Below are 57,671 nucleotides of genomic sequence, written 5' to 3' on the forward strand. Positions count from 1 at the left end.
ACCGCGTCAAATGCTCCGCCCCCTTGTCGTCGGTCAGGTCGATGTTCTCGATCCCGCCGCTCAAGCCGTAGCGGACATGCACGCGCCACGAGGTTCTATCGGCGCCGGGATGACAAATCGCGGTTGCATCCACCAGCCGCAACCGCCAACCCGCCCAAAGACCATCGGGTTGCACGGGCGCGTCCTCGACAAGGCTCTTGACGATCAACTCCAGCCAATCTGCGGCGTTGCCAAGCCGTCGGTGCAGGGCGGGGGCCGACACAGCCGCCATCTCTGTTGCTTGCGCCAAGGCACTACATTCCCGCAGCGACGTCCCCGCACCATAGGTCAGCGCCAATCGAAGAAGATCGCGCGCCTCTCGTATGCCACGGGGCCGCAGGAAGGCGTTGCTGGATCGAGCCGTCGCCTCAAGGTCAAGCAGGGAGCCGATCTCGGCCTCTGCCGCCGACCAACTGATTTCAGGGGGGCATGATGGATGAGTCATTCCATCTTGAATCACGCTCACGCCCGCCTGTCCAGGCTATGTTAACGCCTATGGGGCTGACCCTCACTCCGGCACGAACAAGGTCCGCTTGGCGATGGCCGCCAACGTTCGCACGGTGACGATGCCGACCACCAGGCTGGCCAGCGCCAGCATTGCCAATCCCACCGTCGGCCACATCCCATCGGGCGCGAAGCGGCCGTGCTGGATCGCCGCCATGGCCACCGCGTCCAACGGGAAGGTAAAGGCCCACCACGACAAGGCGAAGGGCAGGCTGATGAAGCGCCTGGTCTTGGCCAGCAGCACCAGGGTCATGAACAGGGCGCCGTTGACCAGCACCTGGGCGAACGGGTCTACCGTTCCCACCAGTCCGACATAGGCCAGATATCCGACCGCCAGCGGCGGCAACAAGATGAACAAGGTCGGAGCCAGGCGCGGCGGCAGGGCATCGTGGAAGATGACCCGGTAAAGGACGATGGTCATCAGAGGCAGCCAGAACACCATGCCGATGGACAGGAAGAACCAGGAAATCTCGATCTGGCCCAACGAAACCCCCAGGGTCGGCACGATGATGTTGCCGACGATGGGGATGAACCAGGCGGGATTGACGTGGGTGATGTCCTGCTTGTGGACCATCCAACGCACGATCAGTCGGATGGTCAGGGCCAATTGCAGCAAGGCGCCCGCCGCCCACAGCCAGAAGGACACGGCCGGCCCATGGGGATGAAGGGCTGCCGCCATCAACATCATGCTGATGGGAATGGTCGAGAAGAAGGCCGAGCGGATCGGGTGGTCGAATTCGCCCACCACCGCCGGGAAATGGCGCAACGCCTTCAGTCCATAGGTCGTGGCCGAGGCCAGGAAGGCCAGGGCCGCCAGCACCAGGACCCCATCCGACACCATGGCGGGAAAACCCAGCAAGGCGTTGGCCTTGCGCCAGGCCAGTCCCAGACCGGCCAGCCCCATCACCGAGGCGAAAATGGTGACGGGTACGTGGGGAAGGACAGGGCCGGCTTGCGGGGCATTCATGGTGTCAGGTCCTGGTCATGTGGTCGAGCAGGCGGCGGATGAAGGCCTCGCCCTGGGCGACCTGCGACAGTTCGATGAATTCGTTCGGCTTGTGGGCCTGGGCGATGCTGCCGGGGCCGCAGACTACCGCCGGAATGCCGGCGGCGTGGAACAGGCCGGCCTCGGTGGTGAAGCTGACCCGGCCAGCCGGCCCGTTGGCGCCCGACAGGTGGCGGGCCAGCAGCGCCGCTTCGTCGTCTTCGCCGGTATCAAGCCCCGAGGTGGTGTTGTATTCGTCGAACATGATGCCGGTGGCGCCATCGATCATCAGCATTTCCGGCACCAGATCCTGGGCATGGCCGCGAATTTCCGCCATCAGCGCCTCGGAATCGTGGTTGGGCAGGTTCCTGATCTCGAATTCGAAGCTGCATGAGGCCGGTACGATGTTAAGCGCGGTGCCGCCGTGGATGGTGCCGGTATGCACGGTCGAATAAGGCGGGTCGTAACCATGGTCGAACGGGCCTTGCTCGCGGATGCGCTTTTGCAAGGACCGCATGAAGGCCACCATGTCGGCGGCGATCTCGACGGCGTTGACGCCGCGGTCGTTCAGCGCCGAATGGCATTCCTTGCCATGGACGTGACAGAGAACGTTTTTTTTACCCTTGTGACCGATGATCACCTGCATCTCGGTCGGTTCGCCGACGATGCACAATTTCGGGCGGACGGAAAGGGAGCCCAGGTCGGAAATCAAGCGGCGTACGCCGATACAGCCCACTTCCTCATCGTAGGAAAAGGCGAAGTGTATCGGAAGCGCCAGCGGGCGGGCGGCGAATTCAGGGGCCAAGGCCAGGCAGATGGCGATGAAGCTTTTCATGTCGGCGGTGCCGCGACCGAACAGACGGTCGTCACGGCGCACGACGTCGAAGGGGTCGCCGTCCCAGTCCTGGCCGTCAACCGGCACGACGTCGGTATGGCCCGACAGCACGATGCCCGGTAAGCCAGAAGGGCCGATGGTGGCGAAAAGGTTAGCTTTCCGTCTGCTTTCGTCCCAAGTCAGGCGGGTTTCGGCCCCCAACCCCTGAAGGAAGTCTGCTGCGAAGTGGATTAATTGTATGTTTTCCTTGTGGCTGGTAGTGTCAAAACTAACCAGGCGTTCGATCATTTCGATACAGGATGGGGTGATATTCTTGCTGGTCGGGCTCAATGTCGGCCACTCATCGAACAGGGACGGGATGGGGGTCTCGTCAGTATAAGGGGTGTGGGTCGTGCACGACCAGGGGCGAGATCGGATCTTCTCGGGGAGAGGTCGAGATTTCCGTTTAGCGGGCGAGGGGTATGAGTGATTCCAGTGCCGCCACCATGGCGGCGAACGACAAGAACGAAAAGCCGTTCAGCTTGAGCGAGCTGTCCACGCTGCGGTCGAGTTTCTTCGATCTCGGCGTGGCGTCGGTGTTCCTGAACGTCCTTGGCCTGGCGATGCCGATGTCGTTGTTGCAGGTCTACGACCGCATCTTGCCCAACAAGTCCACCGGCACCATGGTCTTGCTGCTGACGGCGGTGCTGGCGGCACTGGCGCTTGAATCCGTGCTGAGTTTCGGTCGCTCGTATATCACCGGCTGGGTCGGCGCCAAGTTCGAGCACAAGGCCGGCTGCGCCGCGCTCGACCGCTTGCTGATGACCGGTATCGACAGTTTCGAAAAAGAGGGCTCGGGCGTCCATCTGGAACGCATGGGCTCGTTGGGTACGGTGCGCGAGTTCTATGCCGGCCAGGCCCTGCTGACCATCCTGGATCTGCCGTTCGCCATCCTTTACCTGTCGCTGGTCGGCTTCATGGGCGGAACGCTGGTGATCGTGCCGATCATCTTGCTGGTGGCCTTCGGCCTGTCGGCGATGCGCATCGGCACCACCCTGCGCGCCGCCATCCAGAAGCGCATGACCGCCGACGACCGCCGCTTCAATTTCATTATCGAGGTGCTGGGCGGCATCCACTCGGTCAAGGCCTTCGCCATGGAGGCGCAGATGGTGCGCCGCTACGAGCGCCTGCAGGAAAGCTGCGCCGAGGGCTACCATACCGTTGCCTTGCGTTCGGCCGACGCTTTGTCGGTGTCGTCGTTCTTCTCACAATTGACCATGATCAGCATCGCCGCCGTCGGCAGCCTGATCGTCATCGACGGTGACATGACCACCGGTGGCCTGGCCGCCTGCTCACTGCTGGCCGGGCGCGCCATGGCGCCGTTGCAGAAGGCCCTGGGGGTGTGGACCCGGTTCCAGTCCTTCATGCTGGCCCGCGACCGTCTGGCCGGCATTTTCGCGCTTGAACGCGAGGTCCCGGATGGGTTGCCGCGTATTCCGGCCATCAAGGGCCGGCTGGAAATGGAAAATGTCAGCTTCCGTTTCGGCGAGAAGCTGCCGATGGTGATCGACGAGGCGTCCATTAAGATCGAGGAGGGCGAGTGCATCGCCATCGCCGGCGGCAACGGATCGGGCAAGACCACGCTTCTGACGGTGATGCAAGGGGCGCTCCGCCCGACCATCGGCCGGGTGCTGGTCGATGGCGAGGACGTCCGCAACTACGAACCGCAATCGGTGCGGGATCAGATCGCCTATCTGCCGCAATCGGGCGTCTTGTTCCAGGGCACCATTTTGCAGAACATCACCATGTTCCGCCCCGAATTCGACGATGTCGCGGTGGAAACCGCCGGATTGTTGGGCTTGGACGAGGTGGTGGCCACCATGGCCATGGGCTTCGACACGCCGGTTGGCGACGGCGCCTATGATTCGCTGCCGCGCGGCATCAAGCAGCGCATCGCCATCGCCCGGGCCCTGGTCAACAATCCGCGCATCGTTTTGTTCGATGAAGCCAACACCGCCATCGATTCCGCCGGCGACAATTTCCTGCGCGTGTGGCTCGAGCGGGCCAAAGGCAGGCGGACCCTGGTCCTGGTCACCCCGCGCCCGTCGATGGTCAAGATGGCCGACCGCGTGTTCGACCTGGAAAACGGTCGTCTTACCCCGCGCGCCCCGCGTGAGCCGCAGGCGCCGCCGGCCTTGCTGGGGCAGGGGGGCAGTACGCCATGAACCGCCTTGCTCCCGTGCAGGCGCAGCCCAAGGCCAGCGCCCAGGCGATCGAGGCCTATGAAGCCCATCTGGCACAAAGCGCGCTGGGTGGCTTCGTCGCGGCGTCGGACCTGGCCGCCTGTCTGTTGCCGCTGTTGAAGGCGCTGAACTGGAAGGGCAATCCCCGCCACGTCGCCGAATCACTGCCGCACTTCGCCAACGACCTGGATTTGACCGGCCTGCGCAACGTCATGGCCAACCTCAATTATTCCAGCCGACCGGCCCGGCTGCAGATCGCCGACCTCGACCAGCGTCTGCTGCCTTGCCTGTTCCTGCCCGACAAGGGACCGGCCATGGTGGTCCGGTCGCTCGAGGACGGCATCGCCGAAGTGTTCGACAGCCAGGCCGGCGCCATCCGCAAGACCGAGGATATCGAGGCTCCCGGCACCGTCTATTTCTTCACCCCCATCCCCGATCCCGGCCCGTCCCGCGTCGGCTGGTTCCACACCATCCTTGACCGTTTCCGGCCGCTGTTCTGGCAGGCCTTCTTCGTCACCTTGTTCTTGAACGTCATGGCCTTGGCGACGCCGTTATTCGTGATGTCGATCTACGACAAGGTCATCGCCACCAGCTCGATGCACATGCTGGTGGCCTTTTCCATCGGCGTCACCCTGGCCCTGATGTTCGATACCATTTTGCGGACGGTGCGCGCCCGGGTTCTGGCCTATATCGGCGCCCGGCTTGACAACATCATGGGCAACAACATCTTCCAGCACATCCTGGCCCTGCCGCCCGGCTTCACCGAACGCGCCACCATCGGTGCCCAGGTGGCCCGCATCAAGGATTTCGAGTCGGTGCGCGAGTTCTTTACCGGGCCGTTGGCCACGGTATTCATGGAACTGCCCTTCGCCTTCTTCTATTTCGCCATCATCTTCATGCTGGGCGGGGTGTTGGCCCTGGTCCCGGTGATTTCCACCATCTTGTTCATCGTCGGCGGCTATCTGGTGTTGCCGGTGGTGCGCAAGAATGTCGGCATCGCCGGCCGCGCCGCCTCGCGCCGCCAGGAGTTCCTGGTCGAGACGCTGGGCAAGATGCGGGCGGTCAAGCTGTCGGCCGGCGAGCACAATTGGGTCAAGCGCTATCGCGAGATGAGCGCGCGCGCCGCCTATGGCGGCTTCAAGAACGGCGTGTTCGCTTCCGCCGTGATGACCGGCTCGAATGTTCTGATCGTCAGCTCGGGCATGGCGACCATCGCCACCGGCGTGATCGGCGTCATCGACGGGTTCATGACCACCGGCGGCCTGATCGCCGCGATGATGCTGGTGTGGCGGGTGCTGTCGCCGTTGCAGACGGTGTTCACCCTGATCCAGCGCGTCGAGGCGGTGCGCGGCTCGATCAATCAGATCAACCAGCTGATGAACCTGAAGCCCGAGCGCGATCCCCGTGCCATGGTGGCGCCTTTGAAGAACCTGAAGGGGCGGGTGTCGTTCCAGCGCATCAGCCTGCGCTATACCAACGACGCCGACCCGGCCCTGGTCGGCGTGTCGTTCGACATCGAACCGGGGGAAGTGGTGGCGGTGACCGGCCGTAACGGCTCGGGCAAATCGACTATCATCAAGCTGATTCTGGGCCTTTACTCGCCGCAGGCGGGGTCGATCAAGATCGACAGCGCCGATCTGCGCCAGATCGATCCGATCGAGCTGCGCCATGCCGTCGGCTATGTTCCCCAAGTGTGCAACCTGTTCCACGGCACCATTTCCCAGAATCTGCGCCTGGCCCATCCGACCGCCACCGATGCCGACATCCGCTGGGCCTGCGAGCTGGCCGACGTGTGGGATGAAATCATGGCTCTGCCGCGCGGACTGGAAACCCGCGTCGGCGACGGCACCATCGACCACCTGCCGACCAGCTTCGTCCAGAAGCTGTCCCTGACCCGCTGCTATCTTAAGCGCAGCCCCTTGATGCTGTTCGACGAGCCGGTCAACGGTCTGGATTTCGAGGGTGATCGCCAGTTCATGCAGGCGGTCGACTTCTTCCGCGGCCAATCGACCGTGATCATGGTCACCCATCGCCCCAGTCACTTGCGGTTCGCCGACAAGATCCTTGTTTTCGACGGCGGTTACCTGCGCCTGGCCGGCCCGGCCGACGAGGTGCGCGCCCGCATTCCTCCGGATTTGATCTGACATGAGCAACCAAAGCCTGGTCAAAGTACCCGAATCCGACGCGACACCGGCCAAGGCCGGCGGCGGCGGACCCGCTGTCAAGCAATCGAGCCGGGTGTCGCGTCATCTGGCGCAAGCGGTTCAGCTGGAGGAAAGCGGCACCACGCCGCTGGTGCGCTTCACCATGCTGATGGCCGCCCTGGCCTGCCTGTTGTTCATCGCCTGGTCGGCAATTACCCGGGTCGAGGAAGTGGCGGTCGCCGAGGGTGAAATCGTGCCGTTGGGATCGACCAAGACCATCCAGCATCTGGAAGGCGGCCAGGTCGAGGAAATCCTGGTCAAGGAAGGCCAACTGATCGACGCCGACCAACCGGTCATCAAATTGTCGCCGGTCCAGCCGATGGCGGAACTGGAACAGACCCGCGCCCGCGAGATGACCCTGTTGCTGAAATCCGAGCGGCTGCGCGCCTTCGTCGAATCCCGCCGTCCCGATTTCGGCTTCGCCGGCCCGCAATACGCCTCGCTGGTGGCCGACAACACCAGTATCTTGCAGGCGCAGACCCAGTCGCGCGAAACGGCGCGCTCGATCATCTTGTCGCAGATCGAACAAAAGCGATCTGACCTCCGTTTGCTGGAGAACCAGCAGAAAAGCATGCGCGAACAGGTCCAAGCCCTGGCCGAGGAGATGAAGATTCGCGACCAACTGGTGGCCAAGGGTCTGGTCACCCGCATCGCCCATCTCGACACCAAGCGCGAACTGGCCCGGGCCGAGGGCGAGTTGACCCGTATCCTGGGCCAGGCGGTATCCGCCCGCGAGGCGGTGCAGGAAATGGAACGCCGCCTGATCGACAGCCAGTCGACGCTGCAAAAGGCGGCGATGGACGAAATGGGCGTAGCGATCGCTGAACTGGCCCAGGTTCAGGAAACCATCTCGCGCCTGGAAGACCGCGTTCATCGCCTGGTGGTGACCGCCCCCAACCGCGGCTATATCAAAGGCTTGACGGTCAAGAATGCCGGCGCGGTGATCCAGCCCGGCGGGCTGATCGCCGAATTGGTCCCGGCCGACCTGGAATTGCGTGTCGATGCCAAGATCCTGCCGAAGGATATCGGCCACGTGAAGCTGGGCCAGAAGGTCAAGATCAAGGTCAGCACTTATGATTTCGCCCGCTATGGCTTCATCTGGGGCGAGTTGTCGCGAATCTCGGCCTCGACCTTCCTGAACGAAAAGGGCGAGCCCCATTACAAGGCGCAAGTGACGCTGTCGAAGAACTATGTCGGTGAAGATCCTGCCGTGCACTTGGTCACCCCAGGCATGACAGTGATGGCCGAAGTCATGACCGGCGATAAGACCTTGCTGCAATATATGCTGAAGCCGATCTTCACCCAGTTGCAGCAATCCTTCCACGAACGGTGATCGCGTGGCGATCCCGATTGCAAAGGCGCTTGCGCTCGGCCATGCTCCGGCCGACGCAAGCGTGAAGGATCCCCGATGACCAAGCCGAACAGCGCCGAGACCCATCACCCCGAGACGCCGAAGCCAAAAGGCTGGCATCTCGGGGTGATGGCCCGGCTCAGGGCCTATTTCTTCGCGGGCATCCTGGTGACCGCACCAGTTTCCATCAGCTTCTATCTGGCCTGGCAGTTCATCAAGTTCATGGACAACCAGGTGGCGCCGTTCCTGCCGCCGACCTTTCATAACCTGATCTGGGACATACCCGGTTTTGGCTTGGTGATGGTGGTGGTCGGCCTGACCGTGACCGGCTTCCTGACCGCCGGTTTCGCCGGCCGGCTGATCGTTCGCATTTCCGATTTCGTGCTGGCCCGCATGCCGGTGATTCGCTCGATCTATTCGGCGGTCAAGCAGATCTTCGAGACCATGCTGGCCCAGAAGGCCAATGCTTTCCGCGAGGTTGCGCTGATCCAGTATCCGCGTCAGGGCGTCTGGACCATCGCCTTCATCACCGGCACCACCGCCGGCGAGGTCAAAGGCCATTTTGACGAGGAGATGGTCAACGTCTATGTGCCGACCACCCCCAATCCGACTTCGGGCTTTCTGCTGTTCCTGCCGCGCGCCGAACTGCGCGTGCTGAACATGTCGGTCGAGGACGGGCTGAAGATGGTGCTGTCGACCGGCATCATCGTGCCGGACTGGCATGGCGGCGAGGATCAGCCCGAGTTGCCTATCCGGACCTGAGCGTCCGGATCGCCGCGTCGCGCTCGAATAGATACAGCAACACCCGCAGCGCCTGGCCGCGCGGTCCCGACAGGTCGGGATCGCGGTCCATGATCAGCTTGGCATCGTCGCGGGCGGCGGCCAGCAATTCCCCGTGCACCGCCAGATCGGCCGCGCGAAATTCCGGCAGACCGCTTTGCCGGGTTCCCAGGATTTCGCCGCCGCCGCGCAGGCGCAAATCCTCCTCGGCGATGACGAAGCCGTCCTCGGTGGCGCGCATGATCTCGAGCCTGGCCTTGGCCGCCTCGGACAGCGGGGTCTCGTACAAAAGCAGGCAGGACGAGGCGCCCGAGCCGCGCCCGACCCGCCCGCGCAACTGATGCAACTGGGCCAGGCCGAAACGCTCGGCATGCTCGATGACCATGATGGTTGCCTCGGGCACATCGACGCCCACCTCGATGACGGTGGTGGCCACCAGGATATCCAACAGGCCGGCGGCGAAAGCGGCCATCACCTTGTCCTTGGCCGGCCCCTTCATACGCCCGTGCACCAGCCCGACGCGGGGGCCGAACACTTGCTCCAGGTGGCGATGGCGGTCCTCGGCAGCCGCCAGATCGGAATTTTCCGATTCCTCGACCAGCGGGCAGACCCAATAGATGCGCGCACCGGCGGAAATCGGCCGGCGCAAGCCGGTGACGATCTCATCCATGCGCGAAGCCGGCAGGACCCTGGTGTCGATGGGTTGGCGCCCCGGCGGCTTCTCGTCCAGGCGCGACGCCTCCATGTCGCCATAGGCGGTCAGGACCAGGGTGCGGGGAATGGGGGTGGCGGTCATCACCAGCACGTCGGTCCCGCTGCCCTTGGCGGCCAGATCCAGGCGCTGCTGCACCCCGAAGCGATGCTGTTCGTCGATGACCGCCAGGCCCAGATCGTGAAAGACCACGTCGTCCTGGATCAGCGCATGGGTCCCCAGGATCAGGTTGATCGCGCCCGACTTCAGATCGGCCAGGATCGCCTCGCGGGGGCGGCCCTTGTCGCGTCCGGTGAGCAACGCGACCCGCAGCCCGGCCGCCTGGGCCAGGGGCGAGATGGTGGCGAAGTGCTGCCGGGCCAGAATCTCGGTGGGGGCCAGAAGTGCTGCCTGGGTGCCGGCCTCGATGGCGGCCAGTGCGGCGAACAGCGCCACCACCGTCTTGCCGCTGCCGACGTCGCCCTGCAACAGCCGCAGCATGCGAAACGGCTTGGCCATGTCGGCCTCGATCTCGGCCAGCGAGCGGGCCTGCGCCCCGGTCAGGCTGAAGGGCAGGGCGGCGGCGACCTTGGCTCGCAGGCTGCCGTCGCCTTGCAGCGCGCGCCCCTTCACCTTGCGCATGTGGGCCCGCACCATGGCCAGGGCCAATTGGTTGGCCAGCAGTTCGTCGTAGGCCAGTCGGCGACGCGCCAGGCTGTCGGCACCGATATCCGCCTCGCTTTGCGGCTGGTGCAGGCAGGTCAGGGCCGGCTTCCAGTCGGGCCAGGCCTGGCGCTGCTTCCAGGCCGCGTCCAGCCATTCCGGCAGGTCGGGCACACGGTCCAGCGCGGCGCGCACCGTCTTGGTCACCATCTTGGCGGTCAAGCCGGCGGTCAGCGGATAGACCGGCTCCACCCCCATCACGCTGTCTTTTTCGGCCAGGGGGACGATATGGTCGGGATGGGTGATCTGCACTTCGTTGTTGAAATGCTCGACCATGCCGCTGACCACCCGCCATTCGCCGTCGGGCAATTGCCGGCGCAGCCAGTCCTCGCGGCCATGGAAAAACACCAGGGTCACGATTCCGGTTTCGTCGAAACAGCGGACGCGATAGGGCCGCTTGGACGAGGCTGAGGGGAAATGCGCCTCGACCCGGACGGTCAGGGTGGCGATCTTGCCGGCCGGGGCGGCGGCCACTTTGGGGGTATGGCTGCGATCCACCAGACCGGCGGGCCAGTGCCAGATCAGGTCGCCGACCCGCTCGCCCACCAGGCGCTGATATAGCGGCGCCAACCGGGGGCCGATGCCGGGCAGGGTGGTGATCGGGGCGAAAAGCGGGTTCAGAACCGAGGGGCGCATGGGGGAAATGACAGGATGGCGGCTGACAGGGACGGCATAAGGTTCTATATCCTAGCCGGATTCGCCCGCACTGTCGCCGCATCAACAAGGTCGAATGATGGATTCACGATTGAAGCGCCTGGCCTTCCGCGCCCACCATATGGGCTCGAACGAGAACGACATCCTGTTCGGCGGCTTCGCCGAGCGCTACCTGGCGGGGCTGTCGCCCGAGCAGGTCGATCGCTTCGAGGCCCTGCTGGCCGAGACCGACAACGACCTGTTCAACTGGATCACCGCCAAGGAGCCGGTGCCCGAACGCCTGGATCATGACGTGATGGGCATGATTAAGAAATTCGTTCAGGAAGAAGCGGCAATCACTTGATTGATTTCGACAAACTTTCTTTCAATGCAATGATCGGCGGCGCCCCCGAGGGCGCCGATTGCCTGGCGCTGGTCCAACTGGCACAGGCGCGCCCGGGGCAAGACATCTTGTTCGTCGCCCGCGACGACGGCCGGCTGGCGCGAATGGCCGAGGCATTGTCCTTCTTCGCCCCCGACCTGAATGTGATCGAGTTTCCGGCCTGGGATTGCGTGCCCTATGACCGCGTCTCGCCCAATGTCGACGTGGTGGCCCGGCGGATCGACGCCCTGGCCCGGCTGGCGGCTGGCACCGGCGGCGGTCGCGTGGTGCTGACCACCATCGCTGCCGCCTTGCAGCGCGTGCCGATGCGCGAGGTGCTGGAAGGGGCGACCTTTGCCGCCACCATCGGCGACCGTATCGACCTGGCGCGGGTAGTGACGTTCTTGAACCGCAACGGCTATGTCCGTGCCGACACGGTGATGGAACCGGGTGAATATGCCGTGCGCGGCGGCATCCTCGACCTGTTTCCGCCCGGTACGCCCGAGCCGGTTCGGCTGGACTTCTTCGGCGACGAGCTGGAATCGATCCGTTCGTTCGATCCGATGAACCAGCGTTCGACCGGCACCTTGAAGACCTTTGCGCTGGCCCCGGTCAGCGAGGCCTTGCTGGACGAGGCCTCGATCGCGCGATTCCGTTCCAGCTATCGCGAGATGTTCGGCATCGTCTCGGCGGCCGACCCGCTGTACGAATCGGTGTCGAGCGGCCTGAAGTTCAACGGCATGGAACATTGGTTGCCCTTGTTCCATGACGGGTTGGACACATTGTTCGCCTATCTGCCTGATTGTCTGACGGTGCTGGACCACCAGACCAATGAGGCCAGCGACGCCCGCTGGGCGTTGATCCTGGAATATTACGACGCCCGCTGCACCCTGATCCGGGCCGGCACCGCCGATTCCGGCATCGTCTACCATCCGATCGCGCCGCCGCTTCTTTATGTCGAGAAGGACGAATGGGCGCGGCTGTTGGCGGCGACCGGCGCCATCACCTTGTCGCCCTTCGTCGGCGAGGATGGCGGCCTTGATTTCGGCGCCCGCTCGGGCCGCGACTTCGCCGATATCCGGGCCATGCCCGGCGCCAATGTCTACGAAGCCTTCCGCGATCATGCCGAAAACTTGGCCAAGGCCGGCCAGCGCGTGGTGCTGGCGGCCTGGTCTGCCGGCTCGCGCGATCGCCTGGGCCATGTGCTGGCCGATCACGGCATGAAGATCGACGTGGTGGAAGACTGGACGGGCGCGCAAGCGGTGCCCAAGGGCACGATTGCGATGGCGGTGCTGGGCCTGGATCACGGCTTCGCAGCACCCGGCCTGGCGGTGTTGACCGAACAGGACCTGTTGGGCGACCGCCTGGCCCGGCCGGCCCGCAAGAAGCGCAAGGGCTCGCAGTTCCTGGCCGAGGCCTCGGCCCTGGCCGAGGGTGACCTGGTGGTCCATGTCGAGCACGGCATCGGCCGCTATGACGGTCTGGAAACCGTGCAGGTCGGCGGCGCCCCCCATGATTGCCTGCGGGTGGTCTATGACGGCGGCGACAAGCTGTTCGTGCCGGTGGAAAACATCGACGTCCTGACCCGTTTCGGCTCGGACCAGTCGGGGGCCGCGCTGGACAAGCTGGGCGGCGTCGCCTGGCAGCAGCGCAAGGCCCGCCTCAAGAAGCGCATCCGCGACATGGCCGACCAGTTGATCGCTGTCGCCGCCGAGCGCCAGTTGCGCCGCGCCGACGCTTTGACCCCGCCGGAAGGATTGTGGGACGAGTTCTGCGCCCGCTTCCCCTATGCCGAGACCGAGGATCAAAGCCGGGCCATCGAGGATTCCATCGCCGATCTGGGCTCGGGCCGGCCGATGGACCGGCTGGTGTGCGGCGATGTCGGCTTCGGCAAGACCGAGGTGGCGCTGCGCGCCGCCTTCGTCGCCGCCATGGCCGGCATGCAGGTGGCGGTGGTGGTGCCGACCACCCTGTTGGCCCGCCAGCATTACCGTAATTTCGCCAATCGTTTCAGCGGATTGCCGGTGCGGGTCGAGCAATTGTCGCGCCTGGTGACCGCCAAGCGGGCCGGCGAGGTCAAGGCTGGCATGGCCGACGGCTCGATCGACATCGTCGTCGGCACCCATGCCGTGCTGGCCAAGTCGATCAATTTCAAGCGCCTGGGCCTTCTGATCATCGACGAGGAACAGCATTTCGGCGTCGCCCACAAGGAACGCCTGAAGCAATTGAAGGCCGACGTCCATGTGCTGACGCTGACCGCCACGCCGATCCCGCGCACGCTGCAACTGGCGCTGACCGGCGTCAAGGAAATGAGCGTCATCGCCACGCCGCCGGTCGACCGTCTGGCGGTCCGCACCTTCGTGCTGCCGTTCGACCCGGTGGTGATCCGCGAGGCGATCCTGCGCGAGCGTTATCGTGGTGGCCAGGTCTTCTTCGTCTGCCCGCGCCTGGCCGACATCGATCGGGTCGCCGAGCGACTGGCCAAGCTGGTGCCCGAGGTCAAGTGCGCCATCGCCCACGGACGACTGACGCCCACCGAGCTGGAAGAGGTGATGACCGCCTTCGGTGACAAGCGCTATGACGTGCTGCTGTCGACCAACATCATCGAATCGGGCCTGGACATGCCCGGCGTCAACACCTTGATCATCCACCGCGCCGACATGTTCGGGCTGGGCCAGCTTTACCAGCTGCGCGGCCGGGTTGGGCGCGGCAAGCTTCGGGGCTATGCCTACCTGACCCTGCCGACCGAACGGGTGTTGTCCAAGGCCGCCGAGAAGCGGCTGCAGGTGATGCAAGCGCTCGACACCTTGGGGGCGGGCTTCCAGCTGGCCAGCCACGACCTCGACATCCGGGGCGCCGGCAATCTTCTGGGCGAGGAACAATCCGGCCATATTCGCGAGGTCGGCATCGAGCTTTACCAGCAATTGATCGAGGAAGCCGTCGCCGCCGCCAAGGGCGGCGAGTCCGGGCCTGCCGCCGACGATTGGTCGCCGCAGATCGCGGTGGGGACTTCGGTCCTGTTGCCCGAGAGCTATGTCCAGGACCTGTCGGTGCGGCTGTCGCTTTACCGTCGGATCGGCGGCCTGGCCGACCGCGAGGAAATCGACGCTTTGGCGGCCGAGCTGGTCGATCGCTTCGGCAAATTGCCGCCCGAGGTGGAAAACCTGCTGGAGGTGGTGGCGGTCAAGGCCCTGTGCAAGAAGGCCGGTATCGAGAAGGTCGATGCCGGGCCGAAGGGCGCGGTGGTCACCTTCCGCGGCAACAATTTCGCCAACCCGCTGGGACTGGTCAAGTATATCAGCCAGCAGGCCGGCACCGCCAAGATGCGCCCCGACCACAAGGTGGTGTTCATCCGCGATTGGGATGATCCCAAGCGCCGGGTCGGTGCAGTGCAGAAATTGGTGGCGAAACTGGCCGAAATCGCCGCCAGTCAGGGCTGATCAATCAGGACAAGGCGGCTTCGGCCTCGGATTCACGGGCGATATCGATCAGGCGCAGCAAGATGTCCGGCTCCTGCGCGCCGGCCAGGGCGTAAAGTCCGTCCAGAATCATGCACGGAACGCCGTTGACCCCCTGACGGTGGGCTCGCGCGTTCTCGTTCAGCACCGACGAGATGTCGGTGTCCGACCGCAGGAACGTCTCGAGCTCGGCAGCCACCAGGCCGACCTTCTCGCCGATGGCCACCAGTTCCGAGATTTCGCCGATGTCGATTCCTTCGCAGAAATAGGCGTGGTAGATCGCCTCGACCGTTTCGGCCTCGCGGCCCGAGCCGGTGGCGAAACGGATCATGCGATGGGAATTCAAGGTGTTGGGCGCCCGGGTGATGCGGTCGAAGGCGAACTGGATGCCTTCCGATTCGCCGGCACTGGCCACGGCGGTATGAATGCGCTGCACCCGCGCCGGGCCGCCGAACTTGCGGTCGAGATAGGTCTTGCGGTCGATGCCTTCGGCCGGGATGTCGGGGTTCAGCAGGAAGGGACGCCAGACGATCTGCACGCGCGCGCCGGACCTTTGCGCCAAGGCACGCTGGAAGCGGCGCTTGCCGACATAGCACCACGGACAGACCGTGTCGAAGATGAAGTCGACTCTCACGGCTGGCAGCCTATCACAACAAGGGGCCGAGCCCCAAAATCTAGCTGCGCTTGGCGCGCTCCAGCAGCGAGGCGACATCGTCATCCTCGCGAACGTCGGTGCTGCCGACCTGGACCCACACCTTGACCGGCTGATAGACGTCGCGCACCGCGAAGTCGGTATAGGCCAGGACGCCGGCGATGCGGTGCATCACCACCTCGGCCTCGCCCAGCGGGGTGTCGGGCAGGACCACGCAGAATTCGTTGGGCTTGGTGGCGGCCGTGATGTCCTCGGCGCGCAGCAGGCCGGTGATCCACTGGCCCAGTTGCTGGGTCAGGTGCAGGGCAGCGTCGTCGCCGAACTGGCGGCGTACTTCGTCGATGTTGGGGGCCGAGAAGAACACCACCGACAGGTGGCGGCCCTGCGACTTGGCCGCTTCCAGGCGGCTGGACAGATAGGATTCCAGGAAGGCGCGGCCATAGGCGCCGGTGACCTCGTCACGGGTGGCGGCCTGCAGGCTGTCGTTCATCGCCGAACGGATGGCCCAGCGCAATTGCTGGCGCCGGACCAGGGTGACGATGACCGAGCGCAGAATCGCCGGATCGGTCGGCCGGGTCAGCACGCGCGAGGCGCCGCGGCGATAGGCTTCTACCCGGTCGGTGCCCATGCCGGATAGCAGCACCATCGGCAGGTTGAACAGGCGCGGATTGTTGCGGACCTGGGTGCAGAAACCCAGGATTCCCTCGGGTTCCTCGGTGAAGGACAAGATGGCGGCGTCGTAATTGCGCCGGGTCAGGGCGTCCTCCGCCTCATACAAGGTGGCGGCGACGGTGATGTCGGCCACGCCCTGCAGCAACGGCAGCAACGAATCGCAATCGTCGCCGATCAGCATGATGGCCGCGTCCGAGGCGGCCGCCGCCTCGGTGACGCGGTCGCGGGCGTCGATGCCGAACCGCCGGGCTGTTTCGGCACGGTGGCGCAGTTCGGCGTGCATGGTGGCCAGGCGCACCAGCGGGCGCATGCGCGAGAACAGTTCGGTGTCGTCGCAGCCGAAGGCCAAGACATCGTCCAACCCGTTTTCGACCGCGCGATTGCACAGCTCGGGGCTGGGCTGGTCGGCATAGATCACCACCGGGATGTCACTGGAAGCCGGGTCCTTCTTCAGCCCTAGCGCAAACGCTACCGGATCGACGCCGGTCGGGTCGCCGACCAGGATCAGATCGGGATGCTCGGTCTGGGCCTGCTTGGTGCCATCGACGAAACCCTGGGCCAGCGTGGCGTGATAGGCGCCCTGTGCCAGACGATCCCGAAGCGAGGCCGCGCGGGCGGCGTTGCCATCGACGATAAGGACATTGGCGAGGCGGATCATCGGGTCCCCAGAATTGTGGCCTGTGCAGAGACGTCAGGATAATACGGATCGGAGCCGACCATAAGGGGGAAGTGTGGGTTGGCGCCCCTATATCTTGCGCTGACCTTCGGTGCCGATGACATCGACGAAGCCGTTGCCGGTCAAATCGTCCTCGGACAGCAAGTCGTGGCGATTGTCGGCGCACAATTCCGAGACATTGTTGAGGTCGACCAGATTGGCATCCAGGCGGTCAAGCACGTCCAGCAGATCGTCGGCCATCTCGACATCCTGGATACGACCGGCGAAGCGGCGCATGTTCCAGGAAAACATCCGCATCTGCTTGACGTGGTCGCGAAAGCTGCGCGGCCGGCGCAGAAACAACTTGGGAGAGTTGCGGATGTTCTTGATGAACAGGCCGATCAGCGCGGCCAGGAAGCGATCGGCGTTCTTGAGCTTGTGCTGGAACACCGGCAACGGGACGATCGCGACCGTCGAATCCTCGATGGCGACCGCCGAGGCGCTGCGGCTACCCTGGTCCAGCACCGCCATTTCACCGAAGATTTCGCCGACCCCGATATCGCCCAACTCGACCTGCTGGTCGTCGGCGGCCTGGTAAAGGCGGATCAAGCCCTTCTGGACGATATAGGCGGCGTTGCCGACATCGCCTTGGGAGAAAACACGCTGGCCGGCCTTGAGGTGCAGCCGCTCCAGGCGTCCCGAGATGGCGTTGGTGAAGTGTCCCTGTTTGTCCAAATTCAGTCCCCCCACGGGCGCTAAGAGTGCGACAACTCCAGGTTCTTGACAAATGTTACTTGTCCAAATCGAACCGAATGCCCTGGGCCAGCGGCAGGTCGCGACCGGCATTGATGGTGTTGGTGGCCCGGCGCATATAGGCCTTCCAGCAATCCGAGCCGGCCTCGCGCCCGCCGCCGCTGTCCTTCTCGCCACCAAAGGCGCCGCCGATCTCGGCCCCCGACGGGCCGATATTGACGTTGGCGATGCCGCAATCCGACCCGGCCAGGAAGTGCTCGGCCTCGCGCAGGTCGGTGGTGAAGATCGACGATGACAGACCCTGATCGACTTGGTTGTTCAGGACGATGGCTTGATCCAGCGTGCGATAGGTCATGACGTAAAGGATGGGCGCGAAGGTTTCGCGCCGGACCACCCCCGACTGGGTCGGCATCTCGACCAGGGCGGGGGCGGCGTACCAGCCGTCGGCGCACCCGGGGACGGCAACCCGGTGGCCGCCGGTAACGGTGCCGCCTTCGGCCTTTGCTTGCGCCAAGGAATCCTGCATGGCGGCAAACGCTGCCTCGTCGATCAGCGGCCCCAGTAAGGTGCCGGGCAGGCGGGGATCACCGATGGGGATGCGGCCATAGGCCGCCTTCAGGCGGTCCATCACCGTATCCAGGATCTCGTGGTGGACGATCAGCCGGCGCAGGCTGGTGCAGCGCTGGCCGGCGGTGCCGATGGCGGCGAACAAGATGGCCCGCACCGCCAGATCGAGGTCGGCCGACGGGCAGAGGATGGCCGCGTTGTTGCCGCCCAGCTCGAGCAGCGAGCGGCCCAGGCGTGCGGCCACCCGCGGGGCCAGCGCCCGGCCCATGGCGGTCGAGCCGGTGGCCGACAGCAAGGCCACGCGCCGATCGTCGGCCAACGTGACGGCGGCGTCGCGACCGGCCGGAACGACTTCACACAATCCATCAGGAATATCACCGAACATATTGGCTGCACGTAAGAAAAGTGCTTTACAGGCCAGGGCGGTCAAGGGTGTCTTCTCGGACGTCTTCCAGACCAGGGCGTTGCCGCAGACCAGGGCCAGGGCGGCATTCCACGCCCACACCGCCACCGGGAAATTGAAGGCCGAGACGATGCCGACCACCCCCAAAGGGTGCCAGCTTTCCATCAAACGGTGATGGGGGCGCTCGCTGGCGATGGTCAGTCCGTGCAATTGCCGCGACAGGCCGACGGCGAAGTCGCAGATATCGATCATTTCCTGCACTTCGCCCAGGCCTTCTTGCAAGATCTTGCCGGTTTCCAGGGTCACCAGCAGGCCCAGATCGTCCTTGTGGTTTCGCAAGGTCTCGGCGAAGCGGCGGACCAATTCGCCGCGCCGGGGCGCCGGCACCGTCTTCCAGGCGGCGAAGGCGGCTTGGGCGCGGCCGATGGCGGCATCGATATCTCTCGCCGGCACCCGCCCCATCGGGGTGCCGTCGATCGGGCTGGTGACTGGGATGTCACCCAGTTCCGGCAACTCGACACCCAGGCGGGATAAGAGCGGGGCGACATCCATGGCGGTTTCCTTATGGCCGGCCCGCCGCCGTCGCCTTGGCCCGGATGGCCGACAGGGTGGTCCGGGTGGTGATGGCTTCGGGGTCGAGAACAAGGTGCAGCAAGGCCAGCCGTCCGGCCCGGCTGGCGGCCAGGGCCTGGTCGAAGGCCGGGGTGAACTGGTCGGTGGCGGTGACCGAGGCCGACCAGGCGCCATAGGATGCCGCCAAGGCGGCAAAATCCGGGTTGGCCAGGTCGGTGGCCAGGGCGCGGCCGGGATGGGTGGCTTCCTGGTGCATGCGAATGGTGCCGTACATGCCATTGTCGATCACCAGCACCACCGGGGCCAATCCGTGCAGCTTGGCGGTAGCCATTTCCTGCGCGGTCATCAGGAAACAACCGTCGCCGGCGAAGGCCAGGACAATGCGGTCGGGATGAAGGGCCTTGGCCGCCAGTGCCGCCGGCAGGCCATAGCCCATCGAGCCGTTGGCCGGCGCCAGCTGGGTGCCGAAGCGGCGAAAGCGGCGGAAGCGCTGGACCCAGCCGGTATAATTGCCAGCGCCGGTGCAGAGGATGGCATCTATGGGCAGGCGGGCTTGGATTTCGGCCATCACCCGGCCCATATCCAGCCCGCCGGGGCAGGGTTGGGGGATCAGGTTGGCCTGGTATTCGGCCCTCAGCTCGGCGGCCCAGCCGGCCCAGGCCGATTTGGCGGGCGGCGGCAGTCCGGCGGCCCGGCGGGCGAATGGCAGCGGCGCCGCCGGGATCGCCACGGTCGGGCGGAACACCCGGCCCAATTCCTCGGGGGCCGGGAAGACGTGAACAAGGATTTGATCCGGCTCTGGCGCCTTGACCAGGGTGTAATTGTGGGTGTCGATCTCGCCCAGCCGGGTGCCGATGGCCAGGATCAGGTCGGCCTCGCGCACGCGGCGATCCAGGCTGGGACTGATGGAAAAGCCCAACTCGCCGACATAGCAGGGGCTGTCATTGTCCAGGATGTCCTGGCGGCGGAAGGCGGCGGCGGTCGGCAGGCCCCAGGCCTCGACGAAAGTACGCAACTGGTCGGCGGCGTCCTGGCTCCAGCCGCCGCCGCCGACGATGGCCAGCGGGCGCTTGGCCGCGCCCAGCAGTTCGACCATCCGGTTGATCTGACAATCGCCCGGATGCGGCCAGGCCCGGGGCAGCGGACCGACATCCTGGGCCTTGGCGGTTTCCGCCAACACGTCCTCGGGCAGGATCAGCACCACCGGGCCGGGGCGGCCGCCTTGCGCGGCAGCGAAGGCGCGGGCCACCGCCTCGGGGATGCGGGCTGGGTCCTCGATCTGCTCGACCCGTTTGGCCAGCGGGGCGAACATGGTACGAAACTCGACCTCCTGGAACGCCTCGCGGCCGATATTGGGGCGATAGACCTGGCCGATCAGCAGCACCATCGGAGTGGAGTCCTGGAATGCGGTGTGGATGCCGACGGCGGCGTGGGCAGCCCCCGGTCCGCGGGTGACGAAGCACACTCCCGGCCGTCCGGTCAGCTTGCCCATGGCCTCGGCCATATAGGCGGCGCCGCCTTCGTGACGGCAGGTCAACAGGCGCAAGCGGTCGCGACGGTCGAGGGCGGCGTCGATGAACGGCAAAAAGCTTTCGCCGGGAACCATGGTGACCCATTCCGCCCCCTGGGCAATCAAGGAATCGGCCAGAATTTCGCCGCCGGTACGCATGGCACGGATCCTTATGCTATGATGGTCGGCCATGGTCGGCCGGCCTCCGATGTCCGTCAACTGCACACTAGTTTGAGATGGTGCCGGGCAGGGGGGGCAAAAAGGAGGGAACGTGACGGATTGGAGCGCGCTTGAAGATCGGCTCGGCAAGGCCAAGGGCGGCGACGCGCAATTGGATCACGATCTGTGTGTTGCCGTGGGCGCGTCCCTTCAGCCGGTCACCGAATCGGTCGAGGCAGCGCGCGCCCTGGTTCTGCAAGGCGCGCCCGGCTGGCACCTTCATGTCGGTTTCGACGCCACCGGACTGTTTCCCTATGCGGCCCTGACCCTGGGCGATACCCATATCGAAGCCAGCGCCACCAGCGTTCCCCTGGCCCTGCTAGGGGCTCTGGCCAAGGTCAGGACTCTGTCGCCCTGATCGCCAGTTCCAGGGCCACGATCGCCGCCTGACGGCGCACGGCATCGCGGTCGCCCTCGAAGACCTCGCGATGATGAATAACCTCGCCGCCGCGCCGCAGGGCGGCGAAATGCACCAACCCTACCGGCTTGGAGGCAGAGCCGCCGCCGGGGCCGGCGATGCCGGTGATCGCCACCGCGACATCGGCGTCCGAGCGGTCGATCGCGCCTTTCGCCATCGCTCTCGCCACCGCCTCGCTGACCGCCCCCTCGGCATCGATCAAGATGGGATCGATTCCCAACATCGCCGCCTTGGCCTGATTCGAATAGGTGACGAAGCCGCACTGGACCACCGAGGACGATCCCGCCAGCGAGGTCAGCGCCGCCGTCACCAATCCGCCGGTGCAGGATTCGGCGGCGGCGAAACGCAAGCCCCGCTGGGCCAGGGCGTCGAGGGTCAGCCGGGCCTGGGCCAAAAGGTCGGCGGGCAGCAGCGTCATGGCAGGCTCCACCATAGCGAGGCGACCGCCAGGACCAGCGCCCCATAAAGGGCGGCCAGGATGTCGTCGGCCATCACCCCCAGGCCGCCGCCCAGCGTCCGGTCGGCCCACGAGGCCGGCCATGGCTTCCAGATGTCAAGCAGGCGAAACAGCAAGAACCCGGCCAGATAGGGCAGGGGCTCGGCCGGAACGGCGGCCAGCACCAGCCATTGGCCGGCGACCTCGTCGATCACCACTTCCTTGGGGTCGTCGCGGCCGGTGCGGCGCACATAGACCGAGGCGGCCCACCACCCGACCAGGGTACATACCGCCGTTGCCGCCAAAAGCGCCGGCGCGCCGCCCCATTGAGCCAGCCCCCAGGCAAACGGAATCGCCGCCGCCGAGCCCCAGGTTCCCGGCGCGCGCGGCAACAAGCCCGCCCCCATCCAGGTCGAAAGCAGAAACGCCGGATGCCAAACCGGCAAAAGATTATTGGGGACGGTCAGCGTGGCCTCCTGGAAAAGGGTTATGGTTCATTTCTAGAGAAAGTCCCGCTGCCATTGACGTGCTTTTGGTTGGGAAACTACTGATTGCTAATACTTTTCCATAGGCCCTGCCTCGAATGGAGGCATTGGGGGTTTTGCCCAAACATGCAACAGTAAAGCTGGGATGATAAATGGGGTATTTATCCAGTGCGGCGGATTTTGACGGTTGGTACGATCTTGTTCGGTTTGGCCGGCGCGGCCCATGCCGCGCCTGAACTGGGCGGTCGTCCCTTCAGCCCTCCCGGCGACGAAGTCGTCATGCCCGACGGTTGGGACAAGAAGAAAATTCAACGCCCCGATGGCGCCGACCTTGCCCTCGCCATCGACCAACAGCTTTATCCGGCTTTGCTGCCACTGGTCCAAGCCTTTTCGCGGCAGACCGGACTGAAGGTCGCCATCCAGGAAGGGACCTGCGGGGTAGCCGCCGGAGCGCTTTCCGAGCGCAGCGCCGACATCACCGGCATGTGCTGCCCGCCCGGTCCGTTGGACCGGCTGCCCGGCGTGCGCTATCACACCATCGGCATCTCGGCGATCGCCTTGATCGTTCACCCGGCCAACCCGTTGACCGACGTCACCATGGACCAGGCGCGCCGGCTGTTCGGCGGCCAGACCCGGTCCTGGGCCGACCTGCCGGTCAGCGGCATGGTCGCCGGCCCGGCGTCTGACGTGCGCGCGGTCACCCGACTGCATTGCAAACCGCGTCCCGGCCACTGGCGCCTGTTATTGGACAACGAGAACCAGTTCAGCCAGGAAATGCATGAAGTCCCGGCCATTCGCGACATGATCGCCGAAGTGGCACGCAGCCGCACCGCCATCGGTTACGAGACCTTGTGGCACATCGCCGACAATGCCCGGCTGGGCGTGGTCAAGCCGCTGAAGCTGAACGGGCTTGATCCGGCCGACCGCAAAAGCCTCGCCCAGGGGCGCTATCCGTTGTATCGGGTGATGAACATCACCTCGTGGAGCGGGACGGCCGCCGATCCCCGGGCAGCGAAATTGGCCGCCTGGCTGGTGGACAACGCGCCCACCCTCGATCCGGCGTTCGCAATCGTGCCGGCGCAGGAATTGCGAAGCCGCGGTTGGTCGTTCGACGGCGACGAAATCGTCGCCCCGCCGAAATAGGGGCGGCGAAGATGCGACGGTGGATGATCGGGCGATCCAGTCTGGTGTCGAGCTTCCTGTTTGGTGGGTTGGTGGCGACGGCCCTGCTGTGGTGGGGCCTGGATGTCCGCTTCACCGCCGAGATCGAGGCACTGACGCACAAGGCCCTGGAAGTCGAACTGGAAGACGAGTCGCGGCAGGACCGCATGCGGTTCGACCAGTCCTTGCGCGCCCATTTTACCTTCGCCCGCCTTTTGGGTGGCACCCGTTCGGTGGCCCGTCATGTGGAAGCGATCGCGGGCCGGCCGGCCGGCCCGCCGAGTGTTCTGGTAAACGAGCCGGACTGGTTGCCGCCGCGCGTCGATCGCCGGGCCTTCCCATTGATCAATTTCCTGATCGTGATCGGCAAGGACGGCACGATCCGCGAGGTGGTGTCGCTGACCGGCGACGCCGTTCCCGGGGGATTGTACGCCCTCGATGGTCGTCTGATCGAATCTGCCTCGCACCAGGCCTATGTCACCCGCATCGGCGCCATGCCCATGGTTCTTTCGGTGGCGGCGTCGGGCGAAAAGGGCGACAAGGTTGCGCTGTTGTCGCGCCTGGATTCCCGCTTCCTCGCCTTCAACTCGATTTCCAGCGTCCGCCCCGACCATGTCATCGCCATCAGCGAAGGGCGCGAGCGGGTGGTGGTGGCCAGCAGCGATCCCGGCCTGGTGGCGCCGGGGGCGTCGCTGGCGGCCCTGGCCGCCGAATGGCTGGTCCTGGGGATGGAATTCTTCGATTACGGCTCGTCGGAAGTGGTCGCCAATTTTTCGACCCTGGTGAGCCGGCGGCTGGTCGAACACCGCATCCAGCCTCTGCTGGTCCAGGAACGGACCCAGCGGACGGTCCTGGCCGGAGCCATGAGCAGCATGCTATTGGTGATTCTGGCTGGCTTGGTCTTTCGGTTGCGGGCGACCATCCGCCGCGTCGATCAGGTCACCCGCCAGGTGTTCGGCATCGCCGTCGATGAGTATCGCGGCGGCGATGAATTGGCCGAACTGCTCAACAAGGTCGAGGTTTTGACCGGCGAGGTCATGAGCTCGCGCGATCGCCTGCGCGCGGAAGAAGCCGAGCGGCTGCAACTGGCGACGGCGCGCATGGCCATCGAGGCGGAAAACGATCGCCTGCGCCTCTTGCAGACCGTGACCGACCTGCTGGGCGTCGGGGTCATCCGCACCACCCCCGACGGCGCCGTCGCCGAGAACGCGGCGATGGTCGGCTATGAAGCGGCCTGCGGCGGCCTGCAGCCTTTCCTGGACGCCATTGCCCGGGATTCCTCGGATCTGGTGGTGGTGGACGGTAACGGCGAACGCCGGGTGTTCGAATTGCGCCGCGCATCCGGTCCGTCGTTCGAGATGCTGCTGGTCACCGACGTCACCGCCCGGCGCCAAATCGAGGACGAGGTCCGCACGCTGGCGCTGTTCACCGCCCAAAGCCCGTATCCGGTCCTGCGGGTCAACCAGGACGGCACTATTTCCCATGCCAATCCGGCCAGCACCACCTTGCTGGAGGAATGGCGGACCTCGGTGGGCCAGCGGGTCCCGAACCTGTGGCGGCGGCGCATCGGCGACGTCTTGCGCGGCGCCCATCGGGCCATCATCGAATGTGACATCGGCGGGCGGACCTTGGCCTTGACCCTGGTTCCCATCATCAATGGCGGATACGTCAACGTCTACAGCGCCGATGTCTCCGCCCGTGTCGAGGTCGAACGCATGCTGGCCTCGGCCAACGAGGGCCTGGAACGCCGGGTCGCCCAGCGCACCGCCGACCTGCTGTCGGCCAAGGAGCAGGCGGAAATGGCCAGCCGGGCCAAGACCGAGTTCCTGGCCACCGTCAGCCACGAATTGCGCACGCCGTTGAATGCGATCATCGGCTTTTCCGAGGTGATGGCCAGCGCCCTGTTCGGGCCGCTGGGAAGTGCCCGGTACGAGGGGTATGCCGGCGACATCCTGGATTCGGCTCGCCATCTGCTGGAGGTGATCAACGACATCCTGGACGTCGCCAAGATCGAATCCGGCGAAATGGCACTGCATTTCGAGGAGGTCGATCTGACCGAGCTGATGGCCGCTGCCGTGCGGCTGGTCGAGGGGCGGGCCAGGAACGGCAGCGTGTGTCTGCTGACCAGCATTGGCGGCAACGTGCCGTTGGTGTGGGCCGACCGGCGCCGGATCTTGCAGATCCTGGTCAACCTATTGTCCAACGCCGTCAAGTTCACCCAGGCCGGCGGCACGGTCTCGACCGCCATCGAGGCGACGGCCAACGGCGTCGCCATGAAGGTCACCGACACCGGCATCGGCATGGACGCAGACGAGGTCGCCGTCGCGCTGCAGCCGTTCCGCCAGGTCGATGGCTCGCTGGCGCGTCGATTCGAGGGAACCGGCCTGGGCCTGCCGCTGGCCAAATCCTTGACCGAACTGCATGGGGGCGAATTGAAGCTGGTCAGCGCCCGTGGGGTCGGGACCGAGGTGACGGTGGCGCTGCCGCTGACCGCCGTGGGCCAGGAAACGCTGGCCACGGCCGTTTGATCAACGGTAACGCTCTTCCTCCCACGGGTCGCCGACATCGTGATAGCCGCGCAGTTCCCAGTAACCGGGGCTGTCCTTTTCCATGAAGGTGATGGCGCGCAGCCACTTGGCACTTTTCCAGAAGTAAAGCTTGGGGATCACCACCCGCACCGGGCCGCCATGTTCGCGGGTCAGCGGCAGGCCTTGCCAGGAATGGGCCAGCATGACGTCGCTGTCGGCGAAATATTCCAGCGGAACATTGGTGGTGTAGCCGTCGAAGCTGCGAAACATCACGAACTTCGCCTGCGGCTTCGGTCGGACCAGGGCCATCAGGTGCAGCGCCGACACCCCGGTCCAGCGGCTGTCATACATCGACCAGGTGGTGACGCAGTGGATGTCGGTGATGAAATCCGTCTGCGGCTGGGCGCGGAACTGGTCCCAGGTCCAGGTCAGCGGGGATTCGACGGCGCCGGACACGGTCAAAGACCAGTCGGTGGTCGATAGATTGGGGTGAATGCCGAGATCCAGGACCGGCCAATCGTGGGTCAGATGCTGGCCGGGCGGCAAGCGGTCGCGGTTGCGCCGGCCGGTCAGGCCACGGCGCTCCTCGACCCACTTTTCCTTGGTGGCGATCAGCTTGTCGTTGGTCTTCCCGTCATCGGACATGGGGGCCTCATCCCTTGTCGCGCAGTACTCGCGCCTTGTCGCGGTTCCATTCCCGCTGCTTGATCGCCTCGCGCTTGTCGTGGGCCTTGCGGCCCTTGGCCAAGCCCAGCAGGACCTTGGCGATGCCGCGATCGGTGAAATGGATATCCAGCGGCACCAGGGTCATGCCTTCCTTGGCGATGGCGCCCGACAGCTTGCGCAGCTCGCGGCGATGCAACAGCAGCTTGCGCGGGCGCCGGGTCTCGTGCGGGAAGGGCATCTTCGACTGGTATTCGGGGATATAGGCGTTGTACAGCCACAATTCAGCCCCGCCGGGGCCGGCATAGGCCTCGTTGATGTTGCCCTTGCCGGCGCGCAACGACTTGACCTCGGTGCCGACCAGCATGATGCCGGCCTCGACCGTGTCCACGATGGTATATTCGTGGCGGGCCTTGCGGTTCTGGGCTGCGATGTGGGCGGGCAGGGACATGGCGGGGTAGGCGGGGGCACAAGGCCCCCCGTCCTTTCAGTGTCAGATCAGGCCGACCTGCTTCATGGCGGCGGATACCTTGGCGCGGGCCGCCTCGGTAGCCTCGACCATGGGCAGGCGGACGTCGGGCAGGGACTTGCCCAGCAGGCTGGCGGCGTACTTGACCGGGGCCGGGCTGGTTTCGCAGAACATGGCATCGTGCAGCGGCATCAGACGGTCGCGGATGGCGAAGCAGGTGGCGAGGTCACCCTTCTGCCAGGCTTCGTGCATCTGGGCGCACAGCTTCGGCGCCACGTTCGAGCTGACCGAGATGCAGCCAACGCCGCCCTGGGCCAGGAAGGCGGTGGCGGTGGCGTCCTCGCCCGACAATTGGCAGAACTTTTCGCCAAGTGCTACGCGCATCTGCAGCGGCCGGGCCAGGTCGGCGGTGGCATCCTTGACGCCGACGATCTGCGGGATCTTGGCCAGACGCTGGAAGGTCTCGACGGTGATGTTGACCACCGAGCGGCCGGGGATGTTGTAGACGATGATCGGCAGATCGACCGCCTTGGCGATGGCCTCGTAATGGCGGAACAGGCCTTCCTGGGTCGGCTTGTTGTAATAGGGCGCCACCACCAGCGCGGCGTCGGCGCCGGCCTGCTTGGCATGACGGGTCAGGGCGATGGCTTCGTCGGTCGAGTTCGAGCCGGTGCCGGCAATCACCGGGACCTTGCCCTTGGCGACTTCCAGGCACAGTTCGACCACCCGCTTGTGTTCCTCGTGCGACAAGGTCGGCGATTCGCCGGTGGTGCCGCACGGAACGACGCCGTGGCTGCCTTCGGCGATCTGCCAGGCGACGAAGTCCTGGTACGCCTTCTCGTCCACGCTTCCATTGCGGAAGGGGGTGATGAGGGCGGTGATCGATCCCTTGAACATGGCCTTATCCCTAAAGATTTGGGTGATGCGTTTTGAACCGGCGACATTACAGGCAAGCCTTCCTTCGGGCAAGTGCCGCCATCTTGTCTTGCGTGCGACACCGGAGCTTCCCTAGAATGCCCGCCCGGGTCTTTACCGATGGGAGCGGCGTTGAGGGGTTTCATCTATTCCGTGCTGATGGCGATGTTTGCGGTTTCGGCCATTTTGCCGGCCGCTGCCGGGGAAATCGCCGCCGCCGAGCGCCCGCTTTATCAGCAGGTCTTCGCCGCCGCCCGCAAGGACCATTTCGGCGAGGCCGAGCGGTTGGCCATGCAGTCGCACAACCGCCTGCTGGCCAAGCTGATCCGCTGGATGACCTATTCCAATCCGCGCTCTGGGGCCAGTTTCGAAGAGATTTCCTCGTTCGTCGAAACCTCGCCCGATTGGCCGCTGATGGGTTCCATCGGCCGCCGGGCCGAGGAGGCCATCGGCCCGGCCACGCCGGCCGACCGGATCCTGGCCTGGTACCAGACCCGCGAGCCGGTGACATCCGACGGCGCCATGGCGCTGGCCAAGGCGTTTCTGGGCAGCGGCCAGACTGAGCGGGCCGCAGCGCTCTTGCGCAAGACCTGGGTCGATGGCTCGTTCGGGGCGATGCAGGAACGCCAGTTCGTCAGCCAATATTCCGACTATCTGCAGCCCGACGATCATTGGCGACGCCTGGATCGCCTGTTGTGGGACAAGCAGGACGGCCCGGCCGGCAACATGCTGTTGAAGGTCGATGTCGGCCACCGCCAACTGGCCCAGGCCCGGCTCGCGCTCCAGAACACCAAGGCCAATCCCGAGCCGGCGATCGCCGCCGTCCCCAAGGAATTGAAGAACGATCCCGGCCTGATTCTCGACCGTGTGCGCTGGCGCCGCCAGAAGGACATGGACGAGGACGCCATCGATCTGTTGAGCCATCCGTCCCGCAATCAGGTCCGCCCGGACCTGTGGTGGCAGGAACGTTCGATCCTGGCGCGCCGTGCCCTGCAGAAGGGGCTGATTTCCAGGGCCTATCAGGTCGCCGCCGATCACGGCCTGGATGCCAAGGCCAGTCAGTTCGCCGAGGCCGAGTTCCTGGCCGGCTGGATCGCGCTGCGCTTTCTCGACGACCGTGAGACCGCCATGGGCCATTTCCAGCGCCTATGGGAGTCGGCGGTGACGCCGCTGAACCGCTCGCGCGCCGCCTATTGGGCCGGCCGCACCGCGGAAGCCCTGAAGGACGACCGTGCCGCGCGCGAATGGTACAGCCACGGGGCGCGCTATTTCACCGCTTATTACGGCCAGTTGTCGGCATCCAGGCTGGAAGACCATCGCTGGCCGTTGCCGCCCGATCCGCAGCCAACCCCCGACGACCGCAAAAGGTTCGAATCCCGCGAGTTGGTGCGCGCCATCCGCATCATGACCGAGATGGGCGAGCGCGAACATCTGCGCGCCTTCTTCATTCGCCTGAACGAAGTGGCGCAAAGCCCGGGGGAACGCACCCTGGTCGGACGGATGGCGCTGGATGGCGGGCGGAACGATCTGGCGGTCGCGGTGGCGCGCCGTGCCGATCGCGACAGCGTGTTCCTGGTCGATGCCGGCTGGCCGATGCCGGCGATCTCGGGCGACGACAGCCCGGAACAGGCCCTGGTCCTGGCCCTGATCCGTCAGGAAAGCGGCTTCATCACCGACGCGCAGTCACCTGTAGGGGCGCGGGGATTGATGCAATTGATGCCGGCGACCGCCAAGAAGGTGGCGCAATCCATCAAGATGGCCTTCCATCCCGGCCGATTGGACGACCCGGACTACAATGTCCGTCTGGGTCGGGCCTATCTGTCCGACATGATTTCCGATTTCGGCGGCTCCTATGTGCTGGCGCTGACCGCTTATAACGCCGGGCCATCCCGGGCCAGGCGCTGGATCAGGGATTATGGCGACCCGCGCGAGGCCAATGTCGATGTGGTCGATTGGATCGAAATGATCCCGTTCACCGAAACCCGCGGCTATGTCCAGCGGGTGATGGAAAGCGTGTCGATCTATCGCCGCAAGTTGGGGCGCAACGACGGCATCTCGTTCGAGGACGATCTGAAACGCTGGGCGCGGCGGGCGGGATAGGCCGTCATGCCCAGCCACGCCGATTTCGTCCATCTCAGGGTCCACACCGCCTATTCGCTGTCGGAAGGCGCCATCAAGATCAAGCAGCTGACCAAGCTGTGCGAGAAGATGGCCATGCCGGCGGTCGGCATCGCCGACACCGGCAATCTGTTCGGCGGGCTGGAATTCTCGACCTCGTGCGCCGATGCCGGCATCCAGCCGATCATCGGCTGTCAGGTGGCGGTGCGCCGCGACGATGGTGCGCCCTCGAAGGACGGGCGCAAGCCCAATCCCGATTGGCTGGTGCTGCTGTGCCAGAACGAGGCCGGCTATTCCAACCTGCTGAAACTGGTGTCCAAGGCCTATCTGGAAACCGATGCCGGGGAAACGCCGCAGGTGCGGCTTTTGGACCTCGAGGTCCATGCGGCCGGTCTTTTGGTGCTGACCGGGGCCGGCGGCGGCCCCGTCAACCGCCTGTTGACGGAAGGCCAAGCCGACAAGGCGGAAATCCTGCTGGCCCGCCTGGCCCAGGCCTTCCCCGGCCGCACCTATGTCGAGCTGCAGCGCCATGGCATCAATGCCCAGGACCGGGTCGAGCCGGCACTGGTCGAGCTGGCCTACAAGCATGGGCTGCCGTTGGTCGCCACCAACGAGCCGTTCTTCGCCGACCGCGCCATGTACGAAGCGCACGATGCCCTGATCTGCATCGCCGAGGGCGCCTATGTCGCCCAGGAAGAGCGCCGCCGCCTGACGCCCGAGCATTATTTCAAGAGCCCCGAGGAAATGCGGGCGCTGTTCGCCGATTTGCCGGAAGCTTGCGACAATACCCTGGTGGTGGCCAAGCGTTGCGCCTTCATGGTGTTCAAGCGCAAGCCGATCCTGCCGCCCTATCGCATGGACGGCCTGACCGAGGCCGAGGTCTTACGCAAGAAGTGCCTGGAAGGGTTGGAGGCCCGGCTGGAAAAGCACGTCTTCCAGCCCGGCATGACCGACGACGAGAAGGAGCACGCCGCCAAGCCCTATCGCGAGCGCATCGAGTACGAAATCGGCGTGATCGAGCAGATGGGCTTTCCCGGCTACTTCCTGATCGTGTCGGATTTCATTCAATGGTCGAAGGCGCACGATATTCCGGTCGGTCCGGGCCGTGGTTCGGGCGCCGGCTCGGCGGTGGCCTGGGCGCTGACCATCACCGATCTCGACCCATTGCGCTGGGGCTTGCTGTTCGAACGCTTCTTGAACCCCGAACGCGTGTCGATGCCCGACTTCGACATCGATTTCTGCCAGGACCGCCGCGAAGAGACCATTCGCTACGTTCAGGACAAATACGGCTACGCCCAGGTCGCCCAGATCATCACCTTCGGTAAGCTGCAGGCCCGCGCCGTGCTGCGCGACGTCGGCCGCGTGCTGCAGATGCCGTACGGACAGGTCGATCGCATCTGCAAGCTGGTGCCCAACAATCCGGCCAATCCGGTGACCCTGGAACAGGCCTTGGAGGTCGAACCGCAGCTCAAGGAAGCGCGCGAGCGCGACGAGGCGGTCGGCCATTTGATCGATCTGGCGATGAAGCTGGAAGGGCTTTACCGCCATGCCTCGACCCACGCGGCCGGCGTGGTGATCGGCGACCGCTCGCTGGACGAACTGGTGCCGCTTTACCGCGATCCCAGGTCCGACATGCCGGTGACCCAGTTCAACATGAAGTGGGTAGAGGCGGCCGGCCTGGTCAAGTTCGACTTCCTGGGCCTCAAGACCTTGTCGGTGATGATCACCGCGATCAAGCACATCAAGAAGGTCACCGGCACCGAGGTCGATTTGTCGGCATTGCCGCTGGACGACCAGCATTCCTACGAACTCTTGACCCGGGGCGACACCGCCGGCGTGTTCCAGCTGGAAAGTTCGGGCATGCGCGACGTGCTGCGCAAGATGCGCCCGAACCGGCTGGAAGATCTGATCGCGGTGGTGGCGCTTTACCGCCCCGGCCCGATGGACCAGATTCCGCGTTACATCGCCTGTAAGCACGGGCTGGAGCAGCCGGACTACATGCATCCGTTGCTGGAGCCGATCTTGAAGGAAACCTTCGGGATCATGGTCTACCAGGAACAGGTGATGCAGATCGCCCAGGTGTTGTCAGGCTATTCCCTGGGCGGCGCCGATCTGTTGCGCCGCGCCATGGGCAAGAAGATCAAGGAAGAGATGGAGGCCCAGCGCAAGGCCTTCGTCGATGGCGCGGTGGCGCGCGGCGTCGATGGCGACCAGGCCTCGATGATCTTCGACAAGGTGGCGAAATTCGCCGAATACGGCTTCAACAAGTCGCACGCGGCGGCCTATGCCCTGATCGCCTATCAGACCGCCTGGCTAAAGGCCAACCATCCGGCCGAGTTCATGGCCGCGACCATGACCTACGAAATCAGCTCGACCGACAAGCTGAACGCCTTCCGCCAGGAACTCGACCGGCTGAAGATCAAGCTGCTGCCGCCCGACATCAACAAGTCGCGCGCCGATTTCTCGGTGGAAAAGCTGCCCGACGGCACCTTGGCGGTGCGCTATGCCCTGGCGGCCTTGAAGAATGTCGGCGAAGGCGCTTGCCGTTCCATCGCCGACGAACGCGACCGTGGCGGTCCCTACAAGGATCTGTTCGATTTCGCCCGCAGGCTGGATACCAAACAGCTGAACCGCCGCCAGATGGAAAACATGGTCCGCGCCGGCGTGTTCGACAGCCTGGAAAAGAATCGTGGCAAGGTGTTCAAGAACGTCGAATCGCTGATGCGCTTCGCTGCGGCCGAGGCGGAAAGCCGCGGCTCGCAGCAGATGAGCCTGCTGGGCGGAAACGTCGCCCCGGCGCCCAAGCTGGAAAACGCCCCCGACTGGTCGCCGCACGAGAAACTAAGCCAGGAATTCGACGCCATCGGTTTCTATCTGTCGGCCCATCCGTTGGACGCCTTCGCCAAAAGCCTGAAGCGCCTGGGGGCCTTGAAGATCACCGAATTGCCGCGCCATCTGCAGGCCGGCGGCAAGGGCCGGGTGAAGCTGGCCGGCAATCTGTTATCGAAGCAGGAACGCACGTCCGCCAAGGGCAGCCGCTACGCCTTCCTGACCCTGTCCGACGCCTCGGGCATGTTCGAGGTCACCTGCTTCTCGGAAGTCCTGAACACCACCCGCGAATTGCTGGAAGCCGGCGGGCCACTGCTGCTCGAGGTCGATGCCCGCCTCGAGGACGAACAATTGCGCCTGACCTGCCAGCGGATCGCCTCGCTGGACCAAGAGGCGGCCAAGGCCGCCGCCGGCCTGCGCATCACCATCCGCGACGAGGCGCCGCTTCCCGCCCTGGCCGGGCTGGTCGAAAAGGAAGCGCGCGGACGCAACCGCATCACCATCGTCTCGCAGATCGGCAACCGCGAGGTCGAAATCGGGCTGAAACAGACCATCCAGCTCAGCCCGGCCTTCATGGGCGCCCTACGCTCGGTGTCGGGCATCGTCGAGGTCGAGGAAATCTAAGTTTGTCTGTACGGCCCGTGCCGGGCCCGCTCACACGCCGCGCGGGCTTGGCGCATGTTCCGCTCTGACCGGGTCAGACCGGGAAATGCGCTAAATTTCCCACGGCGGGTCGGGCAGGCGCTGGAACAATTCGCGGATGCCCTTGCCCCAATGGGTGCGCAGATCCTCGAAATAGGAATCGTGGTCGCGCACCACCTGATGGGTGGCGACCTTGAAGGTGTCCTTGCGATAGACCAACAGATCAATCGGCAGGCCGACCGTCATGTTCGAGCGGATGGTCGAATCCAGCGATACCAGGGCGCATTTGGCGGCACTGGTCAGGTCGGTCTTGGTGTTGACCATGCGGTCGATGATCGGCTTGCCGTATTTGGTTTCGCCGATCTGGAAGTAGGGGGTCTCGGGCGTCGCCTCGATGAAGTTGCCGGCGGCGTAGATCATGAACAGGCGCGGTTCCTCGCCCTTGATCTGGCCACCCAGGATCAACGAGATGGTGAAATCGACGCCGGCTTCCTTCAGGGCCTTGCCGTCATGGTGATAGACCTGACGCACCGCCTGGCCGACCAGCCGGGCGGCGTGCTGCAAGGAATCGACGTTCAACATGCTGTGGTCGGTGGCGTCGGCGCGGACATTCTGTTCCAGGATCGCCACCACCGCCTGGGTGATCGCCAGGTTGCCGGCGCTCAGCAGCACGATCAGGCGGTCGTCGTCCTTTTGCCACACCCGCATCTTGCGATAGGTCGAAATGTGGTCGACACCGGCATTGGTCCGCGAGTCGGACGCCAGAACCAGGCCCTCGTCCAAGGCCATCGCCAAACAATAGGTCATCTTCGGTCACTCTCCCCCGTATGAAACCGTATTCTTGATGCAAGCGGCATGCCCGCCGCCCCTTGAACGACAGGGATTGGTATCGCACATCCGAAGAAAGGGGGAAACCATGTCCGATCGCAGCCCGATCATCACCGCTCATCGTCAGGACGAAGCCGCCTGCCTTCGGGACTTGCTGGCCCAGGTCGCACTGCCGCCGGCTTGGGTGCAGGCCCGCGCCGCGCAATTGATCCAGGTGGCCCGCAACCGGCCGCCGGCTCTGTTCGACGCCTTGTTGCAGGAATTCAGCCTGTCCAATGCGGAAGGGGTCAGCCTGATGGTGATCGCCGAATCGCTGCTCAGGATTCCCGATAGAGCCACCATCGACGCCTTGATCGAGGACCGGTTGGGGCATGGGGATTGGCACCGCCATCTGGGCCATTCGCCATCAAGGCTGGTCAACGTGGCGGCCTGGGGGCTGGCGACCGGGGCTGACCTGCTGCACCATGCCGGCCTGGTGGTGCGACTGGGCGAGCCGGTCCTGCGGGCGGCCTTGGCGCAAGCCGTGCGCTTGCTGGCCCACCAGTTCGTGATGGGAAGCTCCATTGAGGACGCCCTGGCCCGGTCCGATACCCGCTATCGCTATTCCTTCGACATGCTGGGCGAAGGCGCCAGGACCCAAGCCGATGCCGACCGCCATTTCGACGCCTATACCGAGGCCATCGCCGCCATCGGCCGGACATCCGGCGGGCAGGGGCCGATTGTGGGGCCGGGCATCTCGGTCAAGCTGTCGGCCCTGCATCCCCGCTTCGAGACGGCGCAGACCGAGCGGGTCCTGGCCCAGTTGGCGCCCCGCCTGGCCGAACTGGGGCGCTTGGCCCAAGATGTCAATGTCGGGTTGACAATCGATGCCGAGGAGGCCCATCGCCTGCATCTGACCCTGGATGTGTTGGAGCGCCTGGTCTGGTGGGATGGGCTGGGGCTGGCGGTTCAGGCCTATCAAAAGCGAGCCCGGGCGGTGTGTGGTTATTTGGCGGAAATGGCCCGTGCCCGGGGCGTTCGCCTGGTGGTGCGCCTGGTCAAGGGCGCCTATTGGGACGGCGAGATCAAGCGGGCGCAAGAGGCTGGCCTGGCCACCTATCCGGTCTTCACTGACAAGGCCGCCACCGACCTGTCCTATCTCGCCTGCGCGCATATTTTGTTCGGTGGCGAAACGTTCATCTATCCGGCCTTCGCCACCCACAACGCTCAGAGCATCGCCAGCATCGAGGCTTTGGCCGGATCGCGCACCGATTGGGAGTTCCAGCGCCTGCACGGCATGGGCGAGCGAATCTACGAGCAAATCGTCGCCAGCCATCCCTGCCGGGTCTATGCCCCCGTCGGTCATCACCACGATTTGCTGCCCTATCTGGTCCGCCGTTTGTTGGAAAACGGCGCCAACGGCTCGTTCGTCAACCATATGGTTGACGAAGATGCGCCCATCGACAGCCTGATCCAGGCGCCGCATCAGGTTTGTCGTGGTGGCTTGCCGGAACCGCCATTGATGTTTGCCCCCGAGCGGCGGGCGGCGGTGGGATGGGACCTGTCCGAGCCCGATGTCCGGGCAATGATGGAAGGCCATGCCGCCGCCCGGCCCGACCATCCGCGCCCGCCAACTTCCGCGCCCGCAGATGTCAACCATGCGGTTGACGCCGCGGCTGCGGCTGCCGGGTCCTGGGACCGTCTGGGCGGCGAGCGCCGGGCGGAAATCCTTGAAAATGCGTCGGATCTTGTGGAATCCGCGGCCCCGGACCTGATGGCAGGACTGGTCCACGAGGCCGGCAAGACCATCCCCGACGCCCTGGCCGAACTGCGCGAGACGGTCGATTTCCTGCGTTATTACGCCGTGCAGGCGCGGAAACATTTTGGGGGCGATATGGTCCTGCCGGGACCGGCCGGTGAAAGCAACAGGTTGCGGCTGAAGGGCAGGGGGGTGTTCGCCGCCATCAGCCCGTGGAACTTCCCCCTGGCGATCTTCGTCGGTCAGGTCGCGGCGGCCCTGGCCGCCGGCAATGCCGTGGTGGCCAAGGCAGCACCGCAGACGCCAAGGATCGCCGCCCGCGCGGTGGATCTGCTGCATCAAGCCGGGGTGCCCCGGGGCGTCTTGCATCTGGTGACGGGTGGCGTCGAAATCGGCCAGGCCCTGACCCAGCATCCCGGTTTGACTGGGGTTTCCTTCACCGGTTCCACTGCCACCGCCCAGGCGATCAATCGCCGGCTGGCGGCCAGGTCCGGGCCGATCATTCCGCTGATCGCCGAAACCGGCGGCATCAACGCCCTGATCGCCGATTCCTCGGCATTACCCGAGCAACTGGTCGACGACATCATCGTCTCGGCCTTTCGTTCGGCCGGGCAGCGCTGTTCGTCAGCGCGAATCCTGTTCGTGCAAAATGAGGCTGCAAAAACGGTCGAACGGCTGCTGGCCGGGGCGGCGGCCGAGCTTCGGCTGGGGTCGCCCTGGCACTTGTCGACCGATATCGGCCCGGTGATTGATGCCGCCGCCCGCGACCGCCTGCAGGCCCATGCCGATTGGATCGGGCACCGGGCCGCCCGATTGTTCGAATGTCCCATTCCCGATGGTCTGGCGGAACTGACGATGTTCGGCCCTCGGGCCTTTCGCCTGGAAAATGCCGATCTGTTGGGCGCGGAAGTGTTCGGCCCGATCCTGCACGTGGTGCATTTCGCCCGGTCGCACCTGGGTTCGGTCCTGGATTGGATCAATGCCAGCGGCTATGGCCTGACGCTCGGCATCCATTCACGAATTGATTCGTTTTGGCAACAAGTGGCCGAGAACGTGCGTGTCGGCAACATCTATGTCAATCGCGGTCAGATCGGGGCAGTGGTTGGGGTGCAGCCGTTCGGCGGCGAGGGTCTGTCGGGCACCGGCCCGAAAGCCGGCGGCCCGCACACACTATTCCGTTACGCGACGGAAACGACCACCAGCATCAATCTCGCCGCCATTGGCGGCGATGTCGGATTGCTGACCGGTGGTCGTCAACCGAAGTTTACGCCTTGCGGCAGGTCTTGATGCCCAGCGGCAGATAGGCCGGGCACCAGCCGATCAGGCCGGTGGCCAGCGGCACCACGCCGATGAAGCCCCACACACCGACAAGGCCGGTCGCGGCGGCCCCGATCAGGCCGATTCCAGCGACAATGCGAAGGATGCGGTCGATACCGCCAACGTTCTTGTTCATGATTGCTCCGACATCAAAATGGTTCAGTCGGGGCACTAGACCACAACGAGCGCCATCGTTCCGTGACTAGGTCACACACCGTCGGACAGGCTGGATAGTCCTTTTGCATCGCGGATCTCGACGCGGCCGCGATGCAGGCAGACCCAGCCGCGCCGCTCGAATTCCTTGAGCTGGCGGCTGACCACCTCGCGGGCGGTGCCCAGTTCGACGGCGATTTCCTGGTGGGTGGCGCGGGCGTGGCCGCCGCTATCGGCATGCTGGCGCAGCCAGGCGGCCAGGCGGACATCGACCCGGCCGAAAGCAACTTCCTCGATCAACATCAGCAAATCGCCGATCCGCGCCGCATAGGCCGAGAACACGAAGTCCCGGAACGCTTCCGAGTGCCCGAGAAGGGTGCGGAAGGTCGCGGCCGGCAGCACCAACGCGCGGACGTCGGTCTCGGCGATACCCTCGGCGGCATAATCCTCGCGGGCGATCAGGCAATTGGTGGTCAAGACGCAGGATTGGCCGGATTCCACGCGGTACAGCACGATCTCGCGCCCGTTCTCGGCGACCTTCTGCACGCGGATCGAGCCGTCCATCACCAGGACGTAGCTGGAACATTCGGCGCCGTCCTGGAACAACACGGTGCCGGCCGGAATGGCGGCGACACGGGCCGAATCGCGCAGCAGCCGGGTGCTGTCGGAATCCAGTTTGGCAAACTGGGGAAACGAGGCGACGATATCCCCGTCCATCGATCCGCTCATGCCGCTTCGATATGGCAGGTCAGGTGCAGCTCGCCGGCGGTATTGGCCACCGTCGCCAGGCAGGCATCGGCCCGTTCCGTCAGCGATACGGCGAAGCGGGTGATGTAAAGCCCCTGTTCGGGAAGGCGTTGGGCGTCCATGCGAACGATGTTGGCCTTGAACTCGCCGAACACCTCGGACAGGCGGGCGACCAGGCCGGGACGGTCGCCGCCCGACACCACCACCCGGTGGGTGATTCGCCCGGCCGGCCCGTGGGCGGAATCAAGGTCGAACGACCTGACCGAAATCTGCGCCGCGGCCAGTTCCGGCATCGCTTCCAGCGCGCCTTCGATCTCGAGGGCGTCGATACCGGCCGGCAATTCGCAAATCGAGGTGAATTCGGCGCCGGCGCCCAGCATGGCGAAGCTGGTATCGCCCAGATTGGCGCCAAGGTCGAACAGCCTGCCGGTGATCGCGGCGATCAGGCCGGTGCGATCGGGGCAGAAGATCGAGATCAGGACGGTGCTCATGTCAAAGGCCCGCAGCCGTGGAAAACAGGCCCCATCATGCGCCTTGGCCGGCGGATTGCAACCCACTACCGCGGGCGCGGCGGGGCCGTTATAGTTCGCGCCAGGAGGGGCGGAATGAAGCCGAAAATCGTGATTGGCCTGGTGGTGGCGGCGGCTGTGGTGGCGGGCATCCTGGCATCGCGACCGTGGCAGCGCTTCAGCCACAGCATCGACCCGCGCGACGCCCAGGCCGTCGCCCAGGGGGCCGACCTTTATCGCCGCCATTGTGCCGAATGCCACGGCGCCGACCTGAAGGGCGAGCCCGATTGGCGGGTCCGCAAGCCCAACGGCGAATTGCCGGCGCCGCCACACGACGAAACCGGCCACACCTGGCACCATAGCGACGAGCAATTGTTCGCCATGACCAAGCACGGCATGAGCCGGTTCGCGCCGCCCGACTACCGTTCGGCCATGCCGTCCTTTGTCGGTCGCCTGACCGACCGGGAAATCCGCTCGGTCCTGGCCTATGTCAAGTCGACCTGGCCGGCCGATATTCAGGCGCGCCAGCAACAATTGAACTTACGGTGATTCCGGCGCTGCCGAAAGCTTAGTCACTAGGCAAGCGGCTTTTGCCGTTGCATTGGGCAGCGTCTGCATAATAAATACGCAGCATGACTGCGATCTTGTCGAAACCCCTGTCCGTCGGCGACCTGACCCTCGCCAACCCCGTGATTCTGGCGCCGATGTCCGGCGTGACCGATCTGCCGTTCCGGCGTCTGGTCAAGCGGATGGGCGGCGGGCTGGTGGTGTCGGAAATGATCGCCAGCCAGGCGATGATCCGGGCCAACCGCCAGACCATCAAGATGGCCGCCGGCTGTGCCGAGGAATTCCCGCTGTCGGTGCAACTGGCCGGCTGCGACACCGCCGCCATGGCCGATGCGGCGCGGATGAACCAGGACATGGGCGCCGCCATCATCGACATCAATATGGGCTGCCCGGTCAAGAAGGTCGCCATCAAGGGCGAGGCCGGCTCGGCCCTGATGAAGGACGAGGTGCTGGCCGGGCGCATCCTGGAAGCGACCGCGCGGGCGGTGTCGATCCCGGTGACCTTGAAGTGCCGCATGGGCTGGGATCACCACACCCTGAACGCGCCACGCCTGGCCCGCATCGCCGAGCAAAGCGGCATCAAGATGGTCACCGTGCACGGGCGCACCCGCCAGCAATTCTATACCGGCACCGCCGATTGGGCCTTCGTCCGCCAGGTCAAGGAGGCGGTATCGATCCCGGTGGTGGTCAATGGCGACATCCACACCGAGGCCGATGCCGTGCGCGCATTGCAGGAATCGGGCGCCGACGGGGTGATGATCGGGCGGGCCACCTATGGCCGGCCGTGGTTGCCCGGCCAGGTGGGCGCATACCTGACGACCGGCGAGCACCGTGCCGATCCCTCGCTGGAACGCCAACTCGAGATACTGCTCGCCCATTTCGACGACATGCTGTCCCATTACGGCAGCGATACCGGTGTTCGCATGGCCCGCAAGCATGTGGCCTGGTATTCCAAGGGATTGCACGGCTCGGCCGATTTCCGCGCGGCCGTCAACCGGATGAGCGATGCTGCCCAGGTTCGCCGCGCCATCCTCGACTTTTATCTTCCCCTGTGCGACCGCGAGGCGGCATGAGCGTGAAAACGGCCCTGCGCAGGGTCCCGCGGGACACGGTCGATCCGTCCTTGGTGCTGGGCGCCCTGGCGGCGGCGGTGCTGGTGATCGACGGCGATGATCGCATTCTTTACGCCAACGCGGCGGCCGAGCAATTGTTCCAGTCGGGCCAGGCCTATCTGTGCAACCAGTCGGTCCAGGCGTTGCTGCCGCCCGATTGTCCGATCTTCTCGCTGATCGAGCAGGCCCGTCACGAATCTCAGGTGGTGTCCGAGTACGGCATCATCCTCGACACCCCGCGCACCGGTCATCGGACCGTGACCGTTCAGGTGTCGCCGATCGCCGAAATCCCCGGCGGCGTGGCGCTTTCCCTGCACGAGCAATCCATCGCCTTGAAGATCGGCGGCTCGTTGGCCAGCCGCAACGCCGCCCGTTCGGTCACCGCCATGGCGGCCATGCTGGCCCACGAGGTCAAGAATCCGTTGTCGGGCATCCGTGGCGCCGCGCAATTGCTGGAACTGGGGGCGTCCGAGGAAGACCGCCAACTGACCCGCCTGATCGTCGACGAGGCCGACCGCATCGTCGCCTTGGTCGATCGGATGGAGGTGTTTTCCGAAAATCCGCAGGTCGACCGCGTACCGGTCAACATCCATCAGGTGCTGGAACATGTGCGGCGCATCTCGGAAAACGGCTTCGCCCGCAATGTCCGGATCATCGAGAATTACGATCCGTCGCTGCCTCCGGTGTGGGGCAGCCGCGACCAATTGATCCAGGTATTCTTGAACCTGCTCAAGAACGCGGCCGAGGCCGCACCCGCCGATGGCGGCGAAATCGTCGTCACCACCGCCTACCAGCATGGTGTCCGCTTGGCCGTTCCCGGCAGCGAGGCTCGGCGCCACCTGCCGCTGGTGGTCAGTATCCAGGACAATGGCGACGGCATTCCCGACGATCTGCGCCAGCACCTGTTCGACGCCTTCGTCACCACCAAGCCGGCCGGCAAGGGCCTGGGCCTGGCCCTGGTCGCCAAGATCGTCGGCGACCATGGCGGTATCGTCGAATTTGACTCTATTCCACGGCGCACCGTGTTCAGGGTGATGTTGCCGATGGTCGAGGAAGGGGATCGAGCCTAGGTCATGAGTACACCATCCACCATCCTGGTCGCCGACGACGATCGCGGCATCCGTACTGTTCTGGCCCAGGCGCTGGGCCGCGCCGGCTACGAGGTCCGCACCACCGGCAACGCCTCGACCTTGTGGCGCTGGGTGTCGGAAGGCGAGGGCGACCTGGTCATCACCGATGTCGTGATGCCCGATGAAAGCGGCCTGGACCTCTTGCCCCGCATCAAGAAGATCCGCCCGGAAATGCGCATCATCGTGATGAGCGCGCAGAATACCTTGCTGACCGCGGTCAAGGCGACCCAGCGCGGCGCCTTCGAATATCTGCCCAAGCCGTTCGACATCAAGGAACTGGTCTCGGTTGTCAACCGCGCCTTGACGACGCCGCGCAGCCAGCCCAGCGAGGACGGCGCCGCCGAGGACGAGGAAAAGCTGCCGCTGATCGGCCGGTCGGCGGCGATGCAGGAAATCTATCGGACCCTGGCCCGCCTGATGGGGACCGACCTGTCGGTGATGATCACCGGAGAGTCGGGCACCGGCAAGGAACTGGTGGCCCGGGCGCTTCACAATTACGGCAAGCGGCGCAACGGCTCGTTCGTCGCCATCAACATGGCGGCGATTCCGCGCGAACTGATCGAGTCCGAGCTGTTCGGTCATGAAAAGGGCGCCTTTACCGGCGCCACCCAGCGGGCATCCGGCCGGTTCGAGCAGGCGGAAGGCGGAACGCTGTTCCTGGACGAGATCGGCGACATGCCGCCCGAGGCGCAGACCCGGCTGCTGCGGGTGCTGCAGGAAGGCGAATACACCACCGTCGGCGGCCGCACGCCGATCCGGGCCAATGTCCGCATCGTCGCCGCCACCCACCGCGACCTGACCCAGTTGATCCGCCAGGGCCTGTTCCGCGAGGATTTGTTCTATCGCCTGAACGTGGTGCCGATCCGGCTGCCGCCCTTGCGCGAGCGGACCGAGGACATTCCCGAACTGGTCCGCCATTTCCTGAGCCAGGCCGGGGCCGAGGGATTGCCGCCCAAGGCCATCGATTCCCAGGCGATGGACCGTCTGAAGCGGCATCGGTGGCCCGGCAACGTGCGCGAGCTGGAAAATCTGGTTCGCCGGTTGGGCGCGCTTTATTCCCAGGAAGTGATCGGCGTCGATGTCATCGAGGCCGAGTTGGCCGGCGGCGCCCCGATCGCCGATGCCGTCGCCTCGGTCGAGGGCGAGGGGCTGTCGGCCAGCGTCGAGCGCCATCTGCGCGAATATTTCTCCAGCCACGGCGACAACCTGCCGCCGCCCGGCATCTACGACCGCGTGCTGCGCGAGGTCGAGCGGCCGTTGATCAGCCTGGCGCTCGAGGTCACCCGCGGCAACCAGATCAAGGCCGCCCATATCCTGGGCGTCAACCGCAACACGCTTCGCAAGAAAATCCGCGATCTCGACCTGTCGGTGGCCCGCGGCGGGCTGAAATAGCCGATGGCCGGTGACCGCAGGCGCCAGTTGCCGCGTTTGATGGTGTGGGCCCGAAAGGTCGGGCTGGCCCGTAAACTGGCCCTGCTGCTGGCCTTCACCACCGTACCGTCGGTCATCGCCACCTTCCTGGCCATGACGGTGTCCGGCCCCGAGGTGCCCGACCCGCGGACCGTCCTTAGCCTGCTGGCGCTGGATGTCGCCTTGCTGCTGGGATTGGGCGTGCTGGTGGGGTTGCGCATCGTCTCGGTGTGGCGGGCCCATCGGCGCGGCACCACCGGCTCGCGCCTGCATTTGAAATTCGTCCTGCTGTTCTCGTTGGTGGCGCTGACGCCGGCGATCCTGGTGTCGGTCGGCTCGACGGTGTTTTTCCGCTATGGCGTCGAGGGGTGGTTCTCGGACCGGGTGCGGACCGCGCTGCAGGCCTCGCTGGCCGTCGCCAAGGCCTATCAGGAGGAACACCAGCAGATCATCGGCGGCGACGCCCTGGCCATGGCCAACGACATCAACCGCGAAGGGCCGATGCTGACCAGGTCGCTGCCACGCTTTTCCAATTTCGTCTCGACCCAGGCAGCCGTCCGCGGCCTGACCGAGGCCATCGTCTTCGACGCCCAGGGCAGGGTGCTGGCCAAATCCGGCCTGGCCTTCTCGATCGAATCGGGGCTGGATCAGATTCCGTTCTGGGCTTACGAAAAGGCCCGCTCGGGCGAGGTGGCGGTGCTGACCAGCGAGGATGACGACCGCATCCGCGCCCTGGTGATGCTGCAAGGCTTCTTCAGTGAGACCTTCTTGTATGTCGGCCGTTTCGTCGATCCCAAGGTGATCGGTCACATGGAGCACACCTCGGCGGCGGTGGCCGAATACGAACGGCTGGAAGGCAAGCGCGAAGGGCTGGAACGCGCCTTCTCGCTGGTGTTCGCCGTGGTGGCGCTGTTGCTGCTGCTGGCCGCCGTGTGGGTCGGCCTGAGCATGGCCATGACGCTGGCGACGCCGATCGCCAAGCTGATCGATGCAGCCGAGAAGATTCGCGCCGGCGACCTGTCAATCCGGGTTGACGAGGATGCCGCCGACGAGGTCGGCACGCTGGCCCGCGCCTTCAACCGCATGACCGGCCAGCTGGACCAGCAGCGCCGCGAGCTGATCGAGGCTAACCGCGAACTGGACGAGCGCAGCCGTTTCACCGAAACCGTGCTGGCCGGCGTGTCGGCCGGCGTGATCGGTCTGGACCGCGAACAGCGCATCCATCTGCCCAACCGCTCGGCGTGCGAATTGCTGGGCCTGTCGTCGGAAGAGATGATCGGCCATCCCCTGGTCGATATGGTGCCCGAACTGGCCGACGCCATCGACGACATGCGCCGCCGGCCCGACCGTCTGGTCCATCACGAGGTGCGGCTGTCGCGCGCAGGCCGGGCCAGGACCTTGCTGGTGCGCGCCGCCGCCGAGCGCCTTGAGGGCGAAACCATCGGCTATGTCGTCACCTTCGACGACATCACCGAGCTGGTCTCGGCCCAACGCAAGGCCGCCTGGGCCGACGTCGCCCGGCGCATCGCCCATGAAATCAAGAATCCGCTGACCCCGATCCAATTGTCGGCCGAGCGGCTGAAACGCAAATATCTGAAGGAAATTCAAAGCGATCCGGACACCTATGTAACCTTGATCGAAACCATCGTCCGTCAGGTCGGCGACATCGGCCGCATGGTCGATGAATTCTCGTCCTTCGCCCGCATGCCGGCCCCGCAGATGAAGCCCGAGAACCTGTCGGCCATCTGCCGCGAATCGCTGTTCCTGCAAAAGACCGGATATCCCGAGGTCACGTTCACCGGCCACATTCCCGATCATCCGGTGACCTTGTTCTGTGACGCCCGCCTGATGGGCCAAGCCCTGACCAACCTGTTGAAGAACGCGGTCGAGGCGATCGCCGGCCGGGAAGGCGACGATCTGCCGCCCGGCCAGGTGTCGCTGGTGCTGACCGAGGACGCGACCGGCGCCATTCGCGTCGAGGTAACCGACAACGGCAAGGGATTGCCGGCGGAAAACCGCGAAAGATTGACCGAGCCCTATGTCACGACGCGGAGCAAGGGCACGGGATTAGGTCTTGCCATCGTCAAGAAAATCGTGGAAGACCATGAAGGTGACCTTTATCTGGAGGACGCCCCCTCAGGCGGGGCCCGCATCGGCATGGCGTTCCGCCACACCGAGTCGCAAGCGGCCTCCGCGTCTGCCGACATGACGGTTGAAAATGGCGCATGACATTCTGATCGTCGACGACGAGGCCGACATCCGGGCCTTGATCGCCGGAATTCTGGAAGACGAAGGCTATTCCACGCGTGAGGCCGCCCATTCCGATGCGGCGCTCGAAGCCGTGCGGACGCGCCGTCCCAGCCTGATCATCCAGGATATCTGGCTGCAGGGCTCGAAGCTCGACGGCCTGGGCATCCTCGAGGCGGTCAAGGCCGAGCACCCCGACGTGCCGATGGTGATGATTTCCGGCCACGGCACCATCGAGACGGCGGTCGAGGCCATCCACAAGGGCGCCTACGACTTCATCGAGAAGCCGTTCAAGACCGACCGTCTGCTGATCATCATCGAGCGCGCCATCGAGGCCGCCCGCCTGCGCCGCGAGAACCAGGAACTGCGCCTGCGCATCGGCGGCGCCACCGCCGTCGGCGACATGGTCGGCGTGTCGGCCTATGTCCAGCAGATCCGCCAGATCATCGAAAAGGCGGCGCCGACCAATTCGCGCGTGCTGATCACCGGCCCGGCCGGTTCGGGCAAGGAAGTGGTGGCCCGCATCGTTCACGCCCATTCCAAGCGGGCCGACGCGCCCTTCGTGGTGCTGAACTGCGCCGCCATGCACCCCGACCGCATGGAAATCGAGCTGTTCGGCTCGGAACACGGCCATGACGGCCATGATGGCCAACGCAAGGTCGGCACCTTCGAACAGGCCCATGGCGGCACGCTGCTGCTGGACGAAGTGGCCGACATGCCGCTGGAAACCCAGGGCAAGATCGTCCGCGTCCTGCAGGACCAGACGTTCGAACGGGTCGGCGGCACCAAGCGGGTCGAGGTCGATGTCCGCGTCATCGCCACCACCAACCGCGACCTGCAATCGGAAATGACCGCCGGCCGTTTCCGCGAGGATCTGTTCTATCGCCTGAACGTCGTGCCGATGCGAGTGCCGGCGCTTCGCGACCGCAAGGAAGACATCCCCCATCTGGCGCGCCATTTCATGTTCCTGGCGGCCCAGGCCGCCGGCGTGCAGCCGCGCACATTGGGCGAGGACGCGCTGGCGGCGCTGCAGGCCTATGACTGGCCGGGCAATGTGCGCCAACTGCGCAATGTGATGGATTGGCTGTTGATCATGGCCCCGGGCGAGCAGTCCGAGGCGGTGCGCGCCGACATGCTGCCCAGCGAAATCGGCGCCATCACGCCGGTAGTGCTGCGCTGGGAGAAGTCGGGCGAAATCATGACGTTGCCACTGCGCGAGGCCCGCGAACTGTTCGAGCGGGAATATCTGCTGGCCCAGGTCAACCGTTTCGCCGGCAACATCTCGCGCACGGCCGCCTTCGTCGGCATGGAGCGGTCGGCGTTGCATCGCAAGCTCAAGCTTCTGGGCGTCAACACCGACGACAAGGCACGTTAGAAGCGTGGCTGCGTCGGTCCAAAGGGGGCAGGGATGAAGGTCATCGTTTGCGGCGCCGGCCAAGTCGGCTTCAACATCGCCCATTACCTGGCCGGGGAAAGCAACGACGTCACCGTCATCGACCAGCGCCCCGATCTGATCCGCAAGATCACCGATACCCTGGACGTCCAGGCGATCCTTGGCCACGCCTCGCATCCGTCGGTGCTGGAACAGGCCGGCGCCGGCGACGCCGACATGATCATCGCGGTGACCCACGCCGACGAGGTCAACATGGTGGCCTGCCAAGTGGCGCACTCGCTGTTCAACGTGCCGACCAAGATCGCCCGCGTGCGCGCCCAGACCTATTTGCAGCCGATGTGGTCGACGCTGTTCACCCGCGATCACATGCCGATCGACGTCATCATCAGCCCCGAGATCGAGGTGGCCCGCGCCATCACCCGACGGCTGGAAGTGCCGGGCGCCATCGACGTCATCCCCATGGCCGGCGACAAGGTCCGCCTGATCGGGGTGCGGTGCGATCTGCAGACGCCGCTGATCAACACGCCGCTGCGTCAATTGACGGTTCTGTTCCCCGATCTCAACATCGTGGTGGTCGGCATCGTCCGTGACGGCCGCGCCATCGTGCCCAGCCCGGAAGACCAGATGCTGGACGGCGACGAGGTCTATTTCGTCGTCGACACCTTGCATGTGCCGCGCGCTTTGTCGGCCTTCGGCCGCGAGGACCAGGAAGCCCGCCGGATCATCATCTTCGGCGGCGGCAATGTCGGCCTGTTCCTGGCCCAGCAATTGGAAGAGGAATTCCCGGCGGCATCGATCAAGGTCATCGAGGCCGACAAGGAACGCGCCGAGTTCGTCGCCAAAAGCCTGAACCGCGCCGTGGTGCTGAATGGCGACGTGCTGGACCCGGAAATCCTCAACGAGGCCGGGGTCTCCCACGCCGAGGCAGTGGTGTCGGCCACCAATGACGACGAAACCAACATCCTGGCCTCGCTGCTGGCCAAGCGCTACGGCGCCCGGCGCTCGATGACGCTGATCAACAAGACCACCTATTCGGCGCTGATGGGGCCGTTGGGCATCGACGTGGTGGTATCGCCCCGGACCATCACGGTATCGAACATCCTGCAGCATGTCCGCCGTGGCCGTATCCACGCCGTCCATTCCCTGCACGAAGGCTTCGGCGAACTGATCGAGGCCGACGCGCTCGAGACCTCAAGCCTGGTGGGAAAGCCGCTCAAGGAAGTCAAGCTGCCGACCGGCGTGCTGTTGGGCGCGGTGGTGCGGGGCGGAACGGTGATCAGCCCGCGCGGCAACACCATCATCCAATCCGGCGACCGTGTCGTCCTGTTCGCCGCCGCCGAATCCGTCAAGAAGGTCGAGAAGATGTTCTCGGTCCGGCTGGAGTATTTCTGATTGTCCCGCGTCAGCTATGTCAACGGCCGCTATGTGCCGCACGACCAGGCGGTGGTCCATGTTGAAGACCGCGGCTTCCAGTTCGCCGACGGCGTCTATGAGGTTCTTCCCCTGGTCTCCGGCCGCATCTGCCATCTCGATCAGCATCTTGATCGCCTGGGCCGGTCGCTGGGCGCCCTGGCCATCGCCAGGCCGGTGCCGCGCCGGGTTCTGCCGATTCTGTTGGCCGAAGTGGTGCGCCGCAATCGTTTGGCCGACGGCCTGGCCTATATCCAGGTGACGCGCGGGCCGGCGGCTCGCAACCACCAATTCCCGGTGGCGGCGGTGCCCAGCCTGATCATCTCGGTGTGGCCGACCAAGGCGGTGACCGCCCACCAGCTGGAAAACGGCGTGGCGGTGGTGACCCGGCCCGACCAGCGCTGGAAGCGCCCCGACATCAAGAGCGTCGGCCTGCTGCCCAATGCCCTGGCCCGACAATCGGCCAAGGAAGCCGGCGCCGTCGAGGCCTGGATGGTCGATGACAGGGGCATGATCACCGAGGGCGCGGCCACCAACGCCTTCATCGTCGCCCGCGATGGCGCGCTGCTGACTCATCCGGCCGACCAGCGCATCCTGGCCGGCATCACCCGGGGAAACGTGATCGCCTTGGCCCGCGCCGCCGGCATCGAGGTCGGCGAGCGCCCCTTCACGCTCGAGGAACTGAAGAATGCCCGCGAGGCCTTCATGACCGGCTCCACCATTACCGTGCTGCCGGTGACCAAGATCGACGGCCAGCCGGTCGGCGACGGCAAGCCTGGGCCGATCACCCTGCGGCTGCGCGCCCTTTACGCCGAGCTGCGGCGATCGTGACCGTTCGACCGCGCGCCATTCTGTTCGACTGGGACAACACGCTGGTCGATTCCTGGCTGTGCATCCAGGAGGCCTATAACCGCACCTTCCGCCATTTCGGCATGGGGCAATGGAGCCTGGACGAGACCCGGGCCAACGTCGCCCGGTCGCTGCGCGACACCTTCCCGGAAATGTTCGGCGAGCGCTGGCTCGAGGCCAAGGACGTCTTCTATCAAAGCTTCGAGGCCATCCACCTGTCGCATTTGCGCCCCTTGCCCGGGGCCCAGGACATGCTGGAGGATTTGCGGGCGAGGGGGATCTATCTGGCGGTGGTCAGCAACAAGCGCGGCCAGTATCTGCGCCAGGAAGCCGAGCTGCTGGGATGGGCCGGCTTTTTCGGAGCGCTGGTCGGCGCCGCCGACGCCGCTCAAGACAAGCCGGCCGCCGCACCGGTCCATCTGGCGCTCCGTTCGGCGCCGGTGGCCGCCGGCCCCGACGTGTGGTTCGCGGGCGATGCCGGCGTTGACCTGGAATGTGCCGTCAATGCCGGCTGCGTTCCGGTGCTGATTCGCCCCCAACCTCCCCAACCGGGTGAGTTCGCGTCCCACCCGCCCCGATATTATTTGGAAAATTGCCAGAGTATGACCGCGCTTATGGCCGAACTATGGGTTCCCAACGCCCCGATTTGATGGTAACTCCAAGGCAACAGGGGAGCTTCATCGCCAATGCGGATGAAGACTCTACTCGGGCAATAAGAACGGAATTAAAGACGATGTCCGCCGAAAAATCTCAGAACGTCCAGGATGTGTTTCTCAATCACATCCGCAAGAACAAGACCCCCGTCACCGTCTTTCTGGTCAACGGTGTGAAGCTTCAGGGGATCGTGACCTGGTTCGACAACTTTTCGGTGTTGCTGCGCCGCGATGGTCACACTCAGCTGGTGTACAAGCACGCCATCTCCACGGTGATGCCGTCGACGCCGATCCAGCTGTTCGAGCCGCAGTCCAAGGAAGGCGGCGAGGAATAGGTGCCAGGCGAACAGGCCGACAAGCCCGGTTCGACCCGCCCGCGTGCCATGGTCGTCCACCCGGCCCTCAAGGCCGGGGAGGGCGGTTGTCGCTCGCCAGAGGGGCGGCTGGCCGAGGCTGTCGGCCTGGCGCAGGCCATCGATCTCGATATCGTTGCCGCCGAATGGGTGGCGGTCAACAAACGCCGCCCGGCGACCTTGATCGGCAAGGGCGCGGTCGAGCGCCTGGCTGTATTGGTCGAAGAACAGGCGATTGCCGTCGCGGTGATCGACGGCCACCTGACCCCGGTGCAGCAGCGCAATCTGGAAAAGGCGTGGTCGTGCAAGGTCATCGACCGCACCGGCCTGATCCTGGAAATTTTCGGCGCCCGTGCCCGCACCCGTGAAGGCACGCTTCAGGTCGAGCTGGCTGCGCTTTCCTATCAGCGCTCGCGGCTGGTGCGGTCGTGGACCCACCTGGAACGTCAGCGCGGCGGCTTCGGCTTCCTGGGCGGCCCCGGCGAGACCCAGATCGAGGCCGACCGCCGCATGATCGGCGACCGCATCGTCAAGCTGAAGCGCGAGCTGGAAGAGGTCAAGCGCACCCGCGAGCTGCATCGCCACGCCCGCCGCCGGGTTCCCTATCCGATCATCGCCCTGGTCGGCTACACCAATGCCGGCAAGTCGACTTTGTTCAACACCCTGACCCGGTCCGAGGTGCTGGCCAAGGACATGCTGTTCGCCACCCTGGACCCGACCATGCGCGGCCTGGTGCTGCCCTCGGGGCGCCGGGTGATCCTGTCGGACACCGTGGGCTTCGTGTCGGACCTGCCGCACGAGCTGGTGGCCGCCTTCCGCGCCACCCTGGAAGAGGTGCTGGAAGCCGACATCGTCGTCCATGTCCGCGACATCTCGCACCCCGACACCGAGGCCCAGGCCGCCGATGTCGAGACGGTGCTGAAGGAACTGGGCCTGGCCGAGGTGGTCGATCGCGGCCTGGTCGAAGTGCTGAACAAGATCGATTGCCTGCCCGAGGCCGAGCGCCTGGAATGCCGCAATCAGGCCGAGCGGCGCCCCGATTGCCTGGCCCTGTCCGCCCTGACCGGCGACGGTGTCGAAACCTTGCTGGCCCATCTGGACTCGCGATTGTCGCACGGCCAGGAGACCATCGAGGCCGAGGTGGCGCTGGCCGACGGTGCCGGCATCGCCTGGCTGTACCGCCACGGCGACGTCACCGCCCGCATCGATGACGACCACGTCGCCCGCCTGACCGTCCGTCTGGACCCGGCCAACGCCGAGCGTTATCGTCAGCGTCTCGCCAAGAAGAGCAAGAATCCATGATCGACGTCGCCCGGGTCACCGCCATCATCCGTGAGGTCGCCGAGGCCGAGATCCTGCCGCGCTTCAAGAATCTGCGCCGCGACCAGATCCGCGAGAAGAAGCCGAACCAACTGGTCACCGAGGCCGACACCGAGGCGGAGCGCGCCCTTGCCCCCCGCCTGCGCGAATTGGCGGACGGCGTGGTGGTCGGCGAGGAAGGGGTCGAAAGCGATCCCACGGTGCTGAGCGCGCTGGAACGATCCGGCGTGGTGTGGGTGATCGATCCGGTCGATGGCACCGCCAATTTCGCCAACAACAATCCCCGTTTCGCGGTGATCGTCGCCCTGGTGGTGGACGGAATCACCCAGATCGGCTGGATCCATGATCCGGTCCCCAACCTGACCGTGGTCGCCGAGCGCGGGCAGGGGGCGTGGCGCGACGGCACCCGCCTGAAGGTCGCGGCCGAAGTGCCGCTGGCCCAGATGACCGGCTCGGTCAAGAAGCGGGGCCGCGTCGCCGATCAGGTGCTGCATGTGGCCCGGCGCGGCAGTGCCGCCCACGATTACCTGGACCTGGCCGCCGGGCGGCAGCATTTCGTCCATTTCCGCCGGCTGATGCCATGGGACCACGCCGCCGGCGTGCTGATCCATCAGGAAGCCGGCGGTTCCGCCCGCCTGTTGAATGGCCAGGATTACCGGCCGGTGCTCAACGTCGAAGGTCAGCTGCTGCTGACGCCAGGCGAAAAAAGCTGGCAGGACATCGCCGCGCTGATGGATTGATCAGCGCCGATAGACCGTCAGGCCGGCCGGGGCCTGGCAGGTCGGCATCATCTCGATGCGGTTGATGTTGACGTGGGCGGGCAGGGTCGCCGCCCACACCACCGCCTCGGCGACATCCTCGGGCGTCAGCGGCTCGGTGCCGGCATAGACCTTGGCTGCCGCTTCCTTGTCGCCCTTGAACCGCACTTCGGAAAATTCCGAGCCGCCGCACAGGCCCGGCTCGATGTTGGTCACCCGTACCCGGGTCTTGACCAGATCGGTGATCAAATTCAGCGAGAACTGGGTCACCGCCGCCTTCGAGGCGCCATAGGCGTTGCCGCCGGGATAGGGGTAGGTGCCGGCGGTCGAGGACAGGTTGATCACATGGCCGCGGTCGCGGGCCACCATGCCGGGCAGCACCGCCCGGGTCATGGACATCAAGCCCTTGACGTTGGTGTCGATCATGGCCTCCCAATCGTCCAGGCTGGCCTGATCGGCCGGTTCCAGACCCAGGGCCAGGCCGGCATTGTTGACCAGAACGTCGATGTCGGCGAAATCGGCGGGCAGGGTGGCGATGGCCTGTTCGATTCCGGCGCGGTCGCGGACATCAAGCACCAGCGGCAAGGTCGGAACCGCCAGCTCGCTGTTCAACACCGCCAGCCGGTCGGCGCGACGGCCCACCAGGATCAGGCGATCGCCCAGGGCGGCGAAGCGCTTCGCGATGGCCTCGCCGAAGCCGGCGGTGGCGCCGGTGATCAGGATGGTACGGGGCATGGCGGATTCCTATAACGGGCGGCTGGGGTCGGGATCGCGCAGCATCACCAGGGTCGGCGTGGACGACAGCGGGTTTTCGATCTTCCAGATATAAACGCGATACTGGCCGAACGGCCTGACCTCGGTGGCATTGTGACGCAAGACGTTGGCATCGGTGGTGATGCGGAACTCGCCTTCCATGCCGATGCCCAGCTCGGCCATGCGCTGGGCGTCCGACGCCTTGACGCCGTTGGCGTCGATGATGATGGTGCCATCCTCGTTTGATTTCAACGAGATCAGGCGGGCGTCTCGCCGCAAAAGCGAGGTCAGCTGCACCTTGCCCAGCCGGCCGCCGCGCTCGTATTTCAGATGGAAGCGGCCCTTGCCGACCTTCTTCAGGTCCTTGACGGCGATGTCGCGCACCAGGTCCTTGTAGATGTTGTTGTGGCGCTCCAGCTCGTTCTCGGGCGTGATCGTGCCGTTGGCGTAATCATGCAGGATGGGCGCGTAGATGACGTCGCCCTCGTACGTAATGGCCCAGTCGCCATAGCGCGAGATGCGCAGCTCGCCCTTGAACTTGTCGGGGATGTAGCAAGACGACAACAAGACGGTGAGGGCCGCCACCGACAGCAAGCGGACCATGCCGCCGAACATACCCCTCATGGCCCGTCCCCCTTGCTCCGTTCCTGGTGCTTGGCCTGCACCCACAATTCTTCCATCTCGTCGAGGCTCGCCTGGGCCGGGTTCCGGCCGGCGCGCCTCAATTCGGATTCGATATGACGAAATCGGCGCTCGAACTTGGCGTTGGCCCGCTTCAGGCACCGCTCGGGATCGATTGTGAGCTTGCGGGCTAGGTTCGCGCAAGCGAAGAGAAGGTCGCCCATCTCGTCCTCGACCCGGTCAAGCTCGGCGTCGTCGGTGATTTCAGCTTTGATTTCAGCTAGTTCTTCGTCGATCTTGTCAACGACGTCGAGCGGCTTGGCCCAGTCGAAGCCGACACGGGCGGCCCGCGCCTGCAGCTTCAGCGCCCGGGTCATCGGGGGCAGGGAGCGGGCGATTCCGTCCAGCACGCTGTCGGTTCCCTTGGCGGCTCTCTCGGCCTCCTTGGTCGCTTCCCACGCCTGGGTCTGTTCGGTGGCATTGCGCGCCTCGGCCTGGCCGAACACATGGGGATGGCGGCGGATCATCTTGTCGCAGATCGCCGCCACCACATCATCGAAGCCGAAATGACCAGCCTCGGCGGCCATTTGCGCATGAAACACCACCTGGAACAGCAGATCGCCCAATTCGTCGCGCAAGGCCTCCATGTCGCCATGGTCGATGGCGTCGGCCACCTCGTAGGCTTCCTCGATGGTGTAGGGGGCGATGGTGGCGAAACTCTGTTCCCGGTCCCACGGACAGCCGCCTTCCGGCGCCCGCAAGGTCCGCATGATGGTCAGCAAATCGTCGATGGAGGGCATGGCCTGCGGCGGGGAAGGTTTAAGGGGACGGCAACCATAGCGCATCCGAACCCACCCGTCTGCGTGGAGATTGGCCCGTCCACCTGCGTTGACCAGCCAGCCCCACGGGGTGAAGCGGCCATAGCCCTTACTCATGTAAGGTTTCCTGCATAGGGGACCATCAGAGTCCCGTCATGGGAGGCAGGAATGTCCGTCAGGCATCCGATCATCGCGGTCACCGGCGCCTCGGGCGCGGGCCGGGAATCCGTCAGGTTCGTTTTCGACCGTCTGTTCCGACGGGAAGGCATCACCGCCGCCTATGTCGCGGGCGAGAGCTTTCATCGCTTCGACCGGACCGAGTTCAAGGCCGCCGAGGCCGAAGCCGCCGCCAGCGGCAACCCGCATTTCAGCCATTTCGGTCCCGACGCCAATCTGTTCGACGAGCAGGAGCGTCTTTATCGCGATTACGGCCAAAGCGGCACCGGCCGGCGGCGTCATTACCTGCACGGCGACGATGACGGCCGCCGGCTCGGCTATCCCGAACTGGGGGGCGGCCGGTTCACGCCCTGGGAGGATTTGCCGCAAGACACCGACCTGATGCTGTACGAGGGACTGCACGGCGTGGTCCGCGGCGACGGCTTTGATCTTGGCAAACATGTCGATCTGAAGATCGGCATGGTGCCGATCATCAATCTTGAATGGATCCAGAAGGTCCACCGCGACACCGCCAAGCGCGGCTACTCGCGCGAGGCGGTGATGGACCGCATCCTGCACCGGATGCACGATTACACCCATTACATCCTGCCGCAATTCAAGCATTCGGATATCAACTTCCAGCACGTGCCGGTGGTCGATACCTCGGAGCCGTTCATCGCCCGTGACATTCCTGCGGTGGACGAGCGGGTGGTGGTGATCCGCTTTCGAAAGCCCGAGGAAATGGGCGTGGATTTCCCGCTGCTGCTGAGAAAGATCGCCGGCTCGTGGATGACCCGGCGCAATACGCTGGTGGTGCCCGGCGGCAAGCGTGAACTGGCCAAGGAACTGATCCTGACCCCGATCTTGCGCCGGCTGATGGACCGCCGCGCCGAGGTCAGGGGAGCGGCCTGATTTCAGGTCTTGGCAAGAAACAGGGCGGCTTTCCCGAAGGAGCCGCCCTTGTTGCCATGCGCAATTGTCGCATAATGCATATTATGACGTTTATCGTGACGCCCTCATCTGGTACGCCTGCTGGTGACCATGGTCATCGTGATCGGGACGGCCACCTAAGCCCGGTGATGCCCGACTGGGCCGCCTTGGGCGAAAGTGGTCGCCCCGTGACCATGGTTGTCCGTATCGACACCTCGATGGCACGCCTGAACGCCACCGAACTCGTCAAAAGTCTTGGCGCCCAGGTCGAGCGCTGGCACGCGGCCGGAGTAAGCCTGGCTGGGCTGGAGATCGACCACGACAGCCCAACGGCCCGGTTACCAGAATATGGCGCCTTCCTGCGTCTCGTGCGTCGCGAATTTTCGTTGCCGCTTTCGGTGACCGCGCTGCCGACCTGGCTAGAGGCGCCGGCCTTCGATCAAATCATCGCTGTCGCCGACGAAGTGGTTTTGCAGGTTCACGCGGTCCGCCAACCCGTCCGGGGCGAAGGTCTGTTCAGCCCGAGCAACGCCATGGCGTGGCAGAAGCGGATGGCGTCGCGCAGTACCAAGCCGTTTCGCCTGGCCCTGCCCGCCTATGGAACCCGCATCGGTCGCGACGAGGATGGTTCGGTGGTGGTGGTGGAAAGCGAGGCCCCGGCACCAGGGGGCGCGCATTCCGAGGAATTGGTGGTTGCACCCGCCGAAGTTCGCAGGTTCCTGGACGACCTTCGGGGCAATCCCGCGCGCAATCTGGCCGGAATCGTATGGTTTCGCCTGCCCAATACCGCCGATCGCCGTGCCTGGAGCCTCGCCACGTTACGCGCCGTTATCAACGGCATGCCAGTGAATGGCAACGCGCACGTGATGGTGGAAGACAGCGACACTGGGGCCGGCATCTTATTGCTCGCCAATAACGGCGTCACTGACGCTCGCTTGCCCCATCGACTGGTCCTGCCCGCCGGCTGCGGCCATGCTGGCGGAGCTAATGGATATCACCTGGACACCGACGGCAGGACCTTGATCCGGGGGCGCGACGGCTTGCTGCGCATGGCGAGCGCCGTCTCCATCGCCTGCGTCATGGATGTGACGCCCAACATGCTCGATGACCGCGACGCGTCGGTACGTGAACCGATCACCCACAGTTTCTCGTTTGAACTGCGAGCGATGCACGGCGCGCCGAAGGACGAGCTGAGGTTTCGTGACGTCTGCCACTGGCCCGAGACCCCTGAGGCTTGCGCGATTCGCATCGAGAGCGATGGGCTCAGTCCCCGGCAGGTCGCTACGCTCAAGACGGTCCGCGCGAGCAATGGCGACGCGTTCGAGGCGGCCGACGGCTTGCCGATTGCTGTCCGCCACTATGTGGCCGGTGCCAAAGCCTTCCACGCCAAGCGGTGGGACCAGGCGGCAGAACATTTCCACGCCATCCAGACCCTGCCCGAGGAGGCAGCAAGGCCGCGCCTGGTGTGGGCCACCTACATGCTGGGCCGTACCTTGGTGGCCCAGGGGCGCGAGATTGAAGCCGCGCCGCAATTTGCCGCTACTCGCGCCCTGGCGTTGCGTGGCCTGCCCGACCCACACGGGTTGGCGGTCGCCAGCCTCGGCGAGGAAGCGCGCATCCATTTTCGCCGCGCCAAGGCGCTGCTGGAGGACAGTGTGCTGGCCCCGGAAAAAGCGGCCGCCTACACCTCGGCCATGACCCTGGCGGCGACCTTGTATCTCGATCAGTCGGTGCGCGATGACCAGGGCGGCACGGCCTCGCTACGCGCCATGGTCCGCCATTTGCGCGGCCACCGCAGCATCGCCGAGGCGGCGGTGCGTCATCCGCTGCTGCGCCGCCTGATGGTCGCCAACACGCTGGCCGATTTCCTGTGGTCGGTCCCCGACCCCGATGAGTCCCCCGTCGATGATTCCTGGAATTTTCCCGACGCGGGAGTCGATGCCTCGGCGCTGGCGGTCCTGGTGGCCGAAGCTGTGCATGACGAGCCCGGGCCGGTGCCCGACTTGGACCGGCTGGCTGCCCTGGCCTACCACCAGGCGCGTTACGACCTGGCTGCCCAATTGGTGGAAAGAGCCCACGGCCCCATGGCCGCCTGGGTGCGCGCAAAGTTGGCCTTGCAGGGCGGCGACGAAGCCGCTGCCGCGCGCCATTACGCCGAGGCCGCCAAGGCCTTCCCCGCTTCGACCGCCAATCCGCTGGACCAGGCCGGCATGAACCGTATCCAGGCCGAGACCGGCGTGCTGGCCTTCTCGCGCGGCGAATATACCCAGGCGATGTTGCTGCTGATGAATAAAGGTCATTGGGGCGACGTCGCCGCCATCGGCGAGCGGGTTCTGACATTGAACGAACTGAAAACCTTCGTGGATGCACGTCCGGCCCTCCATCTTAGCGGTGGAGACGACGCGAACCTGCGGGACTTACTGG

Annotated in this window: 47 protein-coding genes (1 of these 47 running past the window's edge); 26 read left to right on the top strand and 21 right to left on the bottom strand. The window is 65.2% G+C overall.

Annotated elements, in window-relative coordinates; genetic code table 11:
* From A6A05_RS16335 to argE, 3 genes are all read right to left on the bottom strand, one after another.
* Nucleotides 1-505 (bottom strand): transposase (locus tag A6A05_RS16335; RefSeq protein ID WP_483807286.1); only part of this gene is annotated, 505 nt, incomplete at its 3' end.
* Nucleotides 506-547: 42 nt separating this feature from the next.
* Nucleotides 548-1,510, bottom strand: coding sequence for an SLAC1 anion channel family protein (locus tag A6A05_RS16340; protein ID WP_068503656.1), 963 nt, complete (start codon nucleotides 1,508-1,510; stop codon nucleotides 548-550).
* A gap of 4 nt (nucleotides 1,511-1,514) precedes the next feature.
* Nucleotides 1,515-2,693, bottom strand: coding sequence for an acetylornithine deacetylase (argE, locus tag A6A05_RS16345; RefSeq protein WP_281193487.1), 1,179 nt, complete (start codon nucleotides 2,691-2,693; stop codon nucleotides 1,515-1,517).
* A gap of 131 nt (nucleotides 2,694-2,824) precedes the next feature.
* Between argE and A6A05_RS16350 the strand changes: the two genes are divergently transcribed.
* From A6A05_RS16350 to A6A05_RS16365, 4 genes are all read left to right on the top strand, one after another.
* The gene (locus A6A05_RS16350; protein ID WP_245644328.1) at nucleotides 2,825-4,567 is read left to right on the top strand and encodes a peptidase domain-containing ABC transporter; all 1,743 of its coding nucleotides are present in this window, start codon (nucleotides 2,825-2,827) and stop codon (nucleotides 4,565-4,567) included.
* Complete coding sequence (locus tag A6A05_RS16355) at nucleotides 4,564-6,729, top strand: peptidase domain-containing ABC transporter (RefSeq protein WP_082911028.1); 2,166 nt, start codon at nucleotides 4,564-4,566, stop codon at nucleotides 6,727-6,729. Before A6A05_RS16350 ends, A6A05_RS16355 begins: the two co-directional genes overlap by 4 nt.
* Before the next feature lies 1 nt (nucleotide 6,730).
* Nucleotides 6,731-8,122 (top strand): HlyD family type I secretion periplasmic adaptor subunit, encoded by a 1,392-nt coding sequence (locus tag A6A05_RS16360; RefSeq protein WP_068503659.1) that lies wholly within the window; start codon nucleotides 6,731-6,733, stop codon nucleotides 8,120-8,122.
* Between the two features lie 75 nt (nucleotides 8,123-8,197).
* Nucleotides 8,198-8,902 carry a DUF502 domain-containing protein gene (locus A6A05_RS16365; protein WP_068503661.1) on the top strand — a complete coding sequence of 235 codons (705 nt, stop codon included), beginning with the start codon at nucleotides 8,198-8,200 and terminating at the stop codon, nucleotides 8,900-8,902.
* Here the strand turns inward: A6A05_RS16365 and recG are convergent.
* Nucleotides 8,889-10,970, bottom strand: coding sequence for an ATP-dependent DNA helicase RecG (recG, locus tag A6A05_RS16370; RefSeq protein ID WP_068503663.1), 2,082 nt, complete (start codon nucleotides 10,968-10,970; stop codon nucleotides 8,889-8,891). The genes A6A05_RS16365 and recG overlap by 14 nt on opposite strands.
* 109 nt (nucleotides 10,971-11,079) lie before the next feature.
* Here recG and A6A05_RS16375 point away from each other — a divergent pair, with 109 nt between their 5' ends.
* A complete protein-coding gene (locus tag A6A05_RS16375; protein WP_245644329.1) occupies nucleotides 11,080-11,331 on the top strand; it encodes a succinate dehydrogenase assembly factor 2 in 252 nt (83 codons plus the stop codon).
* Nucleotides 11,332-11,360: 29 nt separating this feature from the next.
* Entirely contained in the window at nucleotides 11,361-14,789 is a 3,429-nt protein-coding gene (mfd, locus tag A6A05_RS16380; protein WP_068503667.1) for a transcription-repair coupling factor, read from the top strand.
* Between the two features lie 4 nt (nucleotides 14,790-14,793).
* On the opposite strand, the gene A6A05_RS16385 is transcribed toward mfd, so the two are convergent.
* The 5 genes from A6A05_RS16385 to A6A05_RS16405 all read right to left on the bottom strand — a co-directional run bounded on the left by A6A05_RS16385 (nucleotide 14,794) and on the right by A6A05_RS16405 (nucleotide 20,751).
* A complete protein-coding gene (locus A6A05_RS16385; protein ID WP_068503670.1) occupies nucleotides 14,794-15,441 on the bottom strand; it encodes a DsbA family oxidoreductase in 648 nt (215 codons plus the stop codon).
* A 40-nt stretch (nucleotides 15,442-15,481) separates the two neighbouring features.
* Nucleotides 15,482-16,789 (bottom strand): diguanylate cyclase domain-containing protein, encoded by a 1,308-nt coding sequence (locus A6A05_RS16390; RefSeq protein ID WP_068503672.1) that lies wholly within the window; start codon nucleotides 16,787-16,789, stop codon nucleotides 15,482-15,484.
* An 87-nt stretch (nucleotides 16,790-16,876) separates the two neighbouring features.
* Complete coding sequence (locus tag A6A05_RS16395) at nucleotides 16,877-17,521, bottom strand: cyclic nucleotide-binding domain-containing protein (protein WP_172822301.1); 645 nt, start codon at nucleotides 17,519-17,521, stop codon at nucleotides 16,877-16,879.
* Nucleotides 17,522-17,576: 55 nt separating this feature from the next.
* Complete coding sequence (gene amaB, locus A6A05_RS16400) at nucleotides 17,577-19,061, bottom strand: L-piperidine-6-carboxylate dehydrogenase (RefSeq protein ID WP_068503674.1); 1,485 nt, start codon at nucleotides 19,059-19,061, stop codon at nucleotides 17,577-17,579.
* A 10-nt stretch (nucleotides 19,062-19,071) separates the two neighbouring features.
* Complete coding sequence (locus A6A05_RS16405) at nucleotides 19,072-20,751, bottom strand: thiamine pyrophosphate-dependent enzyme (RefSeq protein WP_216635819.1); 1,680 nt, start codon at nucleotides 20,749-20,751, stop codon at nucleotides 19,072-19,074.
* Nucleotides 20,752-20,863: 112 nt separating this feature from the next.
* Here A6A05_RS16405 and A6A05_RS16410 point away from each other — a divergent pair, with 112 nt between their 5' ends.
* On the top strand, nucleotides 20,864-21,169 hold the full coding sequence (locus A6A05_RS16410; RefSeq protein ID WP_068503676.1) for a hypothetical protein: 306 nt from the start codon (nucleotides 20,864-20,866) through the stop codon (nucleotides 21,167-21,169).
* On the opposite strand, the gene A6A05_RS16415 is transcribed toward A6A05_RS16410, so the two are convergent.
* Nucleotides 21,150-21,647, bottom strand: coding sequence for a CinA family protein (locus tag A6A05_RS16415; protein WP_068503800.1), 498 nt, complete (start codon nucleotides 21,645-21,647; stop codon nucleotides 21,150-21,152). The two genes, A6A05_RS16410 and A6A05_RS16415, sit on opposite strands and share 20 nt — an antisense overlap.
* On the bottom strand, nucleotides 21,644-22,072 hold the full coding sequence (locus A6A05_RS16420) for a phosphatidylglycerophosphatase A family protein (protein ID WP_068503802.1): 429 nt from the start codon (nucleotides 22,070-22,072) through the stop codon (nucleotides 21,644-21,646). Before A6A05_RS16420 ends, A6A05_RS16415 begins: the two co-directional genes overlap by 4 nt.
* 276 nt (nucleotides 22,073-22,348) lie before the next feature.
* Here A6A05_RS16420 and A6A05_RS16425 point away from each other — a divergent pair, with 276 nt between their 5' ends.
* The gene (locus A6A05_RS16425; RefSeq protein ID WP_068503678.1) at nucleotides 22,349-23,293 is read left to right on the top strand and encodes a substrate-binding domain-containing protein; all 945 of its coding nucleotides are present in this window, start codon (nucleotides 22,349-22,351) and stop codon (nucleotides 23,291-23,293) included.
* Nucleotides 23,294-23,316: 23 nt separating this feature from the next.
* Nucleotides 23,317-25,839: a PAS domain-containing sensor histidine kinase gene (locus A6A05_RS16430; protein ID WP_156521107.1), complete on the top strand. Its 2,523-nt coding sequence runs from the start codon at nucleotides 23,317-23,319 to the stop codon at nucleotides 25,837-25,839.
* Here the strand turns inward: A6A05_RS16430 and A6A05_RS16435 are convergent, their stop codons facing one another.
* Genes A6A05_RS16435 through dapA form a run of 3 tightly spaced genes read right to left on the bottom strand, consistent with a single transcriptional unit; the run spans nucleotide 25,840 to nucleotide 27,868 of the window.
* Nucleotides 25,840-26,484, bottom strand: a complete 645-nt coding sequence (locus A6A05_RS16435) for a sulfite oxidase-like oxidoreductase (RefSeq protein ID WP_068503681.1) — start codon at nucleotides 26,482-26,484, stop codon at nucleotides 25,840-25,842.
* Between the two features lie 7 nt (nucleotides 26,485-26,491).
* Nucleotides 26,492-26,953 (bottom strand): SsrA-binding protein SmpB, encoded by a 462-nt coding sequence (gene smpB, locus A6A05_RS16440; protein WP_068503683.1) that lies wholly within the window; start codon nucleotides 26,951-26,953, stop codon nucleotides 26,492-26,494.
* A 42-nt stretch (nucleotides 26,954-26,995) separates the two neighbouring features.
* Nucleotides 26,996-27,868, bottom strand: coding sequence for a 4-hydroxy-tetrahydrodipicolinate synthase (gene dapA, locus A6A05_RS16445; protein ID WP_068503684.1), 873 nt, complete (start codon nucleotides 27,866-27,868; stop codon nucleotides 26,996-26,998).
* 150 nt (nucleotides 27,869-28,018) lie between these two features.
* Between dapA and A6A05_RS16450 the strand changes: the two genes are divergently transcribed.
* Nucleotides 28,019-29,986 carry a lytic transglycosylase domain-containing protein gene (locus tag A6A05_RS16450; protein ID WP_245644331.1) on the top strand — a complete coding sequence of 656 codons (1,968 nt, stop codon included), beginning with the start codon at nucleotides 28,019-28,021 and terminating at the stop codon, nucleotides 29,984-29,986.
* A 6-nt stretch (nucleotides 29,987-29,992) separates the two neighbouring features.
* Nucleotides 29,993-33,457, top strand: coding sequence for a DNA polymerase III subunit alpha (gene dnaE, locus A6A05_RS16455; RefSeq protein ID WP_068503686.1), 3,465 nt, complete (start codon nucleotides 29,993-29,995; stop codon nucleotides 33,455-33,457).
* A gap of 90 nt (nucleotides 33,458-33,547) precedes the next feature.
* On the opposite strand, the gene A6A05_RS16460 is transcribed toward dnaE, so the two are convergent.
* Complete coding sequence (locus A6A05_RS16460; protein WP_068503688.1) at nucleotides 33,548-34,282, bottom strand: proteasome-type protease; 735 nt, start codon at nucleotides 34,280-34,282, stop codon at nucleotides 33,548-33,550.
* Between the two features lie 109 nt (nucleotides 34,283-34,391).
* Between A6A05_RS16460 and A6A05_RS16465 the strand changes: the two genes are divergently transcribed.
* Nucleotides 34,392-37,328: an L-glutamate gamma-semialdehyde dehydrogenase gene (locus A6A05_RS16465; RefSeq protein ID WP_068503690.1), complete on the top strand. Its 2,937-nt coding sequence runs from the start codon at nucleotides 34,392-34,394 to the stop codon at nucleotides 37,326-37,328.
* Here the strand turns inward: A6A05_RS16465 and A6A05_RS16470 are convergent.
* The 3 genes from A6A05_RS16470 to A6A05_RS16480 all read right to left on the bottom strand — a co-directional run bounded on the left by A6A05_RS16470 (nucleotide 37,306) and on the right by A6A05_RS16480 (nucleotide 38,749).
* Complete coding sequence (locus A6A05_RS16470; RefSeq protein WP_068503692.1) at nucleotides 37,306-37,494, bottom strand: YgaP family membrane protein; 189 nt, start codon at nucleotides 37,492-37,494, stop codon at nucleotides 37,306-37,308. The two genes, A6A05_RS16465 and A6A05_RS16470, sit on opposite strands and share 23 nt — an antisense overlap.
* A 71-nt stretch (nucleotides 37,495-37,565) precedes the next feature.
* On the bottom strand, nucleotides 37,566-38,240 hold the full coding sequence (locus tag A6A05_RS16475; RefSeq protein WP_082911030.1) for a Crp/Fnr family transcriptional regulator: 675 nt from the start codon (nucleotides 38,238-38,240) through the stop codon (nucleotides 37,566-37,568).
* Entirely contained in the window at nucleotides 38,237-38,749 is a 513-nt protein-coding gene (locus A6A05_RS16480) for a glycine cleavage system transcriptional repressor (protein WP_068503696.1), read from the bottom strand. Before A6A05_RS16480 ends, A6A05_RS16475 begins: the two co-directional genes overlap by 4 nt.
* Before the next feature lie 114 nt (nucleotides 38,750-38,863).
* Between A6A05_RS16480 and A6A05_RS16485 the strand changes: the two genes are divergently transcribed.
* The 12 genes from A6A05_RS16485 (at nucleotide 38,864) to A6A05_RS16540 (ending at nucleotide 51,951) form a co-directional block, all read left to right on the top strand.
* Nucleotides 38,864-39,316, top strand: coding sequence for a c-type cytochrome (locus A6A05_RS16485; RefSeq protein WP_068503698.1), 453 nt, complete (start codon nucleotides 38,864-38,866; stop codon nucleotides 39,314-39,316).
* An 83-nt stretch (nucleotides 39,317-39,399) separates the two neighbouring features.
* Nucleotides 39,400-40,407 carry a tRNA dihydrouridine synthase DusB gene (gene dusB / locus A6A05_RS16490; protein ID WP_068503699.1) on the top strand — a complete coding sequence of 336 codons (1,008 nt, stop codon included), beginning with the start codon at nucleotides 39,400-39,402 and terminating at the stop codon, nucleotides 40,405-40,407.
* On the top strand, nucleotides 40,404-41,516 hold the full coding sequence (locus A6A05_RS16495) for a two-component system sensor histidine kinase NtrB (protein WP_068503700.1): 1,113 nt from the start codon (nucleotides 40,404-40,406) through the stop codon (nucleotides 41,514-41,516). Before dusB ends, A6A05_RS16495 begins: the two co-directional genes overlap by 4 nt.
* 3 nt (nucleotides 41,517-41,519) lie before the next feature.
* Nucleotides 41,520-42,968 carry a nitrogen regulation protein NR(I) gene (ntrC, locus tag A6A05_RS16500; protein ID WP_068503702.1) on the top strand — a complete coding sequence of 483 codons (1,449 nt, stop codon included), beginning with the start codon at nucleotides 41,520-41,522 and terminating at the stop codon, nucleotides 42,966-42,968.
* Nucleotides 42,969-42,971: 3 nt separating this feature from the next.
* Entirely contained in the window at nucleotides 42,972-45,215 is a 2,244-nt protein-coding gene (locus A6A05_RS16505) for a sensor histidine kinase NtrY-like (RefSeq protein ID WP_068503704.1), read from the top strand.
* Nucleotides 45,205-46,608: a nitrogen assimilation response regulator NtrX gene (gene ntrX / locus A6A05_RS16510; RefSeq protein ID WP_068503706.1), complete on the top strand. Its 1,404-nt coding sequence runs from the start codon at nucleotides 45,205-45,207 to the stop codon at nucleotides 46,606-46,608. Before A6A05_RS16505 ends, ntrX begins: the two co-directional genes overlap by 11 nt.
* Nucleotides 46,609-46,641: 33 nt before the next feature.
* Nucleotides 46,642-48,018 carry a Trk system potassium transporter TrkA gene (trkA, locus tag A6A05_RS16515; RefSeq protein ID WP_068503707.1) on the top strand — a complete coding sequence of 459 codons (1,377 nt, stop codon included), beginning with the start codon at nucleotides 46,642-46,644 and terminating at the stop codon, nucleotides 48,016-48,018.
* On the top strand, nucleotides 48,019-48,867 hold the full coding sequence (locus A6A05_RS16520) for a D-amino-acid transaminase (RefSeq protein WP_068503709.1): 849 nt from the start codon (nucleotides 48,019-48,021) through the stop codon (nucleotides 48,865-48,867).
* On the top strand, nucleotides 48,864-49,535 hold the full coding sequence (locus A6A05_RS16525; RefSeq protein WP_342670029.1) for an HAD family hydrolase: 672 nt from the start codon (nucleotides 48,864-48,866) through the stop codon (nucleotides 49,533-49,535). Before A6A05_RS16520 ends, A6A05_RS16525 begins: the two co-directional genes overlap by 4 nt.
* Before the next feature lie 83 nt (nucleotides 49,536-49,618).
* Complete coding sequence (hfq, locus tag A6A05_RS16530) at nucleotides 49,619-49,873, top strand: RNA chaperone Hfq (RefSeq protein WP_068503713.1); 255 nt, start codon at nucleotides 49,619-49,621, stop codon at nucleotides 49,871-49,873.
* A gap of 48 nt (nucleotides 49,874-49,921) precedes the next feature.
* Nucleotides 49,922-51,193 carry a GTPase HflX gene (gene hflX, locus A6A05_RS16535; protein WP_068503806.1) on the top strand — a complete coding sequence of 424 codons (1,272 nt, stop codon included), beginning with the start codon at nucleotides 49,922-49,924 and terminating at the stop codon, nucleotides 51,191-51,193.
* Nucleotides 51,190-51,951: an inositol monophosphatase family protein gene (locus tag A6A05_RS16540; RefSeq protein WP_172822303.1), complete on the top strand. Its 762-nt coding sequence runs from the start codon at nucleotides 51,190-51,192 to the stop codon at nucleotides 51,949-51,951. Before hflX ends, A6A05_RS16540 begins: the two co-directional genes overlap by 4 nt.
* On the opposite strand, the gene A6A05_RS16545 is transcribed toward A6A05_RS16540, so the two are convergent.
* From A6A05_RS16545 to mazG, 3 genes are read right to left on the bottom strand one after another with little or no spacing between them, the layout of a single operon-like run.
* Nucleotides 51,952-52,704, bottom strand: coding sequence for an SDR family oxidoreductase (locus A6A05_RS16545; protein ID WP_068503715.1), 753 nt, complete (start codon nucleotides 52,702-52,704; stop codon nucleotides 51,952-51,954).
* Between the two features lie 9 nt (nucleotides 52,705-52,713).
* Nucleotides 52,714-53,346, bottom strand: coding sequence for a hypothetical protein (locus A6A05_RS16550; RefSeq protein WP_245644332.1), 633 nt, complete (start codon nucleotides 53,344-53,346; stop codon nucleotides 52,714-52,716).
* Nucleotides 53,343-54,143, bottom strand: a complete 801-nt coding sequence (gene mazG, locus A6A05_RS16555; protein ID WP_068503719.1) for a nucleoside triphosphate pyrophosphohydrolase — start codon at nucleotides 54,141-54,143, stop codon at nucleotides 53,343-53,345. Before mazG ends, A6A05_RS16550 begins: the two co-directional genes overlap by 4 nt.
* Nucleotides 54,144-54,329: 186 nt before the next feature.
* Between mazG and A6A05_RS16560 the strand changes: the two genes are divergently transcribed.
* Together A6A05_RS16560 and A6A05_RS16565 are read left to right on the top strand one after the other, a co-directional pair.
* On the top strand, nucleotides 54,330-55,229 hold the full coding sequence (locus tag A6A05_RS16560; protein WP_068503721.1) for a phosphoribulokinase: 900 nt from the start codon (nucleotides 54,330-54,332) through the stop codon (nucleotides 55,227-55,229).
* Nucleotides 55,230-55,435: 206 nt separating this feature from the next.
* Nucleotides 55,436-57,671, top strand: the 5' portion of a protein-coding gene (locus A6A05_RS16565; RefSeq protein ID WP_216635820.1) for a DUF3142 domain-containing protein. It continues 710 nt past the right edge of the window; 2,236 of the gene's 2,946 nt are visible here — the first part of the coding sequence; the start codon lies at nucleotides 55,436-55,438; its stop codon lies beyond the right edge, outside the window.

The sequence above is a fragment of the Magnetospirillum moscoviense genome (genome assembly GCF_001650635.1).
Classification (GTDB): domain Bacteria; phylum Pseudomonadota; class Alphaproteobacteria; order Rhodospirillales; family Magnetospirillaceae; genus Magnetospirillum; species Magnetospirillum moscoviense.

Coding starts and splice junctions, on each gene's coding strand:
- A6A05_RS16340 (WP_068503656.1), bottom strand. CDS start 1,510: ATGAATGCCCCGCAAGCCGGCCCTGTCCTTCCCCACGTACCCGTCACC.
- A6A05_RS16350 (WP_245644328.1), top strand. CDS start 2,825: ATGAGTGATTCCAGTGCCGCCACCATGGCGGCGAACGACAAGAACGAA.
- A6A05_RS16355 (WP_082911028.1), top strand. CDS start 4,564: ATGAACCGCCTTGCTCCCGTGCAGGCGCAGCCCAAGGCCAGCGCCCAG.
- A6A05_RS16360 (WP_068503659.1), top strand. CDS start 6,731: ATGAGCAACCAAAGCCTGGTCAAAGTACCCGAATCCGACGCGACACCG.
- A6A05_RS16365 (WP_068503661.1), top strand. CDS start 8,198: ATGACCAAGCCGAACAGCGCCGAGACCCATCACCCCGAGACGCCGAAG.
- recG (WP_068503663.1), bottom strand. CDS start 10,970: ATGCGCCCCTCGGTTCTGAACCCGCTTTTCGCCCCGATCACCACCCTG.
- mfd (WP_068503667.1), top strand. CDS start 11,361: ATGATCGGCGGCGCCCCCGAGGGCGCCGATTGCCTGGCGCTGGTCCAA.
- A6A05_RS16390 (WP_068503672.1), bottom strand. CDS start 16,789: ATGATCCGCCTCGCCAATGTCCTTATCGTCGATGGCAACGCCGCCCGC.
- amaB (WP_068503674.1), bottom strand. CDS start 19,061: ATGGATGTCGCCCCGCTCTTATCCCGCCTGGGTGTCGAGTTGCCGGAA.
- A6A05_RS16405 (WP_216635819.1), bottom strand. CDS start 20,751: ATGCGTACCGGCGGCGAAATTCTGGCCGATTCCTTGATTGCCCAGGGG.
- A6A05_RS16415 (WP_068503800.1), bottom strand. CDS start 21,647: ATGACGCTGCTGCCCGCCGACCTTTTGGCCCAGGCCCGGCTGACCCTC.
- A6A05_RS16420 (WP_068503802.1), bottom strand. CDS start 22,072: ATGGGGGCGGGCTTGTTGCCGCGCGCGCCGGGAACCTGGGGCTCGGCG.
- A6A05_RS16430 (WP_156521107.1), top strand. CDS start 23,317: ATGATCGGGCGATCCAGTCTGGTGTCGAGCTTCCTGTTTGGTGGGTTG.
- A6A05_RS16435 (WP_068503681.1), bottom strand. CDS start 26,484: ATGTCCGATGACGGGAAGACCAACGACAAGCTGATCGCCACCAAGGAA.
- smpB (WP_068503683.1), bottom strand. CDS start 26,953: ATGTCCCTGCCCGCCCACATCGCAGCCCAGAACCGCAAGGCCCGCCAC.
- dapA (WP_068503684.1), bottom strand. CDS start 27,868: ATGTTCAAGGGATCGATCACCGCCCTCATCACCCCCTTCCGCAATGGA.
- dnaE (WP_068503686.1), top strand. CDS start 29,993: ATGCCCAGCCACGCCGATTTCGTCCATCTCAGGGTCCACACCGCCTAT.
- A6A05_RS16460 (WP_068503688.1), bottom strand. CDS start 34,282: ATGACCTATTGTTTGGCGATGGCCTTGGACGAGGGCCTGGTTCTGGCG.
- A6A05_RS16465 (WP_068503690.1), top strand. CDS start 34,392: ATGTCCGATCGCAGCCCGATCATCACCGCTCATCGTCAGGACGAAGCC.
- A6A05_RS16470 (WP_068503692.1), bottom strand. CDS start 37,494: ATGAACAAGAACGTTGGCGGTATCGACCGCATCCTTCGCATTGTCGCT.
- A6A05_RS16475 (WP_082911030.1), bottom strand. CDS start 38,240: ATGAGCGGATCGATGGACGGGGATATCGTCGCCTCGTTTCCCCAGTTT.
- A6A05_RS16480 (WP_068503696.1), bottom strand. CDS start 38,749: ATGAGCACCGTCCTGATCTCGATCTTCTGCCCCGATCGCACCGGCCTG.
- A6A05_RS16485 (WP_068503698.1), top strand. CDS start 38,864: ATGAAGCCGAAAATCGTGATTGGCCTGGTGGTGGCGGCGGCTGTGGTG.
- dusB (WP_068503699.1), top strand. CDS start 39,400: ATGACTGCGATCTTGTCGAAACCCCTGTCCGTCGGCGACCTGACCCTC.
- A6A05_RS16495 (WP_068503700.1), top strand. CDS start 40,404: ATGAGCGTGAAAACGGCCCTGCGCAGGGTCCCGCGGGACACGGTCGAT.
- ntrC (WP_068503702.1), top strand. CDS start 41,520: ATGAGTACACCATCCACCATCCTGGTCGCCGACGACGATCGCGGCATC.
- A6A05_RS16505 (WP_068503704.1), top strand. CDS start 42,972: ATGGCCGGTGACCGCAGGCGCCAGTTGCCGCGTTTGATGGTGTGGGCC.
- ntrX (WP_068503706.1), top strand. CDS start 45,205: ATGGCGCATGACATTCTGATCGTCGACGACGAGGCCGACATCCGGGCC.
- trkA (WP_068503707.1), top strand. CDS start 46,642: ATGAAGGTCATCGTTTGCGGCGCCGGCCAAGTCGGCTTCAACATCGCC.
- hfq (WP_068503713.1), top strand. CDS start 49,619: ATGTCCGCCGAAAAATCTCAGAACGTCCAGGATGTGTTTCTCAATCAC.
- hflX (WP_068503806.1), top strand. CDS start 49,922: ATGGTCGTCCACCCGGCCCTCAAGGCCGGGGAGGGCGGTTGTCGCTCG.
- A6A05_RS16540 (WP_172822303.1), top strand. CDS start 51,190: ATGATCGACGTCGCCCGGGTCACCGCCATCATCCGTGAGGTCGCCGAG.
- A6A05_RS16545 (WP_068503715.1), bottom strand. CDS start 52,704: ATGCCCCGTACCATCCTGATCACCGGCGCCACCGCCGGCTTCGGCGAG.
- A6A05_RS16550 (WP_245644332.1), bottom strand. CDS start 53,346: ATGAGGGGTATGTTCGGCGGCATGGTCCGCTTGCTGTCGGTGGCGGCC.
- mazG (WP_068503719.1), bottom strand. CDS start 54,143: ATGCCCTCCATCGACGATTTGCTGACCATCATGCGGACCTTGCGGGCG.
- A6A05_RS16560 (WP_068503721.1), top strand. CDS start 54,330: ATGTCCGTCAGGCATCCGATCATCGCGGTCACCGGCGCCTCGGGCGCG.